The organism is Frateuria sp. GZRe14 (assembly GCF_051900395.1).
Taxonomy (GTDB): Bacteria; Pseudomonadota; Gammaproteobacteria; order Xanthomonadales; family Rhodanobacteraceae; genus Frateuria_A; species Frateuria_A edaphi.
This window is the reverse complement of sequence record NZ_JBHZGJ010000001.1, coordinates 619509-677179: the sequence shown is the minus strand read 5'-3', so window position 1 is coordinate 677179 and position 57671 is coordinate 619509. Positions and strand designations below refer to the sequence as shown.

Genomic DNA, 57671 nt, shown 5'->3' with positions numbered 1-57671 from the left:
CCTGTCTGCGCGAGTGGCTGACGGCAGTCTGCGAGACGAAAAAGAAATCGGGGCCGGGACTGAGCAGCGCGACCAGATGAACGAGGGCGATGGTGAGGAACAGGTGCATGGCGTGTCGTTCGGTGCGGGGTGCGGTCAGTCTAGTGGCGGTCGCGCCCTGCTTGCGGGTACTCCCTCCACCTGGCGCTACCTCGAAGGGAAGCAGCCGAGGCTTTCACCTGCGCCTTGGACGGTCTGTTGCCGTCCCCTAAGCCAAGGTCGGGCGGGATGGGTTGGTCAGCACGGAGGTGAGCGCACGCGCTGCGCCGCGCCTTGCCCGCCCGCATCCCTTTCTCTAACCTGCCCAACTTTGCAGCCAGGGTCCTCGTCCCGCGGCTTTTGCAGGGGAAAAAGCACATGCGGGACTTTGCGCCATGAACATCAAGCTGCGTCTGATCGTGATGAACTTCCTGCAGTTCTTCGTGTGGGGTTCGTGGCTCACCACCATCGGGGCCTACTGGTTCCAGACCCGCCACTGGGGCGGCGCCGAGTTCGGCGCGATCTTCTCCACCATGGGCATCGCCTCGCTGTTCATGCCGGCGATCACCGGCATCATCGCCGACAAATGGATCAACGCCGAGCGCCTGTACGGCATCCTTCACCTGGGCGGCGCGTTGATGCTTTTCATCGTGCCGACGATCGACAACCCATCCACGCTGTTCTGGGTGATGCTGGTCAACATGTGCTTCTACATGCCGACCATCGCGCTCTCGATCACGGTGGCCTACAACGCGCTCAAGACCGAGGGCGTGGACATCGTGAAGGTGTATCCGCCGATCCGCGTGTGGGGCACGGTCGGCTTCATCGTGGCGATGTGGGCGATCAGCCTGCTGCACATCGAAACCTCGCCCGACCAGTTCCGCATCGCGGCCATCGCGGCCGTGCTGCTGGGTCTGTACTCGTTTTCGCTGCCGGCCTGCCCGCCGCGCGATACGCGCCACACCTCGATGGTCGACGTGCTCGGCCTGCGCTCGTTCGCGCTGTTCAAGAACTACAAGATGGCGGTGTTCTTCCTGTTCGCGATGGCGCTGGGCGCCGCGCTGCAGCTGACCAACGCCTACGGCGACACCTTCCTGCACGACTTCGGCAAGATCGATGCGTACAAAGGCCTGATCACGGTGCGCTATCCGAACATCGTGCTGTCGATCTCGCAGATGTCCGAAACGCTGTTCATCCTGGCGATCCCGTTCTTCCTCAAGCGCTTCGGCATCAAGACCGTGATGCTGATCAGCATGGTCGCCTGGGTGCTGCGCTTTGGCCTGTTCGCCTACGGCAACCCGGCCGAACTTTTGTGGATGATCATCCTGTCGAACATCGTCTACGGCATGGCGTTCGACTTCTTCAACATCTCCGGCTCCTTGTTCGTCGAGGGCCAGGCCGACCCGAAGATCCGCGCCAGCGCGCAGGGCCTGTTCATGCTGATGACCAACGGCGTGGGCGCGGTGCTGGGCAGCTCGATCAGCGGGCAGGTGATCGAACGGTTCTTCACCGCCCCGGACGGCGCGCTGCTATGGCATGGCATCTGGCTGAGCTTCGCCGGCTACGCGCTGGTGGTGGCGGTGCTGTTCGTGATCCTGTTCCGCCACAAGCACATTCCGGAGAATGCGGCTCGGGCAAACCTGGGGCATCAGGCAGGCATCTGACCGCAGTCGCGCGTCACTTCTTGCTTGTTGTTGAGAATCATTTTCATTAGCATGCACAGCCTTCCCGCTGGAGGCTGTCATGTCGTCGTCCGTACGCCCGCTCGCGCTCGCCCTGACCCTGGCCCTGGCGGCCCCGCTGCACGCCGCGGACGCGCAGCAGGCGACCAACCTGGAGCGGGTCGAGGTTTCCGAGAGCACCCTGCGCCTGCCGCGCAGCCAGGGCGCGCTGCCGATGACGATCACCGTGATCGACCGACAGGACCTCGCCAACCAGCTGGCCATCACGCCGGACCTGGGCGACGCCATCGGCGCGCTGGTGCCCTCCTTCGCGCCATCGACGCAGAAGCTCTCGGTGCGCGGCCAGACCCTGCGCGGGCGCAACCCGCTCTACATGATCGACGGCGTGCCGCAGTCCAGCCCGCTGCGCAACGGCTCGCGCGATGGCTACACCATCGACCCGGCGATGATCGAGCGGATCGAGATCGTGGAAGGCTCCAACTCGCTGCAGGGGCTCGGAGCCGCGGGCGGCATCATCAACATCATCACCAAGCATGCTCCGGCGAAGGACGGCATCCGCCAGGAAGTCACGCTGGATGCGAGTGCGCCGACCCAAGGCGCCGATGGCCTGGGTTACGGCGCGGCATGGCTGGTCGGCGCGCGATCGGGTGCGTTCGACCTGGTCGCTGGCGCCTCCTGGCGCAAGCGCGGCATGTATTCGGATGCACACGGCCGGCTGATCGGTGTCGACGGCACCCAGGGCGACCTGATGGATTCGAAAAGCCGGGACGGCTTCGCCAAGCTCGGGTACACCTTCGCCGGCGAGCGCCGCCTGCAGCTGACCGCCAACCGCTTCGACCTGCAGGGCAACGGCGACTACACCGCCGTCTCCGGCGACATGGACGCGGGCATTCCCACCACTTCCGTCCGTGAAAAGCAGCCGGGCGAGGCGCCGCGCAATCGCGTGCTGACCACGAGCCTGGACTACCGCGACCCGCACCTGGCCGGCGGCGAATTGCGCGCGCAGCTCTACCACCAGCGCAACCGCGAGCTGTTCGGCGGCGGCACCTTCGGTACCTTCCAGGACCCGACCTACGGCGCGGTGGTGTTCGACCAGTCGCAGAACGAATCGGTCAAGGACGGCGCGCGGCTGTCGTGGTCGCGCCGCGGCCTGCTCGAGGACAGGCTGACCGTGCTGGCCGGCGCCGACGGCTACCGCGACCGCACCCACCAGTCGCTGGTGCAGACGAACCGCAACTGGGTCCCGCCGAGCACCTACACCGGCTGGGCGCCCTTCCTGCAGGCCGAGTACTGGCCGCTGCAGGTGGTGTCGATCAATGCCGGCCTGCGCCAGGAACACGGCCGGCTGGAAGTGCCGACCTTCCGCACGCTGGCGTCCTATGGCGGCGTGACCGTCGACGGCGGCTCGCGCAGCTTCAAGAAGACGCTGCCGAACATCGGCGCGGTCTGGTACCTGACCGACACGCTCAATTTGTTCGCCAGCTATGCCGAGGGCTACACCCTGCCCGACGTCGGCCGCGTACTGCGCGCGATCAGCACGCCGGGCCAGCGCGTAAACGACTTCCTCGACCTCAAGCCCGTGGTGTCGGACAACCGCGAGGCCGGCGCCGAGTACGCGGGCGCGGCGTTCAACGCGCGCATCAGCTACTGGACGTCCGCATCGAAGCTCGGCGCCCTGCTCGTTTTCGATGCGCCCAACCAGGTCTACAACGTGGCACGCCAGCGCACCGAGATCAGCGGCTGGGAAGCGCGCGCCGGCTGGACGCCGCGCGAGGGAACGCGGCTGGACGCCTCCTACGCGATCAACCACGGCCGCTCCGACCGCGACGGCGACGGCCAGGTGGATTCGGACCTCGATGGCGCCAACATCGCGCCGAACCGCCTGAACCTTTCATGGACCCAGCGCTGGAATGGTGCGCTGTCGAGCTATCTGCAGCTCTCGCGTCTGGCCAGCCGCGACTTCGCCACGCTGGGCGAGCGCACCGCGCACTTCGACGGCTACGTCACCGCCGACGCTTACCTGAAGTGGCACGCCGGCACCGCGGGCGAGTGGACGCTGGGCGTGCAGAACCTCGCCAACAAGCAGTACATCAACTACGTCTCGCAGACGGTCGGCGACGACGACTCGTACTTCGCCGGCCGCGGACGCACCGTGTCCCTCGCCTGGCAGCAGGTGTTCTGAGCATGCGCGAGGTCGTCCATCAGGCCGCGCCGCCGCACTCCTCCCGCGGGATCCGCCACTGGCTCCGCAAGCTCCACCTGTGGCTGGGCCTGAGCCTGGGAACGGTGTACGCGCTGATCGCCTTGAGCGGCAGCGTGCTGGCACTGCAGGGGCCGTTGCTGCGCACGCTGCATCCGGAAATGTCCGCGCACACCCTGCCCACGCCGGCGCAGGAAGCGACGGTGCTGGAACGCATCGCGCGCGAGTGGTCGCCAAGGGGCTTGCGCAGCGCCGACCTGCCGGACACGGAATTGCCGGTATGGCAGCTCTACTTCAACGGCGGCGTGCGGCGCTACCTCGATCCGGCCAACGGCGAGTTGCTGCTCACCCGCACGCCAGGCAACGATGCGTTGCTCGCCCTTCGCGACTGGCACACGCACCTGCTCGCCGGTCATGCGGGCGAAACCTGGCTCGGCGTGATCGGTTGGTTCAGCCTGTTCATGCTGGTGTCGGGCGTGGTGCTGTGGTGGCCCGGGCGCGGACGATTCCTGGCACACCTCAAGCCTCACGCGCAGCCGCCGGTGCGGCGCTGGCTGAGTTGGCACCGCAGCTTCGGGGCGCTGAGCCTGCCGGTGGTGCTGCTGGTGACCCTCACTGGCACGCTGATGTGCTACCACGCGGGTACCCGGCAAGCGCTGCACGACTTGTTCGGCGACGCGCCGGAGGCGCCGCAGCCAGCGACCATCAGCCTGCGGCAGGGTCCGATCGACTGGACTGCCGTGCTTGCCGCCGCGCGACAGGCGCTGCCGGACGCGACGCCGGGGCGGCTGACCTTCCCGGATGCACGCGACGGTCGCGTGACCCTTCGCGCCCGTGTGCCGGGCGAGTGGAACCCGACCGGGCGCAGCATCATCTGGATCGACCCGTATGACGCACGCGTGCTCGGTACGTCGGACGCCACCCGCGCCGACACCGGCGTGCAGGTGAACAATGCGATCTACCCGGTGCACGCCGGCACCACCGGGCCGCTCTGGCACGCGCTGGTGATCGTCTCCGGCCTGCTGCCGCCGTTCTTCCTGGTGACCGGCTTCCTGTTCTGGCGCGCGCGCACAAAACGCCGCGGCTGAGCCTGAAAACCCGCCTTCCCGTGCTCGCGCTAGCATGCGCGCAGGCCACGGGGGACACGCCATGCAGGACGCCAATCGACGCCCGATTGCCGTGCGCGGTAGCGGCTGGGCGCAGCGCATCGCCGAAGTACTGGCACGCAGCCAGCTGACGCCCAACCAGATCTCCCTCCTCAGCGTGCTGTTCGCGTTGGCCGGCGCCTGGACGCTGCTCGCCCTGCCCGGCGCGGTCGGCGCGCTGCTTTGCGCGCTGGCGATCCTGCTGCGGCTGCTGTGCAACCTGTTCGACGGCATGGTCGCCGTCGAAGGCGGCAAGGGCACCGCGACCGGGGCGCTGTACAACGAACTGCCCGATCGGCTGGCCGATTCGTTGTTCCTTGTTGCGTTGGGCTACGCGATCGCGCTGCCCTGGCTCGGTTGGCTGGCCGCCCTGCTGGCCGCGCTCACCGCCTACATCCGCGCGCTGGGCGGCGCGCTGGGCCAAGCGCAGGACTTCCGCGGACCCATGGCCAAGCCGCATCGCATGTGGCTGCTCGGCATCGCGCTGGTACTGGCGGCACTGCTGCCGGCGTGGCGCCAGCCGATCCTGCTGGCGACCGCGGCGATCATCGCGATCGGCTCGGCGCTGACCTGCGTGACGCGCACCCGCGCGATCGCTGCGCGGCTCACGGACGCCGGCGCATGATCACCTCGCGCCTCCTGGTCGGCCTGGTGCGCCTGCTGGTCGGCGCGCACGGCCGCTGGCTCGGCTGCGAGCCCAAGCCGGTGCAGCGCATCTACTTCGCCAACCACAGCAGCCACCTGGACACGCTGGCGCTATGGGCCGCACTGCCGCCCTTGCTGCGCCAGCGCACGCGACCGGTCGCCGCGCGCGACTACTGGGGCAAGGGTGGACTGCGCGGCTTCATCGCCGAGCACGGCTTCCACGCTGTGTACATCGAGCGCGATCGCGAGCGCCGCCAAGGAGATCCGCTCGAACCCTTGTGCCAAGCGCTGGCCGCGGGCGACTCGCTGATCATCTTTCCCGAAGGCACACGCAGCCCGGATCCCCTGCCGCAGCCGTTCAAGGCCGGCCTCTACCACTTGGCCCAGCGCCATCCGCAGGCCGAGCTGGTGGCGGTCTACCTGGACACGCTGCACCGCGCGATGCCCAAGGGCAGCCTGCTGCCGGTGCCGCTGACCTGCATGGTGCGCTTCGGCCGCGCGCTGCGCCTGGCCGAGGGCGAGGACAAGGAAACCTTCCTGCAACGCGCCCACGCGGCGGTGGTGGAGCTGGCATGAGCCCGCAACAGAAATTCTGGACCGTGATGGGCGCCGTGCTGGCGTTGCTGGTGGTGGCGAGCCTGGTCGGCTGGGCGCTGGCGCGGCGCGCGCGCAGCGATGGCTCGCGCGAGGTCATCGCCAACTTGAACGCCCGCATCGGCGCCTGGTGGTGGATGGTGGCGATCCTTTGCGTCTGCTTCCTGCTCGGGCGCGTCGCCACGCTGGTGCTGTTCGCGCTGGCCTCGTTCTTCGCACTGCGCGAGTTCCTCACGCTGACGCCGACCCGTCGCGGCGACCACCTGCCGCTGGTGCTGTGCTTCTACCTGGCGATCCCGCTGCAGTACTGGCTGATCGGCATCGACTGGTACGGGCTGTTCGCGATCTGCATTCCGGTTTATGGCTTCCTGCTGCTGCCGGCGATCACCGCGCTGGGCGGCGATACCGAGTCGTTCCTGGAGCGCACCACCAAGATCCAGTGGGGCCTGATGCTCACCGTCTACTGCATCAGCTATGCGCCCGCGGTGTTGCTGCTGCACGTACCCGGCTACGAAGGACAGAACCTGTTGCTGCTGCTTTACCTGTTGCTGGTGGTGCAGATCAGCGACGTGTTCCAGTACGTGGTCGGCAAGCTGTTCGGGCGGCGCAAGCTGGCGCCGTCGGTGAGCTCGTCCAAGACGGTCGAGGGTCTGGTGGGCGGTGGGTTGTGCGCAGTGGCGGTGGGCGCGGGCCTGTGGTGGATCACGCCGTTCTCGTTCTGGGGCTCGGCCGGGATGTCGCTGGTCATCGTGATCGCGGGCTTCCTGGGCGGACTTGCGCTGTCGGCGGTCAAGCGCAGCCTGGGTGCCAAGGATTGGGGACACATGATCGAGGGGCACGGCGGCATGCTGGATCGGCTCGATTCGGTCAGCTTCGCCGCGCCGGTGTTCTTCCACCTGGTGCATTACGCATTGATGTGATGCCTTTCGTAGGGTGGGCGTCAGCCCGCCGCCCGGGTCGCGGAAGAGCGGTGGGCTGAGGCCCACCCCGCGGGACCTCGTACAATGGCCGGATGCAGATCGGTCCCTACCGCATCGACCCTCCCGTGGTGCTCGCACCCATGGCCGGGGTCACCGACAAGCCTTTCCGCCTGCTGTGCAAACGGCTGGGCGCGGGGCTGGCCGTGTCGGAAATGACCACCGCCGATCCGAAGCTCTGGCATACGCGCAAGTCGCTGCACCGCATGGACCACGCCGGTGAACCGGAGCCGGTCAGCGTGCAGATCGCAGGCTACGACCCGGGCATGCTCGCCGAGGCGGCGCGCTTCAACGTGGCCAACGGCGCGCAGATCGTCGACATCAACATGGGCTGTCCGGCCAAAAAGGTCTGCAACGTGTGGTCGGGCTCGGCGCTGCTGCAGGACGAGCCACTGGTGGCGCGCATCTGCAAGGCGGTGGCCGGCGCGGTCGAGGTGCCGGTGACGTTGAAGATCCGTACCGGCTGGGATCGCGAGCACAGGAACGCCTTGAACATCGCGCGCATCGCCGAGGACAGCGGCATCGCCGCGCTGTCGGTGCACGGGCGCACGCGCGCGGACAAGTACGAGGGCGAGGCCGAGTACGCGACCATCGCTGCGGTGAAGGCCGCCGTGCGTATCCCGGTGCTCGCCAACGGCGATGTCACCAGCCCCGAGCGCGCCCGCCACGTGCTCGACGTAACCGGCGCCGACGCGGTGATGATCGGGCGCGGCGCGCAGGGACGGCCATGGATTTTCCGCGAGGTCGCCCATTACCTCGCCACCGGCGAGAAGCTGCCCGAGCCCACGCCGGCGGAGGTCGCCGCGATCCTGCTCGGCCACCTGGAACACATCTACGCCTTCTACGGTGAGCATGCGGGCGTGCGCATCGCGCGCAAGCATCTGGGGTGGTATGCGAAGGATCGGCCGGAGAACGCGGCGTTCCGGCATGTGGTCAACCGGGCCGAGAGCGCTGGCGAGCAGTTGCGACTGACTGCCGAGTACTTCGCCGGCCTGGGCGAGCTTCAGCGCGCCGCAGCCTGACACCCGCAGATCGAACCACCCTTCCGGAGAGGGTCGGATGAGGAGCCGCGGCTTGCGGGGAACCTCATCAGGCCGCGCTTGCTACAAAGCTCGCACCAGATGCCCTTGTGGCAAGGCTGGTCCCTCGCCTCCAGTCCAGCGGAGGGAGGGCGCAGGGCCGCGGCGCGTCCATCCTCATCTCGCCAGGCACCAGCCCTCCCAGGCGAAAACGAGCCCCGGGCATTTGGCCATCCAGCCGTCCGCCGCCTGAACAGGTATGAAACCTTGACCCCCGGGTAGTACGCTGGCCTGCAATCCGCCGCGCTCGCGTGTATCATGCGCGGCTTCTTTATCTCTGTATCCGAAAGGAAGGATATAACCCGCGATGAGCAACTACCTCTTCACCTCCGAGTCGGTCTCCGAAGGCCATCCCGACAAGGTCGCCGACCAGATCTCCGACGCCGTCCTCGACGCGATCCTCGCGCAGGACCCGCGTGCGCGCGTGGCGTGCGAGACAATGGTGAAGACCGGCGTGGCGATCGTCGCCGGCGAGATCACCACCTCCGCCTGGATCGACCTGGAGGGCCTGACCCGCAAGGTGATCCTGGACATCGGTTACGACTCCTCCGAAGTCGGCTTCGACGGCGCCACCTGCGGCGTGCTCAACCTGATCGGCAAGCAGTCGCCTGACATCAACCAGGGCGTGGACCGCAAGAAGCCCGAGGAACAGGGCGCCGGTGACCAGGGCCTGATGTTCGGCTACGCCACCAACGAGACGAAGGACTTCATGCCGGCGGCGATCTACTACTCGCACCGGCTGGTCGAGCAGCAGGCGAAGGTCCGCAAGAAGAAGAATTCGCCGCTGCCGTGGCTGCGCCCGGACGCCAAGAGCCAGGTTACCCTGCGCTACGAGAACGACGTGGCCGTCGCCATCGACGCGGTAGTGCTCTCGACCCAGCACGACCCGGGCGTCAAGCAGAAGGACCTCATCGAGGCCGTGCGCGAGGAGATCTTGAAGCCCGTGCTGCCGGCCAAGCTGCTGCACAAGGGCACGAAGTTCCACATCAATCCGACCGGCAAGTTCGTCATCGGCGGTCCGGTGGGCGACTGCGGCCTGACCGGCCGCAAGATCATCGTCGACACCTACGGCGGCTGGGCTCGCCACGGCGGCGGCGCGTTTTCGGGCAAGGATCCGTCCAAGGTCGACCGTTCCGCGGCCTACGCGGCGCGTTACGTGGCCAAGAACGTCGTGGCCGCCGGTCTCGCCGACCGTTGCGAAGTGCAGGTCTCGTACGCCATCGGCGTGGCCGAGCCGACCTCGATTTCGGTGACCACCTTCGGCACCGGCAAGATCGGCGACGAGAAGATCGAGAAGCTGATCCGCAAGCACTTTGACCTGCGCCCGTACGGCATCATCAAGATGCTCGACCTGATCCACCCGATGTACCAGCAGACCGCCAGCTACGGCCACTTCGGCCGCCAGCCCTACGAGATGAAGGCGGCCGACGGCTCGACCTTCACCGCGTTCTCGTGGGAGAAGACGGACAAGGCCGAGGCGCTGCGCGCCGATGCCGGGCTGAACGGCAAGCGCAAGTAAGCGTTTCCGGCACGAAAAAAACCCGCGGCCTGCCGCGGGTTTTTTTATGTCTCGAAGGACGCTCGACGCGGCGTCAGTCGTCGCCGTTCTTGGCGGTCGCCGCGCGCCGGGCCTTGCGGTCGGCCAGCTTGACCGTGTGATGGCTCGCGCGATGGCTGGAACGACGGGCCGTCGCCGCCTTGCCATGATGTTTCGCATGCCGCGGCACCGACGCCGGCGCCGGATCGGCCTCGGCGTTCGCGATGGGCGAGAGCGCGGCCAGTACGCGATGGGCCACGCCCGTGGCCGGTTGGCCGGCGGCGGCCAGCGCGGCAGCCGCGTCGGCCTGCTCGAAGCCGGCATCGAGCAGGCTCGCCATCAGCTGGTCGCGCTTGGCCGCGGTGCGCCCGCCCAGCACCACGGCGAACAGGCGGTGGTCGTCACGCACGGCGGTGGAAGCGAGGTTGAAGCCCGAGGCCGCGATATAGCCCGTCTTCAACCCGTCCATGCCTTCGTAGCGTTCCATGAGGTGGTTGTGGCCGTGCACCACCCGCCCCTCGAAGGTGAACTCCGTGGCCGAGAAGTAGTGCGCGTATTGCGGGAAGTCGCGGTACAGCGCCATCGCGAGCGTCAGCAGGTCGCGCGCGGTCGAATAATTCTTCGGATCGGGCAGGCCCGAGGCATTGTCGAAATGCGTGCCGGCCATGCCGAGCAGTGCCGCCTGGGCGTTCATCATGTCGGCAAAACCCGCTTCGGATCCGCCAATGCTTTCCGCCGCCACGGTGGCCGCATCGTTGGCCGACTTGGTCACCATCGCAAGGATGCAGTTCTCCACCGAGATGTTCTGACCCGGGCGCAGGCCCAGCTTGCTCGGCTGGCGATTGGAGGCCCAGCGGGATACCGGCAGGTTGTCCTCGAGCGTCAGGCGACCGGCCTTGAGTTCGCGGAAGGTAAGGTAGAGCGTCATCATCTTGGTCAGCGAGGCAGGGTAGTTCTGCTCGTCGGCGTTGACCTGGCCCAGCACGCGTCCGGTAGTGGCGTCGACCACGATGGCCGCCTGTCCGGCGTGGGCCACGCTGGCGACCAGCCACAACAGGGCAACGACCCACAGGGCGCCGAGCCGGCTGGGCGAAAACGATTCTGTAGTCACACCTGTTAGTCCCCGCCGCCGACGACGTCATGTAGCGTTGAACAGACCTTAACGCACGGCAGCTCTGAAAAGCCACAAGTTCGTCATGCAAATGGCTGTTGTGCCGGCGCTTTGTGGCGAGGATGTCGAGCAGGTCCGGTCGAGTCCGCTTGGAAGAAGGCCCTTTTTTGTAGGGGCTGGCGGCAGCGCAGGTCAGCGGCCTGGGCCACTCCTTTTGTCGTGGCCAGCCCTGTCGGCAAGGCACACATGGCGCTGCCTAGCCCTCGACCGCCGCGATCGCCTCTTCCCGCACGCTGCGCATGCCGGCGTTGAGCGTTTCCGGCTTCATGGCAATGACCGGCTGCAGGTAGGTCGCGAGCACGTGCTGCGCACCCGACGCGTCGTGCAACCGGCGCAGCACCGCGTACAGCCGCGACGCGCTCTCGATGGTATGCGCATCGGTGTTGCCGAGCGTGCGCGCGCGGCCCTCCAGCGCCTTCGCATGGGCATCGCGCGCCCGCGCCCAATGGCCGGCGCTCGCCTCGATGCGGCCGATGAGGTCCCAGGTCGCCAGCGTCATCGGGTGATCATCGCCGAGCTGGCGGCGCAGCGCGGCCAGTACCTGCTCGCCCTGCTTGCTGGCCTCGGCGTACTGGCCGTTCCCGCAGAGCAGGCTGGCCAGGCTGCCCCGCGCGTACAGCGTGCTGAAGTGGTTCGGGCCCAGCGTGCGGGTGCGCCCGTCGAGGATTTCGCGCTCCATCGCGATGGCTTCGGGATAGCGGTCCTGCTTGGACAGCAGCCGCACCATGTCGGTCATCGCCTCGAGCGTCTGCGGATTGTCGGGGCCGAGCACGCGCCGGTAGCCCTGGATGATCGCGTCCAGGCGCTCGTGCACTTGCGCCATGGTCGCCGGATCGAGCGCCAGCCGAACCTCGTTCGACGCCGCCAGCGCGCGTGCCTGCAGGGTCAGCGGGTGGTCGGCGCCTAGCCGGCGCTGGCGGATCGACGCTACGTCCTGCGCCAGCACGAGCGAGCGCTCGTACTCGTTGTCCTGCGAATAAAGCAGCGTGGCCAGCGTGAGGGTGGTGGCCAGGGCCTCCGGGTGCTCGGCGCCGAAAGCCTGGCGGTACAGCGGCACCAGGTACTCCAGCTCCGCCCGCGCGCGATCGCGCTCGCCCAGCTGGGTGAGCGTTTCGACGCGATCGCGGCGCAGCCGCAACAGGCCTTCGTCGGTGGCGGGCAGGCGCGGCGCCAGCCCGGCGTAGAGCGCTTCCTGCCGGTTGAGCGCCTGCCCGAGGTGACCCTGCGCGGCCAGCACGCGGGCCCGTCCGGAGAGCACGGCCACCTGCAGGGGATCGGCCGGCGGCAGGGCCGCCGCGGCCGGCAGCGCGGTGTCGTAGACCTCCGCCGCCTGGTCCAGTTGGCCGCCCCGGAACAACGCTTCGGCCAGGTCGGCGCGCGCCGACACCAGTGCCGCGTCGCCCGCGGCCAGGCGCTGCCGGCGCACCTGGACCACGTTGCGCAGTTCCACGGCCGCGTGCGCGTAGCTACCGATCGTCAGCAGCACGCGTGCCAGCGACTGGCGCATGTCCGCAGCCAGCAGCGGCGCATCCGCGAAATCGCTGTCCAGCCGAGCCAGCGCGTGGCTGACTACGTACGTATCCAGCGCATCGCTCGCCGGTCCCGCGGCATCGATCCCGGCGAAGGCCTGCTCCAGCTGTCGCCGGTCGATGGCCTGGCGCCCCAGCGCGTCGAAGCGCGCGAGCACCAGCGTGCGGGCGTCGTGGGTCAGTGCGTGGCCCATGGCGTCGATGTCGACGCTCTGCAGCATCGATTGCTGGAAGGCAACCATGCGCTCGAGGTCGTGCTGGCGCTGCTCGGCCAGCCGTTGCGCCGCACGTGTCTGGGCCAGCGCCAGCAACGAGGCGGTGAGGCCGGCCAGCACGGTCGCCAGCACCATGCCCGCGGCGGCCAGCGGCCAGCGGTTGCGCTGCACGTAGCGGCGCAGGCGATACCACTGGCGACCGCGGCGCGCCTTGACCGGCCGCTGCGCCAGGTAGTGCCGCAGGTCCTGCGCGAACTCGGCCACGCTGGCATAGCGCTGGCTCACCTGGCGGCGCAAGGCCTTGAGCACGATGGCATCGACGTCGGCCGGAATCGACCGCCGCGACCGGCGCTGGTCGGCCGGCGCCGCGCGCAGGCTGCGACTGGGCGCCTCGACCTGGCCGCCGACGATGGCGTTGGACAGCAGATGCGGCGTGACCAGATGCTGGTAGGGCCGGCGGCCGGCGATCAGCTGGTAAAGCACCACGCCCAGCGAATAGACGTCCGCGCCGGTGGTCAACGGCTGCTGCTCGATCTGTTCGGGGCTGGCGTAGGCCAGCGTCAATGCGTGCGCCGCGGTGGCGGTGGCGAGCACCTGCCCGCCCTCCTCGATGATGCGCGCGATGCCGAAGTCCAGCAGCTTGGGCGTGCCGTTGGCGGTGACCAGGATATTGGCCGGCTTGATGTCGCGATGGATCACCAGGTTGCGATGGGCGAACTCGACCGCATCGCAGACCTTCAGGAACAGCGCGATGCGCTCGTTGAGCGGGAGCGCATGCGCGTCGCACCACTCGTCGATGCGCCGCCCTTCGACGTATTCCATCGCCAGGAACGGCTGGCCGCCGTCCATCACGCCGCCATCGAGGAGGCGCGCGATGCCGGGATGCTCCAGTCGCGCCAGCAGCCGGCGTTCCTGGCTGAAGCGTTCGTGCAGGATCGGCGAACCCTGCGCGGACGCATGCAGGAACTTCAGCGCAACCTGTTGGGTGAACCCCTCGTCGCAACGCTCGGCCAGGTAGACCATGCCCATGCCGCCCTCGCCGAGCAGGCGCAGGATGCGGTAGTTGCGCGGTGCGGTGGCCTGCGTCTGCTGACCGCTGAGGTCGGGCGGGACAGCGGCGGGGGAAAACGGCAAGGTAGCGGTGTGCGTGCGCTCGATCGCTTCGAGCATCCAGCGCACCTCGCGCTCGAGTTCGGCGTCCTCGCCCACATGCCCGCCGATCAGCGCGTCGCGCGCGGACGCATCCACGTCCATCGCGGCCATGGCGATGCGTTTCGCTTCGACGTAGCGATCGGTCAGCTGCCCTGCCATGCGATCCCCCGGTCCCGGACGGGGATTATGGCGCCGATTTCACGCGGAAATCACACGTCGCGGCACGTAGGCCGGCGGTGCGGGGACGATTTGTTCCGAGGGCTCTGCGAAAAGGCGCCCCCAACCGCCTGTCGGCGCCCTTTCCCGCGCTCACGGGGAAGGCTCATGCAGCGCCTCGTTCCTTCCTCCGTTAACGGTGAAGGGTCCCGAAGGGCGGATGGGGAAGGCTTCGCGCCGCCGTCAGACCTTGGCGAGAATGCGCACGTCGACCGACCCGCCAGCACGGAACGCCACCGTGCGCGAGCCGATCCGCTCGAAGCCCAGGTCGATGGTGTCGCCACCCACGTCCAGCCGATGCAGGGTCAGCCGGTCGACGCCCTCGGGCAGCTGCGGGCGGTCGATGCGCACCTCGCCGCGACGGCCATCGACGGTCACGCCAAGGCAGGCCTGCAGCATCATGAACACCGAGCCGGCCGCCCAGGCCTGCGGCAGGCAGGCGACCGGGTAGGCGATCGGCGGTTCGCCGGTGGCGCGCGGGAAGCCGCAGAACAGTTCGGGCAGGCGCATGCCGAAGTGCACCGCCGCCTCGAAGGTTTCGCCGAGCAGGCGCACGGCGTCTTCGCGTTCTCCGTAATGCGCCATGCCGGCGGCGCAGATCGCCACGTCATGCGGCCATACCGAACCGTCGTGGTAGGACATCGGGTTGTAGCGCGCCTGCTGCATGGCCAGGGTGCGCACTCCCCAGCCGCTGTCGAAGGGCGCCGTGCGGAACTGGCGGATCACCTTCTTCGCCCGCCACAGCTTGGGCAGGCCGACGTACAGCAGGTGCCCCACGTTGGACGCGCGCACGCGACAGAGCGTGTCGTCGCCGTCGCGCGCGATCCCGTAGTTGCTCATCTCCTCGTCCCAGAACAGCTCCTCGACCTTTTTGCGCATGAGGAGCGCGCGGTGGCGCCAGCCGGCCGCCGAATCGTCGTCGCCCCGCCGCTCGGCCAGGCGCGCCATCGCCGACAGCGCGGCGTACACGTAGCCCTGCACCTCCACCAGCGCGATCGGCGCCGGCGGAATGCGCCCGTCGGCGTGGAACACCGAATCCTCGCTGTCCTTCCAGCCCTGGTTGAGCAGGCCGCCCTTCTCGCCCTGCGCGTAGGTGAGGAAACCGTGCGGGTCGCGATCGCAGGTGCGCTCGATCCAGCCCATCGCGGCGGTGAGCGCAGGCCACAGCTTGTCGACGAAGACGTCGTCGCCGGTGCGTTCGGCATACGCACCGGCGAGCATCACATACAGGGGCGTGGTGTCGACGCCGCCGTAGTATCGGCCGAACGGCACCTCGCCCAGATCGGCCATCTCGCTCTTGCGCGTCTCGTGCATGATCTTGCCCGGCGCCGAGTCGCGAAAGGCCGACGTTTCATGCGCCTGGTGCTCGGCCAGGTAGCCGAGCACACCGCGGGCCAGGCCGGCATCCAGCCACAGAAGCTGCAAGGCGGTGATGATGCCGTCGCGCCCGAACGGCGTGGCGAACCACGGGATGCCTGCGCAGGGATACGGACCGGTGGGAAATTCGCTGACCAGCAGCGCGATGTCCGCGCGCGAACGCTCGAGCCATGCATTGAACAGCCGCGCGTTGCTGCGTGGGCGCGCGCCATGGACGAGGCGTCGGCGCATGGCGCGGCGCGCCTTGGCGGCGGCGGCACGGAAGCGCTGGCGGCTGGGTTCGGCGTGCTCGGGGCCGATCTCGACGTAGAGTTCGGTGTTGCTCAGCCGCGGCAGCGTCAGGGTGAGCTCGGCCGATTCGCCATCCACGCGATCGGGCGTGGCCGAAAAGCAGATGACCGAGTTACGCGTGACGCCATCGAGGCCGTCGTAGCGCAACGCCACCGAGGCGTCCCCCACCCTGGGCGCATGCAGCACGCCCCGTTTCCTCCGCGGCGTTCCGCGCACTTCGAAGATGTCGCGGAAGTCCGCCGCGAAGTGCAGCGTCAGGGTCACCTGCACCTCGGTGTCGTCGTAGTTGACGCAGGAGATGCGCTCGTACATGCGCGCGCCCCACAGGAAGCGCGTGCGCTGCAGATGGATGACCCCCTGCGGCGTGGCGCGCTCGCCCATCGGCGGCAGCGGCTTGTTGGAAAGGTTGGCGGTGAACAGCACGTTGTCGTGGGCGATCGCCGCACTGAGCAACGAAGGTGGCTTGCCGCCCAGGTCCAGCGTGAAGGCGGACAGCATGCGGGTGTCGTTGTGGAAAAGCCCGCTGGAGTCGCCGCGGATGTCGCCATAGGCGTCGCAGACGACGAAGGTGTCGCCGGACTTGAGCGAATATTGCCCGCGCGAGGTGCCGGCCGAAGGGGTTTCGTCGTCTTGCGTCGCTTCACTCATCGTGCCGCCTCCCAGGCCACCGGCCACGCCGGCAGCGCCGGGGCGACACGGCAGCGTCGTTCGTAAAGGTCCACGTAGTTGCTTGCCATGATCTCGGCGGAGAAACGCCGCTCGAAGGTGGCGCGCACCTGCCGCCGGTCGATCTGCGGCAACCGGCGCACGGCGTCCACGGCTTCGGGTTCGCTATCAACGATGAAGCCGTTGACGCCATCGTCGATCACTTCCGGCACCGAACCGCAATTCCACGCGATCACCGGCGTGCTGCAGGCCATCGCCTCGATCATCACCAGACCGAAGGGCTCGGGCCAGTCGATCGGGAACAGCAGCGCCGCGGCATTGCCCAGGAAAGCCTCCTTGTCGCCATCGCCGATCTCCCCGATGAATTCCACCAGCGGGTCGTCCAGCAACGGCTGGATCTCCTCGTGGAAGTAGGCGCGGTCGGCCAGGTCGACCTTGGCGGCGATCTTCAGCGGCATGCCGCTGGCACGGGCGATCGCGATGGCGCGGTCGGGCCGCTTCTCCGGCGAGATGCGGCCGAGGAAGGCAAGGTAGCCGCCCGCCGGATTGGGATGCGGGCGAAGCAGGTGTTCGGGCAGGCCGTGCGGCACGGTGCCGGCCCAGTTGGCGAAGTGCAGCGGCTGGCGCTGGTGGTGCGAGATCGATACCAGCGGGTACCGCGGCCAGCGCCGGTACACCTCGGCCAGGTCCTTCAAATCAAGCCGGCCGTGCAGCGTGGTCAGCGTGCGCCCGGCGCAATCTTCGAACATGGGGAAATGCAGCATGTCGACGTGGAAGTGCAAGACGTCGAATTCGTCCGCGCGGCGACGCACTTCCTGCAGCATCGACAGGTGCGCGGCCAGTTCGGATTTCTGCGTCGTGGGGTCGAGCCGGATCGCCTGGTCGCGCACCGCCACCAGCTCTGCGCGGGTGCGGGCATCGGCGCTGGCGAACAGGGTCACGTCGTGGCCCAGTTCGACCAGGGTATCGGTGAGCCAGGAGACGATGCGTTCGGTGCCGCCGTAAAGGCGCGGCGGAACCGATTCGCAGAGCGGGGTGATCTGGGCGATGCGCATGGGAATCCTCGGCGTCCGGCCTCCAGGCCTGAGGCGCCATCAGCGGGCCTCGTGCACGCCGCAACCGCCGGGCCGTCATTCCTTGGGCCGAAGCGTCCAGACCCTGTCGATCGGGCCCTATGGTCCAGGCCATATCGATTAGAATCGGCGGATGTCCCTGATCCAATTGCAGCGCGTCGATTTCAGCATCGGCGGCCCCCTCCTGCTTGCCGATGTCGACCTGTCGATCGAGCGCGGCGAACGCGTTTGCGTCGTCGGCCGCAATGGCGAGGGGAAGTCCACACTGATGAAGTTGATCGCCGGGGAATTGCACCCCGACGACGGTGAAGTGAGGGTGCAGAACGGCATCGTCGTGGCACGGATGGCGCAGGAGGTGCCGCAATCGACCGCCGGCTCCGTGTTCGACGTAGTGGCCGAGGGCCTGGGCGACCTGGGCCTGCTGCTGGCGCGTTACCACCATTTGCTGGCCGCGGGCGACCTCGAGGCGCTCGGCGATGTCCAGCACGAGATCGAAGCGCGCCAGGGCTGGGATCTTGACCGCCGGGTGAACGAGGTGCTCGCGCGGCTCGAGCTGCCGGGCGAAACCGACTTCGCCGCGCTCTCCGGCGGCATGAAGCGCCGCGTGCTGCTGGCGCAGGCGCTGGTGCAGAAGCCCGACGTGCTGCTGCTGGACGAGCCGACCAACCACCTGGACATCGAGGCGATCGACTGGCTCGAAGGTTTCCTCAAGTCCTTCGACGGCTCGATCGTGTTCGTGACCCACGATCGCAGTTTCCTGCGCGCACTGGCCACGCGCATCGTGGAGATCGACCGCGGCCAGCTCACCGACTGGCCCGGCGACTACGACAATTACCTGCGCCGGCGCGAGGAACGACTGCACGCCGAGGCCCAGGCCAACGCGCACTTCGACCGCAAGCTGGCGCAGGAGGAAGTGTGGATCCGCCAGGGCATCAAGGCCCGGCGCACCCGCAACGAAGGCCGCGTGCGGGCGCTCAAGGCGATGCGTCGCGAACGCGCCGAGCGACGCGAGCTCTCGGGCAACGCGAAGATGACGCTGGCCAGCGCGCAGGCCTCGGGCAAGAAGGTGATCGAGCTCGACCACGTGCACCAGGCCTACGGCGGCCGCGTCCTGATCGACGATCTCTCGACCACCGTCATGCGCGGCGACCGCATCGGCATCATCGGTCCCAACGGCGCGGGCAAGAGCACGCTGCTGAAGATCATGCTCGGCGAACTTAAGCCCCAGCGCGGCACGGTGGAGCTCGGCACCGGCATCCAGATCGCGTACTTCGACCAGCATCGCGTGCAGTTGGACGAGCGGCTCAACGCGCTCGACAACGTGGCACAGGGGCGCGAGTACATCGAGCTCGGCGGGCAGCGCAAGCACGTGATCGGCTACCTGCAGGACTTCCTGTTTTCGCCCGAGCGCGCGCGCGCGCCGATCACCCGCCTCTCCGGCGGCGAGCGCAACCGCCTGCTGCTGGCCAAGCTGTTCGCCCAGCCATCCAACCTGCTGGTGATGGACGAACCGACCAACGACCTGGACGTGGAAACGCTGGAGCTGCTCGAAGAGCTGCTGGCCGAGTACACCGGCACGCTGCTGCTGGTCTCGCACGACCGCGCATTCCTGGACAACGTGGTCTCCAGCACGCTGGTGCTCGAGGGCGAGGGCCAGGTCGGCGAATACGTGGGCGGCTACAGCGACTGGTTGCGCCAGCGCCCCGCGCCGCCGGCTGCCGCCCCGGCCAGGAGCACAGCTGCACCCGCCGCCAGTCCCGCCGCCGCGCCCGCGCCGGTTCCCGTCCGGCGCAAGTTGAGCTTCAAGGACCAGCGTGAGCTGGAGCTGTTGCCGGTGCGCATCGAGCAGCTCGAAAACGAAGTCGCCGAGCGCTCGGCCGCCATGAACGAGCCCGCGTTCTTCCAGCAGGACAGCACCACCATCGTGCAGGCCAACGAAGCCCTCGCGAAGCTGCAGACCGAGCTCGACACGGCCTACGCCCGCTGGAGCGAACTGGAAGGCTGAGCCGGGCTAGGGGCCACGCACGGGGTGCGCTCCTACGAGGATGTACCCGCGGGCCGGGCGGGCAACCACAGGCACGCCAGCGCGCCCGGCTTCCCGTCGTCGCGCGCGGACAGCGCCACGCCGCCGTCGTGCGCCTCGGCGATCTGCCGCGCCAGCGCCAGGCCGATGCCGGAACCGCCGGGCTTGGTGGTGAAGAAAGGCACGAACAGGTTCTCGCTCGGCGGCGGCCCGGGGCCGTCGTCCAGGACCTCGATCGACGCCCGCTCGCCCTGCCGGCGCCAGCGCACGCGCACATGGCCTTCCGCAGCCTCGACCGCGTTGCGCACCAGGTTGATCAAGGCCTGCTCCAGCTGATCGGCATCGCCGTCGACCATCAGCGGGCCGCCCTCTTCCAGCGTGACCTCGCATGCGTGCGCCAATGGCAGCCGCGCAACCTTCGCGACCACGTCGCGCAGGTCCAGCGGGGTACGTTGCGGCGAGGGCAGGCGCGCCAGCTTCCCGTAGCCGGTGAGGAAGCGCGCCAGCGCCCCGGCGCGGTTCCCGATGACTTCCAGCCCCTTGCGGAAATCCTCCCGCCAATCCTCCGGCAACGGTTCGCGCGCCGCGAGCGTGGCAAGCGTGCCGGCCATCGACTGGATCGGCGCCAGCGAGTTGTTGACCTCGTGCCCGAGCACGCGCAGCAGGCGCTGCCAGGCGGCACGTTCCTCCTCGCGCAGCACGCGGCCGACGTCGTTGATCACCAGCAGTCGCCCGCCGCGTCCGCCACTGCGCAACGCCGCATGGCGCACCTGGAAGCGGCCGCTGCGGCCCGGAAACGCGTGCAGGGCGACCTGGTCCGGCGGCCCATCCAGCAGGCTTGCAAGGCCGAGCTCGGCGGCGCCCAGGCCGAACAACCGGTGGCGACCTGCATCGAGCAGGCGCTGCCCCGCCGGGTTCATCAGGCGCAAGGTGAGCGCCTCGTCGAACACGAATACGGCACTGTCCAGCGCGGTCAGGGTTTTGCCCAGCAGGTGCGCCGACTCCTCGAACTCGAGGCGTTCCTTCTGCAGCCGCTCGGCCAGCGCATTGATGTCGTAGACCACGTCGCCCAGTACGCCGCCCTGTACGCCGCGCAGGCTGTAGTCACCCTCGCGCAGCGCTTCGAGCAGGCCGGACAGGGTGTACAGCGGGAACACCACGCGGCGGTACTGCCACCGCGTCAGCGCGATGGTCAGGATGGCGGCTACGGCGAGCAGCACCCAGCGCAGGGCGGCTTCCGCCGGCGGCCGCAGCACGAGCAGCAGCGCGGCCAGCAACGCCGGTGCGGCCACCAGCAGGCTGCCGGCGAGCACGCGCCGCTCGAAGCGCGGCATGCGACCGGCACGTGCGAGCGGCTCAGTCCCCGGCATCGGTACCGGCCGCGCGCAGGTCGTGTTTCTCCAGCCGGCGGTACAGCGACTGGCGTGTGATACCCAGCGCATCGGCCGCGCGCTGCAGGTTGCCTTCGTGGCGCTCGACCGCGCGCGCGACCAGCCAGGCCTCGGCCTGCTCCAGGGTCATGCCGTCGAGATCCAGCGACGGTTGGGCCGGTGCACCGAAATTGAGCGTCGCCGCGTCCACCTGGTCGCGTTCGGCCAGGAGCGCGGCGCGCTCCATCAGGTGCTGCAGTTCGCGCACGTTGCCGGGCCAGCGCCAGGCGAGCAGTGCGCGCTCGGCCGAGGGCGCCAGCGCCAGGCCGTGGCGACCGTAGCGTTGCGCGCTGCGGGCCAGGAATGCGCGGGCCAGCGGCAGGATGTCTTCCACGCGCTCGCGCAGCGGCGGCAGGCGGACCTCCAGCGTGTTGAGGCGGTAGAGCAGGTCCTTGCGGAAGCGGCCGGCGGCGACGTCGGCGTCGAGGTCGGCATTGGTCGCCGACACCAGCCGCACGTCGACCTTCTGCGTGCGCGAGGAACCGAGCCGTTCGAACTCCCCGTCCTCCAGCACGCGCAGCAGCTTGGGCTGCTGCGCAGCCGGCACGTTGCCGACCTCGTCCATGAACAACGTGCCGCCGTCGGCCAGTTCGAAGCGGCCGATGCGCTCACCCTTGGCGTCGGTGTACGCGCCGCGCACGTGGCCGAACATCTCCGACTCGAACACGCTCTCGGCGATGCCGCCCATGTTGACCTTGACCAGCGAGCGCGCGGCCCGTCCCGAGCGTTCGTGCAGCAGTTGCGCGATCACGCCCTTGCCGGTGCCGTTCTCGCCGAGCACCAGCACGTTGGCATCGCTGGGCGCGATGCGCGCGACCAGCTCCAGCACGCGGCGCATCGACGCCGATTCGGCGATCACGTCGGCCGAGCCGCGCAGCAGTGCGTTCTCGGCCTCCAGGCGGCGCTGCCGGCGCGAACCCTCGGACAGAGCGATCTGCGCACGCAGCACGCGCAGCAGGCGCGCGTTGTCCCACGGCTTCTCGATGAAATCGGCGGCGCCCCGGCGCATCGCCTCCACGGCCAGCGGCACGTTGCCCCAGGCGGTCATCACCACGACCGGCAGCTCCGGCGCCTGTTCGCGCAAGCGCGCCAGCAGGTCGAGTCCCTCCTCGCCCGAGGTGGTGTCGCGGGTGTAGTTGAGGTCGATCAGCGCGCAGGCGAACTCGCGTCGACGCAAGGCGTCCAGCGCCGCGACCGGACCGTCGGCGGCCACGCTGGCCACGCCGTCGGATTTCAGCAGCAGGCGCAGCGCTTCGCGCACGTCGGCCTGGTCGTCGGCCAGCAACACGGTGGGGTCGGGCTTGGTCATGCGGTCGCCTGGTTTATGGAAATGCAGCATAGCGCCCTGCTGACTCGCCCCTCCGGGGAGAGGGCGCTGGAGCGCGTCACTCGTACCTCAACGCCACCGCCGGATCGACGCGCAACGCGCGCACCACCGGCAGCAGCGATGACAGCAGCGCGATGCCGGCCACCAGCACCATCACCGGCAGCAGCACGGCCGCATCGTGCGCCCGCGTGTGCAGGCCCGGATCGGCCAGCAGGTTCGACCACGGCCACGCCAGCGCCAGCCCGATCGCCAGGCCCAGGCCGAGCTGCCACGACACCTGCCGCCCCACCTCGCGCACCACTGCGCCATGGCCGGCGCCGATCGCGCGACGGATGCCGATTTCGCGCGTGCGCTGTGCCACCGAGAAGGCGAGCACGCCGTACAGGCCTGCCGCAGCGAGCAGCAGTGCCACCAGGCCCAGCGCGCTGAACACCTCGGTCAGTACGACCAGGTAGACGCGGTCCGTCGCGGCGCCGCGCGCCTGGCTGTGCAGTGCATAGGCGGCGGCCTGCGCATCCACGCCGTGCACCACGGCGGCCAGCCGCGATGCGTAGGTACCCGCGTCGCCGCGCACGCGCACCGCCAGGCCCACCGCCTGCAGCGGACCCATGTGTGCGGACTGCGCCAGCGGCACCAGCAGGCCGGGCCGCGCCCGCTCGAGCGCGCTGTCCAGTTGCAGCGGCTCGGTCACGCCCACCACGGTGAGCGTGCTGGTGTATTCGCGATCGGGATATAGCACCAGGTGTTGGCCCAGCGCGTCGCGTCCTGGCCACAGGGCCGCGGCGGTCTTGCGGTCCACTACCGCCACCGGAAGGCTGCCGGCCGCGTCGCGCGAGTCGAAGAAACGGCCTTCGAGCAGGCGCACGCCGAACACGTCGAGGAAGTACGGGTCGACGATACCCATCTGCGCTTCCGGCCACCCGTCGACCGGACGCGGCTGGCCTTCGGCGGCGACGGTTTCGTGGCTGCCCAGCTCGGCGCCCGGCACGGTGTTGGTGGCGGTCGCCGCCAGCACGCCCGCGTCGACCCGCAGGCGCTCGCCGGCGCGTTCGAGGAAGCCGATGCGCGCGGCGCTGTCGGGATAGCCCGGACGCGGCAGGGCGACGTGCGCGGTCAGCACTTGGTCGGCGTGCTGCGCGCCGGCGAGCGGCAGGGAAAGCAGATGGTCGAGCGCGCGCACGAACATGCCGGCGCCGACCAGCAGCACCACGGTCAAGGCGATCTCCGCCACCACCAGCCCACGGGCCACCCGCGCGAAGCCGCCGGCGGAACCCTTGCCGCCATCGTGCAGCGCGTCCTTCAGGTCAGTGCGCCCGGCGCGCCAGGCGGGAACGACGCCGGCCAGCGCGGTGCTTGCCAGCGCCACGGCGACGGCGAAGCCCAGCACGCTGCCGTCGACGCCGAAACGCAGGAACGTAGCAGGCGCCTTGTCGCTTTCGGCGAAGGTCGCCAGCAGCCAGCGGTTGCCGTAGTGAGCGATCGGCAGCGCGGCCGCCAGCGCCGCGGTGCACAGCCACAGGCTTTCGGCCAGCGCCCCTGCCATCAGCCGCGCGCGGCCGCAACCCAGTGCGCTGCGCACGGCCATCTCGCGGCGGCGGTTGAGCGTCTGCACCAGTTGCAGGTTGGCCACGTTCACGCAGGCCAGCAGCAGCACCAGCACGCCGGCACCGAACATCAGCCAGACCCAGTGGCGCGTGTCCTCCTGCACGAAGCTGGTTGAAAACGGCTTGATCACCAGTTGCTGCTGCTCGCGCCATTTGGGCAGCTCGCGACGCAGGCGCGCGTCCACCGCGGAGAGTTCCTGCCGCGCCGCCGCGAGCGTGGTACCGGTCTTCAATCGCGCGACCATGTACAGGTCCGTGCCGTGCGCGGGATCCAGGCGCAGCGGCATCCACAATTGGGGATCGCCGCCCAGGAAGGCGAAACTGGTCGGCATCACGCCGACCACGGTGGCCCAGTCGCCATTGACGCGCACCGCGCGGCCGACGACATGCGGATCTGCGGCAAAGGCGTGCCGCCACAGGTCCTCGCCCAGCAGCACCACTGGCGGCGCGCCCGGCTGGTCGTCTGTGGCCAGCAGGCCACGGCCGAGCAGCGGCCTGGCGCCCAGAAGGTCCATCATCGAGGCGGTCAGCCGCACGCCATCCATACGCGTGGCTCCGCCGCCGGTATCGAGCGACACCCCGACGCCGAGGTAGCCGCCGGTGGCATCCACGCCGCGCATCGATGCCGCAAGGCGCAGATATTGATCGGTGTCGAGGTCGCCGATGCCGATGCCGGTATCGCCGACACTTCCGTTGCCGCGGTTGAGTTCGCCCACCGCCATCAAACGGTCGCCATACGGCAGCGGCAGGGGCGTCAGGATCAGCGTGTTGATCAGGCTGAACAGGAACACCACCACGCCCAGCCCCACGCCGAGCACGGCGATGGAAAGCGCGGCATACCCGGGTCGGTGCGCCAGCCTGCGCCAGGCGGCCTGCAGTTCTCGCAGCAGCATCTCCTCACTCCCCTTGCAAGGCACGCATCGGCGGCACGCGCGCAGCGCGCAGCGCAGGCAGCAGGCAGGCGAACAGCCCGGCCACGGCCAACGCCACGCAGGCGCCGCCCACCACGGTCGCGTCGAACCCGCGGGTTCCGTTGAGCATCATGAGCGGCAGCGCCATGAACGCGTGCGACAGGCCGAGCGTGGCCGCGATGCCGATCGCCAGGCCCGGGGCGATCTGCAGCAAACCGCCGTGCAGGACAAGCCGTGCGAGTCGCCCGGGCGGCGCGCCCAACGCCAGGCGTACGCCGAGCTCGCGTTCGCGCGCGGCCACAGCTACCGCCATCACCGCATACAGGCCCGCCACCGCCAGCAGCAGCGCCAGTGCCGCGAACACGCCGATCAGCAACAGGTTAAGCCGCGCATCGGCGGTGGTCGCATGGACGATGCTGCGCATCGTGCGCATTCGGGCGATCGGCTGCCTCGGAGCGATCCCGGCCAGCGCGGCACGCACGCCCGCGCCCCAGTCTGCGGGGTTGCCCTGGCCGCGCAGCGCGAAACGCAGCGATTCCAGCTCGCGGAAGACCATCATCGTCGACGCCGGCATCTGCGCCAGCGGCACGTACACCACCGGCTGGTGGGGCTGCAGCGGCCCGCGCTGGTAAGTGGCGCCCACCACGCCGACGATCCGCGCCCGCACGGGCGTGGTGTTCGGGACCTCCACGTCGATGGCCTGTCCCACTGCATGCCCGTCGTAGTACTTGTCGGAAAGGTCCCGGCTGACGATGGCCACCGGCTCGCCGCCGCGCACGTCGCTCGCGTCGAAATCGCGGCCCTCGCGCAGCGGGATGGCGAAGAGATCGAGAAAGCCCTGGCCAATGCCGTGCAACTGCGCCTGCAACTCGGTGCCTGCCGGCGTACGCACGCCGTTGTTGAACGAGCCGTAGTTATCGTCGCTGGTCGGCAGGTTGGTCGTTACGGCCGCCCCGGTCACGCCGGGCACCGCGCGCAACCGCTCCACCAACCTGCGGGAAAGCTCCAGCAGGGATGCCATGTCCGGGTAATCGCCCTTCACCGGAGCCAGTTCGAAGGTGAGCACGTTGTCCTGGTCATAGCCCAACTGGAGGCGCGAGGCGTCGTACAGGGCATGCATGAAAATGCCGGCGGTACTGAGCAGGACCGCCGCCAGTGCGACCTGTGCGACAACCAGCGCGCGGCTCAGGCGGCCGCTGCGCAAACCGATCCCGTGGCGCCCGCCTTGCCGCAGCTCTTCGAGGGTCGAGGCGCCGCGACTGCGCCACAATCCCAGCACGGCGGCCAGCGATGTTCCGAGCACGCCAATGCAGGCAGCCCCCAGCCAGTCGGCCACGCCGATGTGGATACCCCCGCCCCATAGCCAGGAAGCGGGGATGAAGCCCTGCACCACGGCAAGGCCCGCGGCGGCCAACGCCATGCCGAGCAATGTGCCGCATCCGCCGACCAGCAGACCCTCGCCCAGCGCCGGCAGCATCAACCTGAAGGTGGACGCACCGAGGGCACCGCGCACGGCCGCGTCGTGATTGCGCGACAGCGCGCGCAGCAGCATCAGGTTGGCCAGGTTGACCAGCGCGATCAGCAGCACGACCAGGGCGCTCGCCAGAAAAAGCATGAGCATCGGCCGCGTCTGCTGCTGGAAGGCATCGGCCAGGCGCTCGGCGCCGAAGCGCGGGCGCGTCCAGTCGCCGCCCATGCCCATGTCGCGAAACATCGCGCGCTCGTGCGCGTCGGCCTGCGCGGCCACGGTCGCCACGTCCACGCCGTCGGCCAGTCGCCCGATCGCGACGGCGCCGTTGTGGTTGTAGTCGCGGCTGGCAACCGGCAACGCGGTAGGCAACATCACGTCGCCCGGGCCCAGCAGGCGGTTGAAGGCCGCCGGCAGGACGCCGACGATGGTGTGCGGCCGGCCTTCGATCTCCAGCCGGCGGCCGATGACGCCGGCGTCGCCGCCGTATGCGCGTTGCCACAGGTCGTAACCGAGCAGCACCGCCTCGGGGCCGCCGGGGTGGTCCTCCTGGGCATTGAAGTTGCGGCCAAGCGATGGCTGCAAGCCCAGCGTGGGCAACAGGTAGCGATCGAGCCGGATCATCGGCACCTGCGCCGGATCGCCGGCGCCGGCAATGTTCACCGCCGCGCCGAAATGCACCAGGCCCAGTGAACGCAAGCCTTCCGGTGGCCCGAGGTACTGGTATTCGTGGGGCGAGATGCCGCCCACGTGGCCGTTGTCCCACCATGGCCCCAGTGTCACCAGCCGTTCCGCACGCGGCACCGGCAAGGGCCTCAGCACGGTGTTCTGGATCAGTGCGAATACGGCGACGCTGGCGCCGATGCCCAGCGCCAGCACGCCGCTGGCCAGCAGCAGGAAACCCGGGCGACGAAGGTTGCCGCGCCACGACCGGACGATCTCGGCCAACCAGACGTTCATCAGCGATCCCCTTCCTGGACCATGGGTGGCGTGCGGACTGCAAGGTGTCTCATCGCGGCTCCATTCCTACTCGCCGCGCAACGCATGCATCGGCGGCACGCGCGCAGCGCGCAACGCGGGCAGCAGGCAGGCGAACAGGCCGGCCAGGGCCAGCACCGCGCACACGCCCGCCAGCGCGAGCGGATCGAGGACGGTACGCCCGATCTCCTCGAGCACCGCGCCGAGCACCCGCGACAGGGCGAGCGTCATGCCCACGCCGAGCAGCATGCCGATCGCGATCTGCCCGATGCCTCCACGCAGCACCAACCGGACCATGCCCGCGGGCGGCGCACCCAGCGCCATGCGCACGCCGAACTCGCGCTGGCGCGCGGTCACGGCGACCGTCATGACCGCGTACATGCCGGTCGCGGCGAGCGCCAGCGCCAGCAGCGCGAACAGGCCGATCAGGAACAGGTCGCGGCGCGTGTCGCCGGTGGTGGCGTGCACGACGTCGTCCATGGTCGACAGGTTGGCGATCGGCTGCTCCGGCGCGACGGACGCGACGGCGGCACGGGCGGCACGACGGAACCCGTTGGGATCACCCTGCACGTGCAACGCGAAGCGCAACGGCTGGTAGGAACGAAACACCCGCAGGATATGTTCAGGCACCTGCGCCAGAGGCAGATAGACGAACCCGCGCTTGTAGCCGTCCAGCGGGCCGAACTGCCGCGTGTCGCCTACCACGCCGACGATGCGCGCCGTGACCGGACGCATGTCCGGGTCATCGGCCAGGGCCTTGCCGGCGGCGTAACCGCTGTAGTCGTTGACGACGATCTCCTTGCCCACGGCGTGGCCACCGTACTGCTGTTCGGCCAGCGTCCGGTTCACGATGGCGACCGGTTCGCCGCCGGCTACGTCCGTCGCCTGGAAGGCACGCCCTTCGCGCACGGGGATGCGGAACACCGAGAAGAAGTCGTCGCTGATTCCGCGTATCTGCGGACTCGGGCGAATGTACTCGCCGCCGGGCGGGTGGATGCCGCCCATGCTGAACTGCTGCTCGAACGTGCCCGCGGGCAGCCCATTGGTGACGGCGACGCCTTCGACGCCCGGTACCGCCCGAAGGCGGGTCATCAGTCCCTGCACCAGATCCTGCGTGGAAGCACCATCAGGATGATTGGCGCGCACGGGCGCGAGATCGAAGGTGAGGACGTGGTCGCTGGCAAATCCCAGCGGCGTGCGCGCCGCGTCGTAAAGCGCATGCAGGAACAGGCCGGCGCCGCACATCAGGCACGTCGCCAGCGCCATCTGCGCGATCACCAGCGCCCGGCCCACGCGTCCGCTGTGGCTGCCCTGGCTGCGGCCCCCTTCGTGGAGCGCCTCCCGCACCGAGCCCGTGGCCACCCCACGCCAGGCGCCGAAAGACGCGGCGGCCAACGCGCCCGGCACGGCAATGGACAGCGCCAGCAAGGCTGCCCCGCCCGAGATGTGCAGCGACTGGCCATGCGTCCACTCGGCCGGAACGTAACCACCGAGCAAGGCGAGTCCGATCGCAGCGAGCCCGAGGCCCGCGATGGCGCCAATGGCGCCTACCAGCACGCCCTCGGCACAGGCCGGCAATGCCAGGCGCCAGGTCGGCGCGCCGAGCGCATGGCGCACGATCGCATCGTGGCGGCGCGACAGGGTGCGCAACAGCATCAGGTTGCCCAGGTTGACCAGCGCGATCAGCAGCACGCACAGGGCGCCTGCCAGGAACAGCCGCATCGCCGGGCGCTGCTGTTGATGCAGCATGGCCGCCAGCGGCACGCTGCCGATGTGCACCTTTTCCAGGTAGTCCCGTTGCACGCCGGGCATGTCGGCGAACATGGCGCGGATGGCCGCGTCCACCTGCGCGTTCACCGCGGCGATGGAACGGGCAGGCGCGATCCGTGCGATGGCGAGGAAATCGGCGCCGTCGTCGTAGGTGTGGGGTGGCAACGCCAACGGCAGCATGATGTCGCCCGCGCCGAACTGGTCGAAGCTGGCCGGCAACACGCCCACGATGGTGCGCGCGACCCCCTCTACCTGCAGGGTGCGGCCTAGCACGGGCTGTCCGCCGTAACGGCGGCGCCAGAACCCCTCGGCGAGGATCGCGGCCCGGGGACCGCCGGGGCTGTCTTCCTGCACCGAGAAGCCACGCCCCAGCCGCATCCGCACGCCGAGCGTGGGCAAGAGGCTGCGGTCGGCCAGGAACGCGTCGATCTGTTCGGGTTCGCCATCGCCGGCCACGTTCACCGCCTTCAGGTCACCCTTGATCAGACCGATGGATTCGACGCCGTCGATGGACTGCACGTGCTGGTACTGCTGCGGCGACATGACGCCCTGAAGTTCGCCGTCGCTCACCGGACCCAGGACCACCAGGCGTTCGGGCGCGGCATAGGGCAACGGCCGCAACAACACGTCGTCGATCAGCACGAACACGGACGTGCTGGCGGCCACGCCCAATGCCAGCACGCCCGCGGCCAAGACCAGGAAGCCGGGCCGCCGCAGGCTCGCGCGCCAGGTTTGCCCGATCTCGGCGAGCCAGGTGTTCACGCGTCGATCTCGATGCGCTGGCCGATCAGCGCATCCAGCCGCTGCTCGTCCTCGCGGCGGAGGCGGTCGAAGGTTTCCTCGTCGACCACGCGGCCGTCGAACAGGCGGATCTTGCGCTGGGCGAGTTCGGCGTAGCGGGCATCGTGGGTGACCATGCAGATCGTGGCGCCGCCGCGGTGCAGTTCGTCCAGCAGCGCCATCACCGCCTCGCCGTTGCGCGAGTCGAGATTGCCGGTGGGCTCGTCGGCGAGCAGGATCGCCGGCCGCCCGACCAGCGCGCGGGCCACTGCCACGCGCTGCTGCTGGCCGCCGGAAAGCTGCGCAGGATAGTGGCGCATGCGATGGGCCATGCCCACGCGTTCCAGCGCTTCCTGCACGCGCGCGCGGCGTTCGTTGGCGCCGATGCCGCCGCGGTAGGTGAGTGGCAGCTCGACGTTCTCGTAGACCGACAGGTCGCCGATCAGGTTGAACGCCTGGAAGATGAAGCCGATCTCCGCGTTGCGGATGCGCGCGCGCTCGGCCGCGTTCAGCGCGGCGACGTCGTGCCCGTTGAGGACGAAGCGGCCGTCGGTGGCGGTGTCGAGCAGGCCGAGGATCGACAAGAGCGTGGTCTTGCCGCAGCCGGAAGGACCGGAGATCGAGACGTACTCGCCGCGCGCGACGGTCAGGTGCACGTCGGACAGGGCGTGGGTTTCCACCTCGTCGGTCTGGAAGATCTTGCGGATGCTTTCGAGGGTGATGACGTTGGCGTTCGTGTTCATCGGTTCTCCTGCGAGGGCGGTCCCGTCGCGTAAGGTGGGCTTCAGCCCACCATCCCTGCCGCGGGTGGTGGCGTGTGTGGTGGGCTCAAGCCCAACCTTCGGGGTCCTGACTTCATTCGATGCGGATGCGGTCATAGCCATCCCACTGGCCGGTGTCGGAAAGAATGACCCGGTCCCCGGCCTTCAGGCCACGCAACACCTGCACGCGATCGACCGAGGCGGCGCCCACGCGCACCGGCACGCGGGTGGCAGTGTCGCCGGCCGGGTCGAAACGGAACAGGCTCAGGTCGCTGTCGGGCTTGGCCAGCGCCGGGCGCCCGACCGACAACACGTGATCCAGTTGGGCGATGCGGATGCGACCGTCGACGGAAAGGTCCGGCCGCGCGCCGGCAGGCAGCTTGCCGGTCAGCGCCACGTCGATCTGCACGCTGCCGTTGCGCACGGCCGGATCGATCCGTTCCACGCGACCGGCCACGATGCCGTTGTGCGTATCCACGCCGACCGGCATGCCCATTGCCACGTCCTTGGCCTGCACTTCGGGCACCTGCAGTCGCGCGATCAGCACGTCGGGCCGGGCCACGCGCGCCAGGCTGGCCCCTTCGGCGACGCGGGCGCCCTCCTGCACGGCCACCTCCTGCAGCACGCCGGCGATGCCGGCGGTGACGTCAAGCGCATCGGCCTGGCGCTGGCGCAGCACCAGGTTGCTGCGTTGCTGTTGCGCGTGCGCCTGCGCCGCGTCCATCTGCGCCTTCATGCTCCCGGCAAAGCTGTCCACGCGTTCCTGCTCGATCTGCATGCGCGACTTCAATTGCTTCAGCGCGATCAGGCCCTGCTCGTACTGCACGCGCGGGATCAGGTCCTTCTGCACGGCCTTGGCGTCGGCCTGCGCCCGGACCTGCGCCTGCGCGTAGTCGGACTGCGCCTGCGCCAGCGCGGCGCGTTCGTCCAGCAACTGCGAATGCAGTTCCGCGCGCTTGGCGGCGACCTCCGCTTCGGCCGCCGCCACCTGGGCCTGCGCGTTGCGCAGCGCGTCCTCGACTTCCGGGTTGGCCAGGCGCATCAGCACGGTATCGGGCGCCACGGTGGCACCGGGCCAGATAAGGATCTCCTGCACCTGCGCCGCGGTGGCCGCCGCCAGCCAACGGCTGGAGCGCGGCACCAGCGTGCCGGTCGCACGCACTTCCTGCAGCATCTCGCCCTGTTGCACGGCATCGATCCACAGGCTGGAGCGATCGGCCGTCGGCAAGGCCGGCCCCAGGCGCGCGATCACGATGGCAAGGGCCACGGCCGCAAGCACTCCCGCGGACATGCCCCAACGCAGGCGGCGACGTTTGCGGAGTTTCAGGGCGGTGTTGGCGATGTCCATGCAAGCACCGTGGCAAGCAGCGTGCCAATGCGCGCAAGAGAGGCCGGCCGGGCTTTTTCCACCGCGGGTGCACGCCGCGTCGTCCGTTTCCGGATCGCGCCATCCGCTGGCGGACACGGCGCGGGTCCCTGGCGCTGGTGACTTGCCCTGCCGATGCCGGGCGCGGCGAATCCCGCGTCTCCGCCGCCGGCTGGACTGCCGCCGGGGTCCGCCGGCCCTGCCCCCGAAGCTTGGAATCAGCCGGTGTTCTGCAACCCCTGCGAGACGCCGTTGACGCAGGCGACCAGCGCACGCAGCAGCGCTTCGTCCTCGCTGCCGCCATTACGCCAGCGCGCGAGCAGGTCGACGGTGAGCAGGCTCATGGGATCGACGTAAGGGTTGCGCAGGCGAATCGAGACCGCCAGGCGCGGGTTGTCGGACAGCAGCCCATCGCCGCCCTTGAGCTTGAGGAGCCAGCGACGGGTGCGCTCGAATTCCTCGCCGATCATCGCGAAGAACGGCGGGTGCAGGTCGCCGGCCAGGCGCGAGAACGCCTCGGCGATGTCGAGATCGCACTTGGCCAGCACCATCGCCACGTCGTCCAGCGCGTTGGCAAAGAACGGCCAGTCGCGCGCCATCTGGGCCAGGGCGTCTTCGCCAAACGCGGCCGCGCCCTGCTCCAGCGCGGTGCCCAACCCGTACCAGCCGGTGATGATCGAGCGGCACTGGGTCCAGGCGAACACCCAGGGGATCGCGCGCAGGTCCTGCACGCCGCGCATGCTGCGGCGGCTGGCCGGACGCGAGCCCAGGGTCATGCGCTCGACCACGTCGATCGGCGTGGCGGTGCGAAAGTAGTCGACGAAGCCCTCGCGTTCGACGAGCGCGCGGTAGTGCTGGCGGCTGTGGGCAGCGAGCGCCTCCATCTGATCGCGCCACTGCGCTTCGCGCGGCTCCTGCGCGCGCGGGCGCAACGAGGCCCGCAACACGGCGCTGACGGTCTGCTCCAGGTTGCGCAGCGCCAGCGCGCGGATACCGTACTTGCGATGGATCACCTCGCCCTGCTCGGTCACCCGCAGCACGCCGGCGACCGAGCCGCGCGGCGAGGACATCAGCGCGGGCGCGATGCGCGAGCCGCCGCGGCTGGCCGAGCCGCCGCGACCGTGGAAGAAGGCCAGGTGGATGCCGGCTTCCTTCGCCACGCCGAGCAGCTCGGCCTGCGCGCGTTGCAGGGCCCAGCGCGAGGCGAGCGTGCCGCCATCCTTGCCGCTGTCGGAATAGCCGAGCATGACCCACTGGCGATCGCCGCGTGCGCGCAGGTGGGTACGGTAGACGGGATCGGCGAGCAGGGCGCGCAGCGTGGCGGGGGCGTGCTTGAGGTCGTCGACGGTTTCGAACAGCGGCGCGATGTCCAGCGGTACCGCCGTATCGGTTTGCCCGCCGGACACGGACTGCGCGCGGGCAGGTTCGATCAGGCCGCCGTAGCGCGCCAGCGCGAGCACCGCCAGAACATCGGCCGCCGAGTGGGCCATGCTGATGATGTACAGCCCGATCGCCTCGCTGCCGTAACGGCGGCGGGCGTCGCCCAGCGTGGCGAACACGTCGTACAGCGCGGTCACCGCCTCGGCATGGCTGATGGCGAAGCGCTCCTGTCCGGCAGCATGGGCGCGCAGTTCACGCGCTCGATCAGCTGCCGGCCGGCTCGCCCAGTCGGCATCGTCGAGCAACGCGGCCAGTGCGTCGTCGTGTACGCGCGAGTCCTGCCGTACATCGAGCCGCGCGAGGTGGAAACCGAAGGTACGCACGCGCCAGATCAGCCGGCGCACGGCATAGGCGCCGGCGTGCAGGCCGCAGTGGCCTAGCAGGCTGTCGTCGATCAATTGCAGGTCGTCCAGCAATTCGGCCACGGACGCATAACCCTCCACACCGTTGTCCCCGGTCGCTTCCAGTCGGGCGCCGATCAGCGTGAGCAGGCAGCGGTAGGGCATGTCCGCATGGCGCGGTCGGATGCGTGCGGCGGCCTGCGGAAAGCGCTCACGGTAGTCGTCCAGGCGTGCGGCAAGTGCGGGGTCGACCGCTACCCGCCCGCGGGTCTGGCTGAGCAGTCGCGCGAGGCTCGCGACGTCGGCGACGTAGCGCTCCAGCACGTGGGCGCGCTGGGTCGCCAATGCGGCGGCGATGGTTTCCGCGCCAACGTTCGGATTGCCGTCCATGTCGCCGCCGACCCAGCTGGCGAAGCCGAGCAGTCGCGGCAGCGGCATGGTCACGCCATAGACTTCCTGCAGGGCGGCCGCCAGCGATTCGTACAGCGCCGGCACGATGCGATAGATCGGGTTGGAGAGGTAGAAGCCCACGTGATCGTGTTCGTCCTGCACGGTGGGACGCACCGGCGAGGCCTCGGCGGTCTGCCAACCGGTGGACAGCGCCATGTAGATGCGGTCCTGGTCCTCGGCGCATTCCTGCGGCGTGCGGCCCGGGTCGAATCCGTCGACCAGCGCGCGCACGATCGCCTGCTCCTTTTCCAGCAGCGAACGGCGCATCGCCTCGGTGGGGTGTGCGGTGAATACCGGCTCGATCCACAGCCGCGCCAGCCAGCCCAGCAATTCGTCCGCGCCCACGCCTTCGCGCTTGAGCCGACCCAGCACGTCCAGCAGGGATTCGGGCTGCGCCGGGCCGCCCTCGCGCTGGTAGTCGCGGCGGCGGCGGATGCGGTGCACGCGCTCGGCGATGTTGACTGCCTGGAAGTAGGTGGCGAAGGCGCGCGCCAGCGCTTCGGCCTGGTCCGCGTCCAGACCATCGAGCGAGCGCGCCAGCGTGGCCACCGGATCGCCCTCGCGGCGGCGGTGGATGGCCGCCTGGCGCACCGCTTCCACCCGTTCGAAGAAGCGCTCGCCACCCTGCTCGGCAAGCATCTGGCCGACCAGTTGGCCGAGCCGGCCGACGTCCTCGCGCAGGGGGCCGTCGTGGGGCAGGTAGTCGGTGTCGCGGCTTGCTTCCATGGCGGCTCCCGGTGAGTTTGCCCAAGACTAGCCAATCGGCCGCCAACACCTTGTGGGAGCGTCCGCGGGCGCGACCCGGGGCGGTGCCGGTCGCGCCCACGGGCGCTCCTACAGAGAAATCGCACGGACGGTATAATGAGCGCCTTTCGTGCCCACCGAGGGGCGCTGCGACCGTCGTGGGACGGCCAGGCTCGGCGGACATGTGCAGCAACGGCGCTCACCCATGCGGACCTTCGCCCGCACAGGCCAAGGTTCCCCAAAGAACCGGAGACAAGCATGAACGCCGCCATCCAGGCCCACCCCGACCACGACTACAAGATCCGCGACATCTCGCTGGCCGACTTCGGCCGCAAGGAGCTGGACATCGCCGAGCACGAAATGCCCGGCCTGATGTCGATCCGCCGCAAGTACGCCCCGCAGGCCCCGCTCAAGGGCGTGCGCGTGACCGGCTCGCTGCACATGACGATCCAGACCGCGGTGCTGATCGAGACGCTCAAGGACATCGGCGCCGACGTGCGCTGGGCCTCGTGCAACATCTTCTCGACGCAGGACCACGCCGCCGCGGCGATCGCCGCCTCCGGCACCCCGGTGTTCGCCTGGAAGGGCGAGACGCTGGAGGAATACTGGGACTGCACGCTCGACGCGCTGTCCTTCCCCGACGGCAAGGGCGGCTTTCTGGGCCCCCAGCTGGTGGTGGACGACGGCGGCGACGTCACGCTGCTGATCCACAAGGGCTACGAGCTCGAGAACGGCAGCGACTGGGTGAACTCCGCCTCGGGCAGCCACGAGGAACAGGTCATCAAGAACCTGCTCAAGCGCGTGCACAAGGAGCGCCCGGGCTACTGGCACACCGTGGTCAAGGACTGGAAGGGCGTCTCCGAGGAGACCACCACGGGCGTGCACCGCCTCTACCAGCTGGCGCAGGAAGGCAAGCTGCTCGTCCCGGCGATCAACGTCAACGACTCGGTCACCAAGAGCAAGTTCGACAACCTGTACGGTTGCCGCGAATCGCTGGCCGACGGCTTGAAGCGCGCGATGGACGTGATGCTGGCCGGCAAGGTCGCGGTGGTGTGCGGCTACGGCGACGTCGGCAAGGGTTGCGCACATTCGCTGCGTGCCTACGGCGCGCGCGTGGTGGTCACCGAGATCGACCCGATCAACGCGCTGCAGGCGGCGATGGAAGGTTTCGAGGTCAACACGGTCGAGTCGACCCTGGGTCGCGGCGACATCTACGTCACCACCACCGGCAACAAGGACGTGCTCACGCTTGCCCACATGCAAGGCATGAAGGACCAGGCGATCGTCTGCAACATCGGCCACTTCGACAACGAGATCCAGGTCGACGCGCTGAACGCCTCGGGCGCCGAGCGCCTGAACATCAAGCCGCAGGTGGACAAGTACACCTTCAAGGGCGGGAATTCGATCTTCCTGCTGGCCGAAGGCCGCCTGGTGAACCTCGGCTGCGCCACCGGCCATCCGAGCTTCGTGATGTCCAACTCCTTCTCCAACCAGACGCTGGCACAGATCGACCTGTGGGCGAACAAGGACCTCTACGGGCCGAAGGTCTACATCCTGCCCAAGAAGCTGGACGAGGAAGTGGCGCGCCTGCACCTGGAGAAGATCGGCGTGAAGCTGACCACGCTGACCAACGAGCAGGCCGCGTACCTTGGCGTGCCGGTGGAAGGTCCCTACAAGGCCGACCACTACCGCTATTGAGCGATCCACCGCTCTGCAGAGGAAAGGGCCGCAGCGATGCGGCCCTTTTTTCTTTCCCCCACGCGATCCGGCTACCCAACACGCTCCACTCAACGCGAGAGCATCGGAAACGGACGCGCGGCGACGGGTCGGGCGCCGGCAAGCCTGGCCCGGATGCGTTCACGGATGGCCCGGGTTTCGGCCTCTGCACCGCCTCGAACTTCGCCATGCCCATCAGTGGCCGGATCTCGGCTCGCTTCGTCCCGCTGCGCTATTCGGCGCACGCATTACCCGGCCTCGTCGGCCGTGAGCGGGATCTCGATATCGCATTCCACCCCAGCCGTGGGGTAGCGGATCGATGTCTTCCCGTGCAGTTCCGCCTGGATGCCGCGCTCCAGCAGGCGCGTGCCGAAGCCCTGGCGCTTCGGGGGCGTGACCTGCGGGCCGTCCCGTTCCAGCCATCGCAGGTGGAGCACGCGCAGGTCCCCCGCCTGTTCGACGCTCCAGCCCAGGTCCACCCGACCGGACGGCGTGGACAGGGCGCCGTACTTGGCAGCATTGGTGGCAAGCTCGTGTATCGCCATGCAGAGCATCAGGCCGACCCGCGGCGCGACGATGGTGTGACTTCCCTCGAGCGCGACGTTGGCCTTGCTGAGGTAAGGCGCGACGCAGGCCTCCAGCAGCTCGTGGAGTTCGGCGTCCGCCCAACTGCGCCGGCTGAGCTGGTCGTGGGCTCGGCTCATCGCCAGGATCCGGCCTTCCACGGCATGCCGAAACTCCTCCACGTTCCGCGCGCTCTTGGCCGCCTGTATCACCACCGACTGCACCGAAGCCAGGGTGTTCTTCACGCGGTGGTTGAGCTCGTCCAGCAACAGCTTCTGCCGCTGCTCGGCCTCCTTCCGCTCGGTGATGTCCACCAGCATGTTGATCGCCCCCGTCAGTCTCCCCGACGGGTCCCGCAGGGGTGTCGGATAGGGCATGAACCAACGTCGCGTGCCATCGGGACGTTCGGCGATCGCTTCGGCGCCGCGGACCGGCCGGCCTTCCTTCAGCGCGACCGCCATCGGACATACCTCGTGCGGCAGCGGCGACCCATCCGGATTGAGCAGGCGCCAGGTGACGCACCAGTGATTCCCACTTTCGGGGCGACGTCCGGCGAAGTCGACGGCAGCCTCGTTGTAGAAGTCGATCCTGCCGTCCGGGTCGGTGGTGTAGATGGCGGCGGGAAGCGCTTGCAGCAGCTGCTGGAAGCGGTGCTCCGATTCGCGCGCCCGATGGAGGCTTTGCAGCGCGGCGCGGCCGGCCTCGTGCGCATCGAGCAGCTTGACCGTCCGGTAGGCGGCCGAGGCGAAGCGGCCCATGCTCTCGAGCTGACGCAGGTCCTCGGCGTCGAACCTGCGATGTGTGCCGTGGGCGATCACCCAGATCGTACCGACCGCCTTGCCGTCGACGCGGAACGGCACCAGCAGCCCCTCCTCCGCGAGCGGCACCGCCTCGGCGAGGTAGGGATAGCGCTTTTCCCAGCGGCTGAAGAGCAGCGGTGCGTCGCGGTCGAGCACATCGCCACACGGCCCGAAGTCGCGCGGGGTGCCGCCTCCCAGGTGCGGGCTCCAGCCTCCCGCGATCGCGGCCCAGTAGAAGGCGTCGCCGTCGTCGGTGAGCAGGCTCATGCCGGCCGAGTCGGCGTTCAATGCATCGAGCATCGTGTCCGCGAGCGTCTGCAGGATCGACTGCGGCGCTTCACCCAGGGCCTGGGTGAGCCTGGCGAGCGCGCGGTTTTCGTTCTCGTAGTCGGGGGCGCGGTTCGGCCGGCGCCACAGCTCGTCGGTTCTCAGGATAGCTTCCAGCGGTACCACGCCGCCGTCCGCGCTCGTGGTCATGGGCAAATGCCCGGCGCGTGGTGGGGCCGCGATCGGCGACTGATCGCCGCGTGCGCTCGTCATTCGACTCGTCTCCAGTGACCCAGCGGCCGGCCGCGATGGCAGGGGAAGCGCCGCGCGGCATCTTCCGGCAGCGGACGACAGCAGGCCGGACGGGAAAGACTAGCATCCGGGCCTCTGGAGCAAGCGGCCCAAACCATCTATCGCTTCATCGCGATGAACGTATAATGCCGCCCACGCACCGCAGGAATGCACCGATGCCGGCCATCAGTTTCGAATTCTTCCCACCCAAGACCGACGAGCAGCGCGCCCAGCTCGACCGCGCGGCACAGATGTTGAGGACACACGCGCCCGACTACGTTTCGGTGACCTTCGGCGCGGGCGGTTCGACGCTGAGCTATACCGGCGACACCGTGGCGCGGCTGCATCGGGAGCACGGCCTGCCGGTGGCGCCGCATCTGTCGTGCATGGGCGGCACCAAGGCGGAGATCGCCGCGTTGCTGGACGGCTATCGCGCCGCCGGCTACCGGCGCATCGTGGCGCTGCGTGGCGACCTGCCCTCGGGCATGGCCTCGCCGGGAGACTTCCGTTACGCCGCGGAACTGGTCGCCTTCATCCGCGAGCACTCGGGCGACCATTTCCAGATCGAGGTGGCCGCGTATCCGGAAACCCACCCGCAGGCGGAGGACGCGCTGCGCGACCTCGCCCATTTCAAGGCAAAGGTCGACGCCGGCGCGAACGGCGCCATCACGCAATACTTCTTCAACCCCGATGCGTATTTCCGCTTTGTCGACGACGTGCGGCGGCTGGGCGTCGGCGTCCCGATCGTGCCGGGCATCATGCCGATCACCAACTTCAGCCAGCTCAAGCGCTTTTCCGATGCCTGCGGCGCGGAGATCCCGCGCTGGATCGTCAAGCGCATGCAGGCCCACGGCGACGACGCCGAATCGATCCGCACGCTCGGCGCCGAGGTGGTGGCGCAGCTGTGCCGGCGCCTGCTCGACGGTGGCGCGCCGGGGCTGCACTTCTACACGCTGAACCGGGCCAAGGCGACGCAGGCGGTTCTTGCCCAACTGCACTGAAGCGTCCACGCCGGGCGGCTATGCTCGGGCGATGCCCATGCTGCGCCTCGCCCTGTTGCTCTTGCTGGTTCTGGCCGCCCTGCCCGCCCGCGCACAGTCGCCGATCTACCATTGCATCGCCGCCGATGGGCATCCGGTCTTCACCGACCAGCCCTGCGCCGCTCTACAGGCCACGCCCGCGCCGGCCTCGTCGGCTGCCGCGGAGGCACCTTCGCTGCGCCCGCCCGCGGTCACCTGCGCCGCCGATGTGGACCAATTGCGCGGCGCGGTGATTGATGCGTTCGCCAACGCCGATGCCAACCGCCTGGCCGGACTCATGCTCTGGGGTGGTTATGGCGAACACGCCGTGGTGAGCGACATCGGCGCACTGGCTGCACTCATGCGACGGCCGCTGGTCGGCATCGACCTGCCGCCGGACGGAAGCGGTTCGGAACTGGTGGTGAGCACGGTGCCCGACGAGGGCAGCACGGAAAGCGGCGAAACGCGTTTTGCCATCGAGCCCCGCGCCGGCTGCCTGTGGTTGCGCCAGGAGTAGGCACGCGCGGGCGATGGTGCCCAGCGGTTATGATGGGCGGTCCCCTGCAAGGAGAACCGTCATGGCGCAGCAATACCCCGAGTGGATCTGGCAGAACGGCACGATCAAGCCGTGGCGCGAGGCCACTACCCACGTGATGTCGCATGCGCTGCATTACGGGTCTTCCGTGTTCGAAGGCATCCGCAGCTACGCCACGCCCGATGGCGCGGCGATCTTCCGCCTGACCGACCATTTGAAGCGCCTGTATCAGTCCGCGCGCATCTACGACATGGTGCTGCCCTACTCGCAGGACGAGCTGGCCACGGCCTGCCGCGACGTGATCAAGAAGAACGGCCTGACCGCCGCCTACCTGCGCCCGGTGGCGTACCGCGGCCTGGGCGGCTTCGGCCTCTCGGCCGAGACGCCGATCGACGTGGCGGTGGCGGCGTGGCCGATGGGCCCGTACCTCGGGCCGGAGGCGCTGGAACAGGGCATCACCGCCTGCGTGTCCAGCTGGCAGCGGTTCGCGCCCAACACCATTCCGGCCGGCGCCAAGGCCGGCGGCAATTACCTCTCCGGCCAGCTGATCGCCCGCGAGGCGCGCCGCCTGGGCTTCGGCGAAGGCATCGCGCTGGCCAACACCGGTCTGCTCAGCGAAGGCGCGGGCGAGAACCTGTTTCTGGTGTTCGACGGTGTGCTGCACACCACGCCGGCCAGCGCCTCGATCCTTACCGGCATCACGCGCGACACGCTCAAGGCGCTGGCGCACGAGGACGGCATCGAAGTGGTCGAGCGCGACCTGCCGCGCGAGTACCTGTACCTGGCCGACGAAGTGCTGATGTGCGGCACCGCCGCAGAGGTCACCCCGATCCGCTCGATCGACGGCAAGCAGGTCGGCAACGGCACCGCCGGGCGCGTGACACGCCGGTTGCAGGAGCTGTATTTCGGCCTGTTCGATGGTCGTACCAATGACCAGTGGGGCTGGCTGGAGCCGGTCTGACCGACACCGCGATTCGCAGGCTGGGCGCGACAACGAAAGGCCGCAGAGATGCGGCCTTTTCGTTTTCATGAGCAGGCTTGCCGCGAGCCCCGGCTCTCCCTCGAGGGGAAAGCGCGCAGGTCAGGCCGGCTCGAACACCAGGCTGGCGATGGCGCCGTTGGCGTCGCTACGTGGACGCATCGATACCTGCCAGCCGTACAGGTCGCACAGCCGGCGCACGATCGCCAGGCCCAGCCCCGCGCCGCTGCCACCAGCGCCCTCGCCACGCACGCCGCGCTGGAACAGGCGCTCGGCATCCTCCGGCTTGATGCCCGGGCCGGTGTCGATCACCTCGATGCGGCCGGCGCCCACTTCGACCCGCACCTGGCCTTCCAGGGTGTACTTGATGGCGTTGCCGATCAGATTGGTAAGTGCGACCGACAACACCGAAGCCGGCGCATTCACGCTCACCGGCTCGCGCACGGCCAGCTCGATGCCCAACGGCTTGTCGCGCATCTGCGGACGCTGGCTCTCGATCACGTCGGCGGCCACCCTGGCCACCTCCGTGGTTTCACCGCGCGTGGGACCACGCCGCTCCGCGCGAGAGAGCAGCAGCAGCGCCTCGATCAGCTCGGTGGCCTGGCGCGAGGCGCGCTCGATGCGCTTCAACCGTTCGCGCAGCTTGTCGGTGAGGTCGGGCGAACCCTGCAGCAGCTCGGTGGTGCTGGCGATCACCGCCAACGGCGTGCGCAGCTCATGGCTGACGTCGGAGTTGAACTCGCGGTCGCGCTCGACCATCGCGGTCAGCCGCGCGGCGTACTCGTCCAGCGCCAGTGCGAGTTCGCCGACTTCGTCATCGGCAAAATGCGGCGCCAGCGGATCGGCCTTGCCCGCCTTGCGGAAATCGCGCAACCGCGCGGCCAGCTCGCTGACCGGCTTGAGTACCTTGCGCGACAGCCACAGACCCAGCACCAGCGAGAGCAGGCCGAACAGGAAGACCGCGCCGATCACGCTGATCAGCAGTTGCTGCTTGCCCAGTTCGTCGCGCGAGATGTCGTAGCGCAGGAAGCTGTAGATGCCGTTCTTGTGCTCGACCGCGAGCTTGTAATGGTGGGTCTTGCCGTCCGCGCCGGTATCGCTGACGTCGTGGACCCCGTTCTCGAGGTGCTGCCACTCGAGCGGGGCCTTGTAGATCGTCCGATCGCTCCAGGTCCACGCTTCGACGATGCCGAACTTCGGCTGGCGATCCGGATGCTCGTGCACCTGCCGGTTGAGGTTGTCCACCTCGTCGAGCAGCGTGGCGGTAACGAGCTGGTCTTCGACGCGCGCGCGGATGTTCAGGGCCGAAAACGCAAACAACGCGCTGAGGCCGAAGCCGAACAGCGCGAAGGAGACGATCAGGCGGAAACGCAGCTTACGCCTGGACAGCATCCGGCTCGACCATGCGGTAACCGATGCCGTGGCGCGTGTGGATCAGCGGCTTGTCGAACGGCTTGTCGATTGCCGCGCGCAGGCCATGGATGTGCACGCGCAGGGAGTCGCTGTCCGGCAGTTCCTCACCCCACACGCGCTGTTCCAGGTCCTGGCGGGTGACCACCGACGGACTGGCTTCCATCAGCGCCTGCAGGAGTTTCAGGCCGATCGGATTCAACTGGATCGACTTGCCGTCGCGGCTGACGGTGAGGGTGTCCAGGTTGTAGGTGAGGTCGGCGACCTTAAGCACGCGGCTCTGCGGACCCTTGCCGCGGCGCGCCAGCACTTCCAGCCGCGCGGCCAGTTCCTGCAGCGCGAACGGCTTGGTCATGTAGTCGTCGGCGCCGGACTCGAAGCCGGTGAGCTTCTGCTCCAGCGCGTCGCGCGCGGTCAGCATCAGGACGGGCGTCTGCTTGTGCGCCTCGTGACGCAGTTTGCGGGCCACGTCCAGGCCGTCCATGCCCGGCAGCGTGAGGTCGAGCACGATCACGTCGAAGTCGTGCACCACGGCCAGGTGCAGGCCGGTCACGCCGTCGCCGGCGAAATCGACCACGTGGCCGCGATCCTCGAGGTAATCACCGATATTCGTCGCGATATCGCTGTTGTCTTCGATCACAAGGACACGCATGCGCCACTCCAGAGGCCAAGGGAGCAAGCTTAACAAGCTTGCCTTACGGGTAGCCGGCTCTTTCCGAGCCGCGGCCAATAAAAAGGCCCAGATGCCCGACTCATCGTCGCCGCACCTGGGCCCAAGCTTACTGCCCCGATACCGAATCTGCCGGCTTCGACCAGGCGGTCGCCGCCAGCACATTGCAGTGGAGCCTTTATAGGGCCCGGGCGGTTACGGTGCGGTTAACCGCATCTCACACGGCCGTTAACGGACGTGTCCGGCACGCCCGTTCTAGTGCAGTTCGCGTGAAGGAAAGCTCAGCCGCCGGCCTGCTCTTCCAGGTGGCGGATGATGTGGCCGGAGACATCCACCCCGGTGGCCGTCTCAATCCCTTCCAGCCCGGGGGAGGCATTGACCTCCAGCAGCAGCGGGCCGCGATCCGAACGCAGCAGGTCCACGCCGGCGATTCCCAGGCCCAGCGCGCCCGCGGCGCGGATCGCGATGCGCTTTTCCTCCGCGCTCAGGGTGGCCTTCACCGCACTGCCGCCCCGATGAAGGTTGGCGCGGAAGTCGCCAGGGCTCGCCTCGCGCTGCATCGCGGCGATCACCTTCTTGCCGACCACGAAGCAGCGCAGGTCGCTGCCCTTTGCCTCGGCGATGAACTCCTGCACCAGGAAGTTGGCGTACAGGCCGCGGAAGGCCTCGATCACGCTCTGCGAGGCGCTGCGCTTCTCGGCCAGCACCACGCCGGTGCCTTGGCTGCCCTCGTTGAGCTTGATGACGTGCGGCGGCTCGCCGAGCATCGCCAGCACGTCGTTGGTGTCGTCGGGGTTGTCGCCGAACACGGTCACCGGCATGTCCAGCCCGTGCGAGGCGAGGATCTGCAGGGCGCGCAGCTTGTCGCGCGCGCGCAGCACCGCGTCGGAGGAATTGGGCGTGTACACGCCCATCATCTCCAGCTGGCGCAGTACCGCCGTACCGTAGAAGGTGGTGGTGGTGCCGATGCGCGGGATCACCGCATCGATGTCCCGCAACGCCTTGCCCTTGTAGCGGATGGACACGTTGTTCGGCGCGATGCGCACGTAGCAGCGCAGCGGGTCGAGTACGCGCACCACGTGGTTGCGTTCGCGCGCGGCCTCGACCAGCCGGCGGGTCGAATACAGCCGCGTATTGCGCGAGAGGATCGCGATCTTCATGGAAGCTGACCGTGGTGACGTTCGTGGGCGACCCGCGCCACCGCTTCGGCGAAGGCCGGTTGCGGGCGCGGCTGGGTATAGGAAAGCGAGGGATCGACCGCAAAGCGCCCGAGCAACGCACTGCGGCCCAGCAACATCGGGAACAGCATGTGCCGGCGGTCGGTGAGGCTGACCTCGATCGGGTAGCACGCGCCGGCCAGCGACACGTCGGTGCGCACGAACCAGCGCTCGGTGCCGTGCCCGCCGGTGTCGGTCACGACGCGCCGGCCCAGCGCCTGGGCCTCGCACTGCACGACGCGCGGATGACGCCGCCCGAGGGTGAGCGAGAACCGCAACCAGGTGGCGCCGCCGCGATCGTGCGCCTCGAGCGTATCCACGTGCAACGAACTGGAACGGGCGCCGGTATCGAGCTTGGCCTTGAGCACGTCGATGCCCAACTGGGGCAGAGCCAGGCGTTCCCGCCAACCGAGGGTGATCACGTCTGTCATCGCTGCACGGATGGGTGTCGGGAAGGCCGGAAAGCGTGGCGGCGCGTCCCCTCAAGGGGAAGTGAAAACAGCCCGACCAGGCGGACGGGCTGCGTGCAGGCTGGAGCGGGTGAAGGGAATCGAACCCTCGTCAGTAGCTTGGGAAGCTACAGCTCTACCATTGAGCTACACCCGCGTTCGCCGCCGATGGTAACCCGGGAGGCGGGAGTTGGGGAACGGGCGCGGACGCGTCGGGGCAGGCGCGCTACCCGCATGGCGCATGAACCGCACATGGCGGCCGGCTGAACCGTTGGCGACCCGATGCATTGTCCGGTGAATCGCCAGCCCATAATCGGTCATCGCCTCGTGACGCCAGCCGTTTCCATGGCGCGTACACGACGGAGGGAAAACCCATGCGTGCACTCTCGAGACTGCAGCTGTTCTGGCGCTCCTGCGCCGCCACCCTGCTGCTGTGCGGCGCCGGAGTCCTGCACGCGCAGGCGACCGACGACGCCGGCGATCCACCCGACCGGGTCGCGCGCCTGTCCTACCTGGAGGGCGACGTCGGCCTGCTCCCATCGGGCGCGCAGGACTGGGGCGATGCCGGGATCAACCGTCCGCTGACCACCGGCGACAAGCTTTCCAGCAGCAACGGCGCGCGTGCCGAGCTGGAACTGGATGGCGCCGCGGTCCGCCTGGACGGCAACACCGACGTCGGATTCCTGCAGCTGGACGACCAACTCGCGCAGCTGGAGCTGACCCAGGGCACGCTCAACCTCACCGTGCGCCGGCTCGGCGAGGGCCAAAGCTACGAGATCGACACCCCGACCGTGGCGCTGGTGGTCGATCACCCGGGCAGCTACCGCGTGGATGTCGATCGCGATGGTCAGGGCACGCGTGTCACCGCGTTCGACGGCAGCGCCACGGTGTACGGCGAGAACGACGCGCAACGGCTGGTGATCGCCGGTCGCAGCTACCGCTTCGCCGACTCCACGCTGGCCGACGTGGACGTCGAAGACGCCGCTGGTGGCGACGACTTCGATGCATGGAGCGACGAACGCAGCCGCCGGTACGCCGACTCCGAGTCGCGCCGCTACGTGTCCGAGGACGTGATCGGCTACCAGGACCTGGATCGCTACGGCGACTGGCGCAGCGACCCCGAGTACGGACAGGTCTGGTACCCGGCGCAGGTCGACGCCGGCTGGGCGCCGTACCGTAACGGTCACTGGGCCTATGTCGGCCCGTGGGGCTGGACCTGGGTGGATGACGCGCCCTGGGGCTTCGCGCCTTACCACTACGGCCGCTGGGCCTGGCGCAGCCGCGGCTGGTGCTGGGTGCCCGGCCCGATCGGCTGGCGCCCGGTATATGCGCCGGCGCTGGTCGCCTTCGTCGGTGGCAACCACTGGCGCGTGTCGGTGGGCGACGCGCCGGTCGGCTGGTACCCGCTCGGCCCGGGCGACGTCTACGACCCGTGGTACCGCGGCAGCCGCCGCTACTACACCCAGGTCAACGTGACCAACATCCACGTGCACAACACGGTGATCGTCAACCGCGTCGATCGCCGCTACCGCGACTGGCACCGCGGCATCGCGCCGCCGGTACGGGCGCTGCATGGGCACGGGCCGCGCGGCTTCACCGCGGTCCCGGGGCGCAATTTCGCCGGCGCCGACCGCGTGCAGCGCCATCGGCTGAAGATCGACCCGGACAAGCTTGCCGGCGCCCGGCTGCTGACCCGCAACGCCACGCCGAAACCGACCCCGCACAGCTTCGCGCCGCCGCGCGGGACCAAGGCGCCGCCACTGCCGGCACAGGGTTTCCGTCGCGAAGTGGTGGCCCGGCATGCGCCCCGCGTGGAGCGTGTGGCCGACCGCATCGACGCCACCCGTCCGCGCACGGCCCCACCCTCCCACGTGCGCGTGCTGCGGCCGCGCGGCGACACGCTGCCTGCGATCGCGCACATCGCGCCGGCCGGGCGCGCCGACACGGCGCCGGACGTGCACCGCGCGCCGGTCCGCGACGACGCACGCGGCGATCGGATCGGCGCAAGGGACGTCCGCAGCGACGACGCGCGAGCGGTCCGCAGCGTGAATGTCCCCGCGCGCATGGCGCCGCGCGAAGCCCCGCTGCGTCCGGGCGAACTGCGCTCGGCCCGCTTCGTGCGGACGCATGCGTCCCGGCAGCCCGCCGAACCGCGTCCCGGAGTGAGCTTCATCTCCACGGCCGAAGCCGATCGCGAACGGGCTGCACGCACCGCGAAGGCGCTGCCGCAGGTGCCGCGCTTCGAGCGCAACGATGCGCCGCGTGCGCCGGTGCGCCGGCCGGACATGGACGCGGGCCCACGCCTGCAGCGCGCGCCCGACGACGCACGGATCGCGCCCCGGCAGACCACGCAGCGTGGGCCGGCCTTCCGCGGCAACGACCGCCCGAGCCAGCCTGCGAACATGCGCCGGCCGGACTTCGATGCCCAGCCGCGCTCCCGCGCGACTCCGCCGCCGCAGCAATACCAGCGGCCGCCGGAGTTCCGCCAGATGCGGCCGGTACCGCATGCGGCTCCCATGCAACGCGAGTCCGCCCCGGCGCCGCAACAGGCGCCAGCCCCACGCTCGCAGGCCCCGGCGGCACGTCCGCGACACGAATCGGCACGCCGCTTCGACCCGCAACACTGACCTCCAGGCGGCGCCCTCGCGGCGCCGCCGCTACAATGCGCCCCCGCGGCATGGCGCGCCCGTCGTCATGCCATCGCACCCCAGGCGCACGCCGTGAACGACCAGCCCGAACATCCCCATAGCTCCCCTTACCTGCGTCGCATCCGCAGCTTCGTGCTGCGCGAGGGCCGCATGACACCCGCGCAGCAGCGCGCGTTCGACGCCCACTGGGCGCGCTTCGGCATCGATTACACCGCGGCGGTCCAGGACTTCGATGCGCGCTTCGGCCGTGTCGCGCCGCGCGTGCTGGAGATCGGCTTCGGCAATGGCGAGGCCCTGGCCTGGGCGAGCGAACACGATCCGGTGCGCGACTACATCGGCGTGGAAGTGCACGGTCCCGGCGTCGGCCGGCTGATGAACGCGCTGGCCGCGCGCGAAGCCGGCAACGTGCATCTCTACAAGCACGACGCGGTGGAGGTGCTCGAGCATGAGATCGCGCCGGAGACCCTCGCCGAGGCACGCATCTGGTTCCCGGATCCCTGGCACAAGAAGCGCCACAACAAACGCCGCATCGTGCAGCCGGAATTCGTCGCGCTGCTCGCCTCGCGCATGGCGCCCGGCGGCCTGCTGCACCTGGCCACCGACTGGCAACCCTATGCCGAGCACATGCTGGAAGTGATGGAAGCCGCGCCTGCCTGGCGCAACGCCATCGCACCGGGCCTGTACGCCGAGAAGCCGGCCTGGCGCATCGAGACACACTTCGAGCGGCGCGGGTTGAAGCTCGGGCACGGAGTATGGGATCTGCTTTACCGCAGGGTTTGATCTGGTGCTTCCGCTTCCTGCGGGCGAGGTCGTTCGGCCTGGAAGGCCGTTATAGGCAAAGGGCGCACTGGCCCCGGTCCAGTGCTTTGCTCCCTCTCCCCTCCGGAGAGGGGTCGCGCTTGCCTCGAGCGCTGCTGACGCCAGGCTTCCGAAAGGTGCTCCCACCAAAAACGGCTCCTCCCGCGAGCCCCGCCCCCTCACCCTGCCCTCTCCCCGGAGGGGGCAGAGTTCAAGAGCGCCTTCCTTAGTCCCCGAGCTTCACCAGTCGCTGCGATGGCCCGCTTATACTGGCCGACAAACAGGGACGGGCCGCCGCCGCGTGAGGCTTCCACTGCACAATCCCATCCGCTTCCACCACCAGCCCTACCTGGACGCTCGCTAGTGGCCCTTGCGCTCACCCCCGAAATGATCCTGGTACTCGGGCTGGTGGGTTTCACCATGCTGATGCTGGTGCTGGAGTGGATCCGCGCCGACATGGTGGCGCTGCTGGTGGTGGTGGTGATCGGCCTGACCGGGCTGATCCCCTCCGACCGCGTCTTCAACGGCTTCGCGGGCAACGCGGTGATCGCGATCATCGCGATCATGATCATGGGCGCAGGTCTCGACCGCGCCGGCGTACTTTCGCTGACCGCCAGCTTCGTGATGCGCATGGCGCGTGGCAAGGAATCGCGCCTGGGCGTGGTGATCAACTCGGTCACCAGCCTGTTCAGCGCGGTGATCCCGAGCCAGGCGCTGGCCGCCCTGATGATCCCGGTGACCAGCCGCCTGTCCGCGCGCACCGGCGTGCCGATGTCCCGGCTGCTGCTGCCGATGGGCTTCTGCATCCTGACCGCGACCAACACCACGCTGATCGCCAACTCGCCACTGATCGTCCTCAACGACCTGATCGCCAGCGCGAACGCCAACCTGCCGCCGGGCGCGCACACGATCCCGAAGTTCGGCCTCTTCAGCGTGACGCCGGTCGGCCTGGTGCTGGCGCTGCTGGGCATTACCTACTTCTGGCTGTTCACCCGCAAGCTGCTGCCCGAGCGTGAGGACGAGCGGCTGAAGGTCACCCCTGGCCGCACCGAGAGCTACTTCGCCGAAACCTACGGCATCGGCGGCGAGACCGCGGAGCTGACCGTTACCGCCGAAAGCCCGCTGGTCGGCATGAGCATCGGCGAGGTCGAGCAGTTGCATGGCGCGCCGTTGATCCTGGCGATCAAGAGCGGCAACGACGCGCGCATGGCGCCGCCGGTCGACTACGTCATCTGGGTCGGCTCGGTGCTTGGCGTGCTCGCGCCGCGCGAGGAGATCAACCACTTTGCCAACAACCAGTTGTGCAAGGTGTCGCCGCGCATGCGCCAGCTGGGCGAATTGTTCAACCCGACGCGCGCGGGCATTTCCGAGGCGGTGCTGCCACCGTCCTCGCGCTTCCTCAAGCAGAGCGTCGGCGACCTGCGCCTGCGCAAGCGCTACGGCATCTCGGTGCTGGCGGTGAACCGCGGCGAGCAGGTGTTCCGCGATGACCTGCGCGGCGTGAGCCTGCGCGCGGGCGACACGCTGGTGCTGCACTCCAGTTGGCGCGACCTGGCGCTGGCCGCCGAGGACAAGGACCTGGTCGTCGTCACCGACATCCCCAAGGAAGAGCAGCGCCCGGGCAAGATCTGGCAGGCGGTCGGCTTCTTCCTGCTGGCCAAGTGCCTGGCGCTGTTCACCCACCTGGATCTTTCGGTGGCGATGATGACCGGCGCGATCGGCATGCTGCTGACCGGCGTGCTCAACATGGACGAGGCCTACAAGGCGGTCAACTGGAAGACCATCTTCGTGACCGCCTGCCTGATCCCGCTGGGCTGGTCGATGGACGCCACCGGCACCGCCGCGTGGCTGGCGCAGGAAGTGCTCGACAAGCTGGGCGGCGCCTCGCCGTGGGTGCTGCAGACCTGCCTGGCGGTGCTCACCCTGCTGTTCTCGCAGGTGATGTCCAACGTGGGCGCCACGGTGATGATGGTGCCGATCGCGATCAGCGTGGCGGTCGCCACCGGCGGCAATCCCTCGGCCTACGCCCTGATCGTGGCCGTCTCCTCGTCCAACACCTTCCTGCTCAGCTCGGGCCACCCGGCGCTGATGATGGTCGCCGGCCCCGGCGGTTACCGCGGCAAGGATTTCCTGCGCGTCGGCGTACCGCTGACGCTGACGATGCTGGTGGCCACGCTGGTGGTCATCAACCTGCTTTTCGACTGATTCTTCACTGAATCGTCAAGCGGACGCGACGGGCCCGCAGGCCCCGCCCTTGCAGGCGAGACGCCCGTTTTCCTGTTGACGAGAATTGCACTGGGGCCTGCTTACTCTCCCCGGAAGCCCCTTCACCGGGGCCAGGGAACGGGGATATCCGGTTTTTGCCTGCGTATGCAGGTGGTGCCGTGTCAGCGACGGGAGAGTTACGTCTGCAGGCATGGCCCGATCAGGACGATGGGACTAGCCACTATGCAGTACTCCCGGATACTTATTGCTTGTCTGACGGCTGCCTGCGTTTCTGCGCTGGCGATCGCCATCCTCTATCGGTTCGCCGGGTCCTGGGGCCTGGTGGACCGTCCCGATGAACGCAAGCATCACGTCGGCCATATCCCGTTGATCGGCGGACTGGCCGCCTTCATCGGCGTGCTGGCCGGCGCGGTGGTCGACGGCCAGGCCCACTTGTTCACCAACGTGCTGCTCGCCACCGCAGCAGTGCTTGCACTGGTGGGTGCGCTGGACGACCGCTTCGACCTGAGCGTGCGCGCGCGGCTGCTGGTGCAGACAGTCGCGGTGCTTACGATGGTCGCGGTGACCGGCGTCCAGATCCACACGCTCGGCCACCTGTTCGGCCACGAGTTCGAGCTGGGCGTGTTCGGCATCCCGCTGACGGTGCTCGCGGTAATCGGCCTGCTCAACGCCTTCAACATGATGGACGGCATCGACGGCCTCGCCGGCATGCTGGCACTGGTCAGCATCGCTGCCATCATCCTGTACCAGGGCCAGCCGCAATGGCCTGGCGTGATCGTGCTGGTATTGCTGGCCGGTGCGCTGGTGCCCTACCTGGCGGCTAACCTGGGCCTCGTCGGCAAGAAGATCTTCCTGGGCGACGCCGGCAGCATGGTGGTGGGCTACATCCTGGCGTGGACATTGATCCACCTGAGCCAGAGCGGGAACAACACCGAGCTTTCCACCATCGACGTGCTCTGGTGCGTGGCCCTGCCGGTGCTCGACACGCTGCAGGTTCTGGTTCGCCGCATCCGCGAGGGCAAGAGCCCGTTCAAGCCTGATCGCGGCCACATCCACCACATGATGCTGCGTGCAGGGCTGGGCCCGCGCACCACGCTGGTGGCGCTGGTGATGCTCGCCATCCTGCTTGCGCTGACCGGCATGCTGACCCACTCGCTGGCCCCTGGCAGCAACCTGATCGCCTTCGGCGCGCTGTCGGTGATCTACGTGACTGCGATGGGACGCATCTGGCAGAAGCAGCAGTCGGCGCCCTCGGTGCCTCAGCCCCGGCCGACGCTCGAACCGGCAGAACTGCCGAGCAACGTGGTGCGGCTGCGCTCGTCGGTCACCCTGCTGTCCACCTACGGCAAGGACAGCCGCGGCCCCAAGCGCGGCTCGGCTGCCAAGTAGGGATCTCCTCCAGGCGCCGTGGCACGGCCGTCGCGCCTCTTCCGGCTCCCCGTGGCCGGCCGCATGGAAGACATGCGGCCGGCCCGGCAACCCGGCGAGCGACGCCCTTCCCACCCAGTCGCCGTGTGGCCCGCAGCAGCCTCTTCCGCATGCAGGCGTCCGGCTCTCCATGAGACTGCACGTTGCATCGACCGGGCACGCCCGACAATCACCGTCATCCCATTCCATGGAAACCGCCAGCGCGTGAGTTCGACCGTCCATCCGAAAATGCAGGACAGCTTGCCGGCCCGGCTGCAACAGCGGGTCGGCGGACAAAACCGGGCGGGCGGCGACGCGAGCGATCGCGCACTTCCCGCCTCGCAGCAGGCGACACGATGACGACGCGGAAGCTCAAAGCCTTCAGGGAACAGGTGTCGCCGCTGGTGATGGCGCTGCCCGATTGCGCCTTCTATCAATACAAGTACCTGATGACCCACGGGCGGCCTTGCCGCTTCGAGCTGCCGCGCCGCTTCTCCGAAAAGATCTTCCACCGCATGCGCTATCCCTCGCCGCTGTTCTCGCGATTGGCGGACAAGGTCGAAGTGCGCGGCTACGTGGCCAATGCGGTGGGTTCGCAGTATCTGGTGCCGGCCTACCTGATCGCCGAAAAGGTGGGGCCGGAAACCTTCGACGCCTTGCCCGGCTGCTTCGTGATGAAGGCCAACCACAGCTTTGGCCAATTGCGCATCGTGCTGGACAAGCGCGACGAGGATCCGGTGGCGCTGGCCCGCTTGGCCAATGAGTGGATGACCTCGGAATTCCCGATGCGGATGCGCGAGAAGCACTACCGCTACATCCGCCCGCGCATCATCTTCGAACATGCCCTGCTGACCGACGGCCGCCCGCCGGCCGACTTCAAGTTCAACGTGTTCAATCCGGGCCCTGGCCAGAAGCCCTACGTCTTCATCCAGCACATGCAGGGACGCTTCGAACACCTGACCCAGGATCTCTACCTGGAGGATTGGCGCCCGGCCCCGTTCCAGTTGCTGCACCAGAAAACCAGCGGCTGCGTCGCCCCGCGGCCCGAGCAACTGGACGAGATGCTGCACGTGGCGCGCAAGCTGGCCGAGCCGCTGGGCTACATGCGCGTGGATCTTTACCTGCACCAGGGCCGCGTGTACGTGGGCGAACTCACGCTCACGCCCGGCGCCGGCCGGTACGTGTTCGAGCCCAGGGAGTGGGACGATGCGCTGGGCGCGAAGTTCGGCTGGCCCGAACCCAGTCCGTACGGGGAAGACCCACCGCCGAGCGGCAGGACCGCCACGGCGCCGGCGACGCATGTGGCCAGCACCCTCGATTGAGGTGGTTTCCGGTTCTTCCTGCAAAGGCAGCCACGCCAGGTTCGGCTGATGCGAGCAGCTTGCCCCTCTCGCCCTGTGAGAGGGCTGGTGAGGGTTCGCCCTGGCGGCGGTCCCACGCATGGCCGCATGAAAAGCTGCCCATCACAAGCAGCGTTCCCGCGAGCCCTGACCCCTTCCCTCTGCCCGCAGGGAGCGAGTTTCAAACAGCCAGGGCGACGTCTTGGCGACACGATCGATCAGCCCCCCCTCTCTCCGGAGCGCACTGGCTTTGGTCCCACGCATAGCTCCGCGTCGGCTCAGGAAGGCAAACGCGCAACAAAAAACCCTCTCCCCGAAGGGAGAGGGCTCAGTAACGCGGGCTTGTTCATACCGGCCGCGGGGCCGAGGTCACTGCCCGAGCAGGCCGTCGATGATCCGCTGGGCCAGCTCGTCCACCGAGGCGCCCATCGTGTCCAGGTGCATCTCCGGATGCTCCGGCCGCTCGTAGGGCGAGTCGATGCCGGTGAAGTTGCGGATCTGCCCGGCCTTCGCCTTGGCGTACAGGCCCTTCGGGTCGCGTTGCGCGCACACCTCGATCGGCGTGTCGACGAACACCTCGCGGAACTCGCCGTTCTCGAACAGGCTGCGCGCCATGCCACGCTCGCTGCGGAACGGGCTGATGAACGACACCATCACGATGAGGCCCGCGTCGACCATCAGCTTGGACACCTCCGCCACGCGGCGGATGTTCTCCACGCGATCCTCGTCGGTGAAGCCCAGATCGCGATTCAGGCCATGGCGCACGTTGTCGCCATCGAGCATGTACGTGTGATAGCCCATCGCGTGCAGGCGTTTCTCCACCACGTTGGCGATGGTCGACTTGCCCGAGCCGGACAGGCCGGTGAACCACAGGCACGCCGGCGTCTGGCCCTTGATGCGGGCGCGCGCCGTACGATCGACGTCGGTGTGCTGCCAGTGGATGTTGTCCGCGCGGCGCAACGCGAAGTTGAGCGTGCCGGCGGCCACGGTGGCGTTGGTCTGGCGGTCGATCAGGATGAACGCGCCGAGCTCGCGGCAGTCCTCGTAGGACTCGAACGCGATCGCGTGGTCGAGACCGAGGTTGCAGTAGCCCACCTCGTTGAGCTCCAGGCGCTTGGCCGGGCGCTTCTCCTGCGTGTTCACGTCGACGCGGTGCTTGATCTCGGTGACCTGCGCCGTGACCATGCGCGCGCCGATCTTCATCCAGTACGGGCGACCGGGAAGCAGCGCGGCGCTGTCCATCCACAGCAGGTGCGCGGCAAACTGGTCGGCCACCTGCGGCGGCGAGAAGGTTGCCGCGATCACGTCGCCGCGGCTGATGTCACGCTCGTCCTCGAGCTGGATGGCGACCGCGTCGCCGGCGACCGCGCGCGGCAGGTCGCCGTCTGCGGTGACCAGGCGCGCCACGCGCGAGCGCACGCCGCTGGGCAGCGCGACGACCTCGTCGCCCGGGGCGATCGAACCGGCCACCACCTGGCCCGCGTAACCGCGGAAGTTCTGGTTGGGGCGGCACACCCACTGCACCGGCATGCGGAAACCCAGCTTGCTGGCGACGCGCTCGACCTGCACCGTCTCCAGGTGTTCGAGCAGGCTGGGGCCGTTGTACCAGCCCATCACCTGCGAGCGGGTGGAAACGTTCTCGCCCTGCAGGGCGGACAGCGGGATCGCAGTGACGTTCTCGATGCCCATCTGCGCCGCGACCAGGCGGTAGTCGCTCTCGATGCGCTTGAAGGTGCTCTGCGCGTAGTCGACCAGGTCCATCTTGTTGACCGCCAGCAGCACGTTGCGGATGCCGAGCAGGCTGCAGATGTAGGTATGGCGGCGGGTCTGGGTCATCAGGCCCTTGCGCGCATCGACCAGCACCACGGCAAGGTCCGCGGTGGACGCGCCGGTGGCCATGTTGCGCGTGTACTGCTCATGCCCCGGGCAGTCGGCGACGATGAACTTGCGCTTGTCCGTACTGAAGAAGCGGTAGGCCACGTCGATCGTGATGCCCTGCTCGCGCTCGGCCGACAGGCCATCGACAAGCAGCGCGAAATCCAGTTCGCCGTTCTGCGTGCCGTGGCGCAGGCTGTCGCCCTCGAGCGCGGCCAACTGGTCGTCGAACAGCAGCTTGGTGTCGTACAGCAGGCGCCCGAGCAGGGTGCTCTTGCCGTCGTCCACGCTGCCGCAGGTGATGAAGCGCAGCAGGCTCTTGGTCTCGTGCCGCTGCAGGTAATCGTTGATCGCGGTGACGGCGTTGTCCGGCTGGCTGTCGGTTATTTGCAGATCCATCAGAAATACCCTTCCTGCTTCTTCTTTTCCATGGAGGCCGAGGCGTCCTGGTCGATGATGCGACCCTGGCGCTCGGAGGTGCGCGCGATGAGCATTTCCTGGATCACCGCCGGCAGCGTGTCCGCTTCGGACTCGATCGCCGCGGTGAGCGGGTAGCAACCGAGCGTGCGGAAGCGCACCTTGCGCATCTGCGGCACTTCGCCGGGCTCCAGCGGCATGCGGTCGTCATCGACCATGATCAGCTGGCCGTCGCGCTCGACGATCGGGCGCTCCTTGGCCAGATACAGCGAGGGCACCTCGATGTTCTCGCGGTAGATGTAGAGCCAGATGTCCAGCTCGGTCCAGTTCGACAGCGGGAACACGCGCACGCTCTCGCCCTTGTGGATGCGCGTGTTGTAGAGGCTCCACAGCTCGGGGCGCTGGCTCTTCGGATCCCAGCGGTGCTGCGCGTTGCGGAAGGAGAACACGCGCTCCTTGGCGCGGGACTTCTCCTCGTCGCGGCGGGCGCCGCCGATGGCCGCGTCGAACTTGTACTTGTCCAGCGCCTGCTTCAGCGCCTGGGTCTTCATGATGTCGGTGTGCACGCTGGCGCCGTGGCTGAACGGATTCACGCCCTGCGCCACGCCTTCCTGGTTGGTGTGCACGATAAGCCGGCAGCCGGTTTCCTTCGCGCGGCGATCGCGGAAGGCGATCATCTCGCGGAACTTCCAGGTGGTGTCCACGTGCATCATCGGGATCGGCGGCGGCGCCGGATAGAACGCCTTCTGCAGCAGGTGCAGCAGCACCGAGGAGTCCTTGCCGACCGAGTAGAGCATCACCGGGTTGGCGAACTCCGCCGCCACCTCTCGCATGATGTGGATCGCCTCGGCCTCCAGGCGCTTCAGGTGCGAGGAGGCGGCAAGGCGCTGGAGGTCGTTGTCCGGCGCCTGTTCGGGGCGCGGGAAGGCGTGGTCTTGGGGCGTGGCGGCCAGGGTCATGGGCAGTCCTGTTGCAGGGGGGCGCCAAAAGGCAACCGGAACGTTGCATCTTGGGCAAGCGCTTGTGAAAGAAATCGGTAGCTTTGCGTTATGCGATTCCGGAACAAGAACCCGTCGGGGAATGCCTTCTTCCAGGTCGGGACGGCTCCGCTTCACTGCCGGCATACGCCTTTTGAACGACTACCGGCGGACTGGGCAATTCTTTCAACGGCGGCGTCGATGCGCTGTCAGTACCGCGTGCTCGATAGATGAAACGACGGGGGCGGAACGAGCGATCCCAAAGGCCGGCGCAGCGCCACGCATCGAATGTGCGGATGACCGATGCGTGAACGCGGCCGCTAGACCGGCGCGGTCGCGCGCCGATCGGCGGCCGCGGCGCCCGGGGCGAGGTAGCCGAATTTCTCGACGATCAGCTTTTCGCGCTCGGCGACCAGCCTTTCCGTGGCCGCGTCGTAGTAGTACTGCGCGCCGTGCTTCTTGGAAGATGCGTTGGTCTTCGGGCGCTGCCGGATTTCCTCCACGGTCGCCGGCGGCACGGCGATGTTGGCGCGCGCCAGGGCGTCGAGCAGGTCCGATTCCAGCCGCTCGTTGCGGACGAAGCAGTCAATGAAGCAGTCCCTGCTCTCGTGCGCGGCCAGCTGCTCCGGCGTGGCGATGGACATCAGCGCGCCCAGTCCGCCTTCGCGGCAGGTGAACAGCTTCATGTAGCGCCAGGTCAGCAGGCCGGCAACGCGGCTGGCCGGCCACTTCCAGTAGCCCTCGCCGACGTCCGGCCAGTAGGTCGGGTCGTGCAGCATGTGCAGCCACTGCCGGAACGCGCCCGGGTCGTTGGCATCGCGGTAGGTACGCCGCCACTCCTGTGCATGCCGGTTGGGACGGCTCTGCAGGAATTCGGCCAGCGTCTGCATCGGGTGCTTCTTCCAGCCGCGGCCGCGACCGCGCCAGCCCTCGGTGGTGACGTTGAAATAGACCGTGCCCTTGCCATCGCAACCGTAGGCCCAGTGCGAGACGTACCAGTCCCACGGGTTCCGGATCGATCCGAGGAAGAACCGGTCGCCGGTGAACAGGTGCGATCCGGCCTGGTTGTGCTTGTCGATGAGCTCGCCGCCGACAATCTCCTTGAG

Annotated in this window: 39 protein-coding genes, 1 tRNA gene and 1 riboswitch (2 of these 41 cut by a window edge); of the genes, 18 read left to right on the top strand and 22 right to left on the bottom strand. The window is 68.8% G+C overall.

Annotated features, from left to right (window positions below; all coding sequences use genetic code 11):
• On the bottom strand, positions 1-109 hold the beginning of the coding sequence (locus ACFWZ1_RS02975) for a LysE family transporter (RefSeq protein WP_439665396.1). Its footprint begins 515 nt before the window's first position; 109 of the gene's 624 nt are visible here — the first part of the coding sequence; it begins with the start codon at positions 107-109; the stop codon falls past the left edge of the window.
• Between the two features lie 304 nt (positions 110-413).
• Between ACFWZ1_RS02975 and ACFWZ1_RS02970 the strand changes: the two genes are divergently transcribed.
• The 8 genes from ACFWZ1_RS02970 (at position 414) to metK (ending at position 9859) form a co-directional block, all read left to right on the top strand.
• Positions 414-1682 carry a nucleoside permease gene (locus ACFWZ1_RS02970; RefSeq protein ID WP_439665395.1) on the top strand — a complete coding sequence of 423 codons (1269 nt, stop codon included), beginning with the start codon at positions 414-416 and terminating at the stop codon, positions 1680-1682.
• A 79-nt stretch (positions 1683-1761) separates the two neighbouring features.
• Positions 1762-3882: a TonB-dependent receptor gene (locus tag ACFWZ1_RS02965; RefSeq protein WP_439665394.1), complete on the top strand. Its 2121-nt coding sequence runs from the start codon at positions 1762-1764 to the stop codon at positions 3880-3882.
• A 2-nt stretch (positions 3883-3884) separates the two neighbouring features.
• A complete protein-coding gene (locus tag ACFWZ1_RS02960; RefSeq protein ID WP_439665393.1) occupies positions 3885-4988 on the top strand; it encodes a PepSY-associated TM helix domain-containing protein in 1104 nt (367 codons plus the stop codon).
• A gap of 61 nt (positions 4989-5049) precedes the next feature.
• Positions 5050-5670, top strand: coding sequence for a CDP-alcohol phosphatidyltransferase family protein (locus tag ACFWZ1_RS02955; protein ID WP_439665392.1), 621 nt, complete (start codon positions 5050-5052; stop codon positions 5668-5670).
• Positions 5667-6266 (top strand): lysophospholipid acyltransferase family protein, encoded by a 600-nt coding sequence (locus ACFWZ1_RS02950; RefSeq protein ID WP_231323513.1) that lies wholly within the window; start codon positions 5667-5669, stop codon positions 6264-6266. Before ACFWZ1_RS02955 ends, ACFWZ1_RS02950 begins: the two co-directional genes overlap by 4 nt.
• A complete protein-coding gene (locus ACFWZ1_RS02945) occupies positions 6263-7204 on the top strand; it encodes a phosphatidate cytidylyltransferase (RefSeq protein ID WP_439665391.1) in 942 nt (313 codons plus the stop codon). Before ACFWZ1_RS02950 ends, ACFWZ1_RS02945 begins: the two co-directional genes overlap by 4 nt.
• A gap of 92 nt (positions 7205-7296) precedes the next feature.
• Positions 7297-8283: a tRNA dihydrouridine synthase DusB gene (dusB, locus tag ACFWZ1_RS02940; RefSeq protein ID WP_439665390.1), complete on the top strand. Its 987-nt coding sequence runs from the start codon at positions 7297-7299 to the stop codon at positions 8281-8283.
• A gap of 364 nt (positions 8284-8647) precedes the next feature.
• Positions 8648-9859, top strand: coding sequence for a methionine adenosyltransferase (metK, locus tag ACFWZ1_RS02935; protein WP_231323507.1), 1212 nt, complete (start codon positions 8648-8650; stop codon positions 9857-9859).
• A 73-nt stretch (positions 9860-9932) separates the two neighbouring features.
• On the opposite strand, the gene ACFWZ1_RS02930 is transcribed toward metK, so the two are convergent.
• From ACFWZ1_RS02930 to ACFWZ1_RS02915, 4 genes are all read right to left on the bottom strand, one after another.
• Complete coding sequence (locus ACFWZ1_RS02930; RefSeq protein WP_439665389.1) at positions 9933-10988, bottom strand: D-alanyl-D-alanine carboxypeptidase family protein; 1056 nt, start codon at positions 10986-10988, stop codon at positions 9933-9935.
• A 256-nt stretch (positions 10989-11244) separates the two neighbouring features.
• Positions 11245-14103, bottom strand: coding sequence for a protein kinase domain-containing protein (locus ACFWZ1_RS02925; protein WP_439665388.1), 2859 nt, complete (start codon positions 14101-14103; stop codon positions 11245-11247).
• A 240-nt stretch (positions 14104-14343) separates the two neighbouring features.
• A complete protein-coding gene (locus ACFWZ1_RS02920; RefSeq protein ID WP_439665387.1) occupies positions 14344-16476 on the bottom strand; it encodes an amylo-alpha-1,6-glucosidase in 2133 nt (710 codons plus the stop codon).
• Positions 16473-17549 carry a glycosyltransferase family 4 protein gene (locus ACFWZ1_RS02915; protein WP_231323499.1) on the bottom strand — a complete coding sequence of 359 codons (1077 nt, stop codon included), beginning with the start codon at positions 17547-17549 and terminating at the stop codon, positions 16473-16475. Before ACFWZ1_RS02915 ends, ACFWZ1_RS02920 begins: the two co-directional genes overlap by 4 nt.
• Before the next feature lie 151 nt (positions 17550-17700).
• Between ACFWZ1_RS02915 and ACFWZ1_RS02910 the strand changes: the two genes are divergently transcribed.
• The gene (locus ACFWZ1_RS02910; RefSeq protein ID WP_439665386.1) at positions 17701-19572 is read left to right on the top strand and encodes an ATP-binding cassette domain-containing protein; all 1872 of its coding nucleotides are present in this window, start codon (positions 17701-17703) and stop codon (positions 19570-19572) included.
• 32 nt (positions 19573-19604) lie between these two features.
• On the opposite strand, the gene ACFWZ1_RS02905 is transcribed toward ACFWZ1_RS02910, so the two are convergent.
• From ACFWZ1_RS02905 to ppc, 8 genes are all read right to left on the bottom strand, one after another.
• Entirely contained in the window at positions 19605-20924 is a 1320-nt protein-coding gene (locus tag ACFWZ1_RS02905) for a sensor histidine kinase (RefSeq protein ID WP_439665385.1), read from the bottom strand.
• A 22-nt stretch (positions 20925-20946) separates the two neighbouring features.
• A complete protein-coding gene (locus ACFWZ1_RS02900; protein ID WP_439665384.1) occupies positions 20947-22329 on the bottom strand; it encodes a sigma-54-dependent transcriptional regulator in 1383 nt (460 codons plus the stop codon).
• A 76-nt stretch (positions 22330-22405) separates the two neighbouring features.
• Positions 22406-24844, bottom strand: a complete 2439-nt coding sequence (locus ACFWZ1_RS02895; protein ID WP_439665383.1) for an ADOP family duplicated permease — start codon at positions 24842-24844, stop codon at positions 22406-22408.
• 4 nt (positions 24845-24848) lie between these two features.
• On the bottom strand, positions 24849-27290 hold the full coding sequence (locus tag ACFWZ1_RS02890) for an ABC transporter permease (RefSeq protein WP_439665382.1): 2442 nt from the start codon (positions 27288-27290) through the stop codon (positions 24849-24851).
• Between the two features lie 66 nt (positions 27291-27356).
• Positions 27357-29840: an ABC transporter permease gene (locus tag ACFWZ1_RS02885; RefSeq protein WP_439665381.1), complete on the bottom strand. Its 2484-nt coding sequence runs from the start codon at positions 29838-29840 to the stop codon at positions 27357-27359.
• Entirely contained in the window at positions 29837-30601 is a 765-nt protein-coding gene (locus ACFWZ1_RS02880) for an ABC transporter ATP-binding protein (RefSeq protein ID WP_439665380.1), read from the bottom strand. Before ACFWZ1_RS02880 ends, ACFWZ1_RS02885 begins: the two co-directional genes overlap by 4 nt.
• A 112-nt stretch (positions 30602-30713) precedes the next feature.
• Positions 30714-31967, bottom strand: coding sequence for an efflux RND transporter periplasmic adaptor subunit (locus ACFWZ1_RS02875; RefSeq protein ID WP_439665379.1), 1254 nt, complete (start codon positions 31965-31967; stop codon positions 30714-30716).
• Between the two features lie 236 nt (positions 31968-32203).
• Positions 32204-34942 carry a phosphoenolpyruvate carboxylase gene (gene ppc / locus ACFWZ1_RS02870; RefSeq protein WP_439665378.1) on the bottom strand — a complete coding sequence of 913 codons (2739 nt, stop codon included), beginning with the start codon at positions 34940-34942 and terminating at the stop codon, positions 32204-32206.
• 151 nt (positions 34943-35093) lie between these two features.
• Positions 35094-35168, top strand: a riboswitch (S-adenosyl-L-homocysteine riboswitch).
• A gap of 50 nt (positions 35169-35218) precedes the next feature.
• On the opposite strand from ppc, the gene ahcY reads away from it, so the two are divergent.
• Positions 35219-36658 (top strand): adenosylhomocysteinase, encoded by a 1440-nt coding sequence (ahcY, locus tag ACFWZ1_RS02865; protein ID WP_439665377.1) that lies wholly within the window; start codon positions 35219-35221, stop codon positions 36656-36658.
• A 266-nt stretch (positions 36659-36924) separates the two neighbouring features.
• On the opposite strand, the gene ACFWZ1_RS02860 is transcribed toward ahcY, so the two are convergent.
• Positions 36925-38517, bottom strand: coding sequence for a sensor histidine kinase (locus ACFWZ1_RS02860; protein WP_439665376.1), 1593 nt, complete (start codon positions 38515-38517; stop codon positions 36925-36927).
• A gap of 257 nt (positions 38518-38774) precedes the next feature.
• On the opposite strand from ACFWZ1_RS02860, the gene metF reads away from it, so the two are divergent.
• The 3 genes from metF to ACFWZ1_RS02845 all read left to right on the top strand — a co-directional run bounded on the left by metF (position 38775) and on the right by ACFWZ1_RS02845 (position 41113).
• Positions 38775-39599, top strand: a complete 825-nt coding sequence (metF, locus tag ACFWZ1_RS02855) for a methylenetetrahydrofolate reductase [NAD(P)H] (RefSeq protein WP_439665375.1) — start codon at positions 38775-38777, stop codon at positions 39597-39599.
• Between the two features lie 37 nt (positions 39600-39636).
• Positions 39637-40134 (top strand): DUF4124 domain-containing protein, encoded by a 498-nt coding sequence (locus tag ACFWZ1_RS02850; RefSeq protein ID WP_439665374.1) that lies wholly within the window; start codon positions 39637-39639, stop codon positions 40132-40134.
• Positions 40135-40195: 61 nt separating this feature from the next.
• Positions 40196-41113, top strand: coding sequence for a branched-chain amino acid transaminase (locus tag ACFWZ1_RS02845; RefSeq protein WP_231323471.1), 918 nt, complete (start codon positions 40196-40198; stop codon positions 41111-41113).
• A gap of 120 nt (positions 41114-41233) precedes the next feature.
• On the opposite strand, the gene ACFWZ1_RS02840 is transcribed toward ACFWZ1_RS02845, so the two are convergent.
• From ACFWZ1_RS02840 to ACFWZ1_RS02820, 5 genes are all read right to left on the bottom strand, one after another.
• On the bottom strand, positions 41234-42523 hold the full coding sequence (locus ACFWZ1_RS02840; protein ID WP_439665373.1) for a sensor histidine kinase: 1290 nt from the start codon (positions 42521-42523) through the stop codon (positions 41234-41236).
• Positions 42507-43193 carry a response regulator transcription factor gene (locus tag ACFWZ1_RS02835; protein WP_091340102.1) on the bottom strand — a complete coding sequence of 229 codons (687 nt, stop codon included), beginning with the start codon at positions 43191-43193 and terminating at the stop codon, positions 42507-42509. Before ACFWZ1_RS02835 ends, ACFWZ1_RS02840 begins: the two co-directional genes overlap by 17 nt.
• Before the next feature lie 299 nt (positions 43194-43492).
• Positions 43493-44371: a 30S ribosomal protein S6--L-glutamate ligase gene (gene rimK, locus ACFWZ1_RS02830; protein WP_231323467.1), complete on the bottom strand. Its 879-nt coding sequence runs from the start codon at positions 44369-44371 to the stop codon at positions 43493-43495.
• A complete protein-coding gene (locus tag ACFWZ1_RS02825; RefSeq protein WP_231323465.1) occupies positions 44368-44859 on the bottom strand; it encodes an ATP-dependent zinc protease family protein in 492 nt (163 codons plus the stop codon). The genes rimK and ACFWZ1_RS02825 overlap by 4 nt, the downstream gene beginning before the upstream one ends.
• A 101-nt stretch (positions 44860-44960) precedes the next feature.
• Positions 44961-45034: transfer RNA gene (locus ACFWZ1_RS02820), tRNA-Gly, on the bottom strand.
• Positions 45035-45251: 217 nt separating this feature from the next.
• Here ACFWZ1_RS02820 and ACFWZ1_RS02815 point away from each other — a divergent pair.
• The 5 genes from ACFWZ1_RS02815 (at position 45252) to ACFWZ1_RS02795 (ending at position 53278) form a co-directional block, all read left to right on the top strand.
• On the top strand, positions 45252-47504 hold the full coding sequence (locus tag ACFWZ1_RS02815; RefSeq protein ID WP_439665372.1) for a DUF6600 domain-containing protein: 2253 nt from the start codon (positions 45252-45254) through the stop codon (positions 47502-47504).
• Between the two features lie 171 nt (positions 47505-47675).
• Complete coding sequence (trmB, locus tag ACFWZ1_RS02810; protein ID WP_231325841.1) at positions 47676-48305, top strand: tRNA (guanosine(46)-N7)-methyltransferase TrmB; 630 nt, start codon at positions 47676-47678, stop codon at positions 48303-48305.
• A gap of 405 nt (positions 48306-48710) precedes the next feature.
• Complete coding sequence (locus ACFWZ1_RS02805; protein ID WP_231325840.1) at positions 48711-50528, top strand: SLC13 family permease; 1818 nt, start codon at positions 48711-48713, stop codon at positions 50526-50528.
• Positions 50529-50870: 342 nt separating this feature from the next.
• Positions 50871-51938, top strand: coding sequence for an MraY family glycosyltransferase (locus ACFWZ1_RS02800; protein WP_231323461.1), 1068 nt, complete (start codon positions 50871-50873; stop codon positions 51936-51938).
• Positions 51939-52312: 374 nt separating this feature from the next.
• On the top strand, positions 52313-53278 hold the full coding sequence (locus ACFWZ1_RS02795) for an ATP-grasp fold amidoligase family protein (RefSeq protein ID WP_231323459.1): 966 nt from the start codon (positions 52313-52315) through the stop codon (positions 53276-53278).
• Positions 53279-53665: 387 nt separating this feature from the next.
• Here ACFWZ1_RS02795 and cysN read toward each other — a convergent pair whose 3' ends face one another.
• From cysN to ACFWZ1_RS02780, 3 genes are all read right to left on the bottom strand, one after another.
• Complete coding sequence (cysN, locus tag ACFWZ1_RS02790) at positions 53666-55570, bottom strand: sulfate adenylyltransferase subunit CysN (RefSeq protein WP_439665371.1); 1905 nt, start codon at positions 55568-55570, stop codon at positions 53666-53668.
• Positions 55570-56547, bottom strand: coding sequence for a sulfate adenylyltransferase subunit CysD (gene cysD, locus ACFWZ1_RS02785; RefSeq protein ID WP_439665370.1), 978 nt, complete (start codon positions 56545-56547; stop codon positions 55570-55572). The genes cysN and cysD overlap by 1 nt, the downstream gene beginning before the upstream one ends.
• Positions 56548-56885: 338 nt before the next feature.
• Positions 56886-57671: the 3' portion of a hypothetical protein gene (locus ACFWZ1_RS02780; RefSeq protein WP_439665369.1), read on the bottom strand. 69 nt of this gene lie beyond the right edge of the window; 786 of the gene's 855 nt are visible here — the last part of the coding sequence; the start codon falls outside the window, past its right edge; its stop codon occupies positions 56886-56888.

Excerpts from the sequence above, each read along its gene's own strand:
- ACFWZ1_RS02795 (WP_231323459.1), top strand. The coding sequence starts at position 52,313 with ATGACGACGCGGAAGCTCAAAGCCTTCAGGGAACAGGTGTCGCCGCTG.
- ACFWZ1_RS02845 (WP_231323471.1), top strand. The coding sequence starts at position 40,196 with ATGGCGCAGCAATACCCCGAGTGGATCTGGCAGAACGGCACGATCAAG.
- ACFWZ1_RS02965 (WP_439665394.1), top strand. The coding sequence starts at position 1,762 with ATGTCGTCGTCCGTACGCCCGCTCGCGCTCGCCCTGACCCTGGCCCTG.
- rimK (WP_231323467.1), bottom strand. The coding sequence starts at position 44,371 with ATGAAGATCGCGATCCTCTCGCGCAATACGCGGCTGTATTCGACCCGC.
- ACFWZ1_RS02875 (WP_439665379.1), bottom strand. The coding sequence starts at position 31,967 with ATGGACATCGCCAACACCGCCCTGAAACTCCGCAAACGTCGCCGCCTG.
- cysD (WP_439665370.1), bottom strand. The coding sequence starts at position 56,547 with ATGACCCTGGCCGCCACGCCCCAAGACCACGCCTTCCCGCGCCCCGAA.
- ACFWZ1_RS02890 (WP_439665382.1), bottom strand. The coding sequence starts at position 27,290 with ATGAACGTCTGGTTGGCCGAGATCGTCCGGTCGTGGCGCGGCAACCTT.
- ACFWZ1_RS02960 (WP_439665393.1), top strand. The coding sequence starts at position 3,885 with ATGCGCGAGGTCGTCCATCAGGCCGCGCCGCCGCACTCCTCCCGCGGG.
- ACFWZ1_RS02915 (WP_231323499.1), bottom strand. The coding sequence starts at position 17,549 with ATGCGCATCGCCCAGATCACCCCGCTCTGCGAATCGGTTCCGCCGCGC.
- ACFWZ1_RS02815 (WP_439665372.1), top strand. The coding sequence starts at position 45,252 with ATGCGTGCACTCTCGAGACTGCAGCTGTTCTGGCGCTCCTGCGCCGCC.
- ACFWZ1_RS02905 (WP_439665385.1), bottom strand. The coding sequence starts at position 20,924 with ATGCCGCGCTTCGAGCGGCGCGTGCTCGCCGGCAGCCTGCTGGTGGCC.
- ahcY (WP_439665377.1), top strand. The coding sequence starts at position 35,219 with ATGAACGCCGCCATCCAGGCCCACCCCGACCACGACTACAAGATCCGC.
- ACFWZ1_RS02945 (WP_439665391.1), top strand. The coding sequence starts at position 6,263 with ATGAGCCCGCAACAGAAATTCTGGACCGTGATGGGCGCCGTGCTGGCG.
- ACFWZ1_RS02880 (WP_439665380.1), bottom strand. The coding sequence starts at position 30,601 with ATGAACACGAACGCCAACGTCATCACCCTCGAAAGCATCCGCAAGATC.
- ACFWZ1_RS02825 (WP_231323465.1), bottom strand. The coding sequence starts at position 44,859 with ATGACAGACGTGATCACCCTCGGTTGGCGGGAACGCCTGGCTCTGCCC.
- ACFWZ1_RS02970 (WP_439665395.1), top strand. The coding sequence starts at position 414 with ATGAACATCAAGCTGCGTCTGATCGTGATGAACTTCCTGCAGTTCTTC.
- ACFWZ1_RS02850 (WP_439665374.1), top strand. The coding sequence starts at position 39,637 with ATGCTGCGCCTCGCCCTGTTGCTCTTGCTGGTTCTGGCCGCCCTGCCC.
- ACFWZ1_RS02900 (WP_439665384.1), bottom strand. The coding sequence starts at position 22,329 with ATGACCAAGCCCGACCCCACCGTGTTGCTGGCCGACGACCAGGCCGAC.
- ACFWZ1_RS02950 (WP_231323513.1), top strand. The coding sequence starts at position 5,667 with ATGATCACCTCGCGCCTCCTGGTCGGCCTGGTGCGCCTGCTGGTCGGC.
- ACFWZ1_RS02835 (WP_091340102.1), bottom strand. The coding sequence starts at position 43,193 with ATGCGTGTCCTTGTGATCGAAGACAACAGCGATATCGCGACGAATATC.
- dusB (WP_439665390.1), top strand. The coding sequence starts at position 7,297 with ATGCAGATCGGTCCCTACCGCATCGACCCTCCCGTGGTGCTCGCACCC.
- metK (WP_231323507.1), top strand. The coding sequence starts at position 8,648 with ATGAGCAACTACCTCTTCACCTCCGAGTCGGTCTCCGAAGGCCATCCC.
- metF (WP_439665375.1), top strand. The coding sequence starts at position 38,775 with ATGCCGGCCATCAGTTTCGAATTCTTCCCACCCAAGACCGACGAGCAG.
- ACFWZ1_RS02805 (WP_231325840.1), top strand. The coding sequence starts at position 48,711 with ATGATCCTGGTACTCGGGCTGGTGGGTTTCACCATGCTGATGCTGGTG.
- ACFWZ1_RS02840 (WP_439665373.1), bottom strand. The coding sequence starts at position 42,523 with ATGCTGTCCAGGCGTAAGCTGCGTTTCCGCCTGATCGTCTCCTTCGCG.
- ACFWZ1_RS02925 (WP_439665388.1), bottom strand. The coding sequence starts at position 14,103 with ATGGCAGGGCAGCTGACCGATCGCTACGTCGAAGCGAAACGCATCGCC.
- ACFWZ1_RS02920 (WP_439665387.1), bottom strand. The coding sequence starts at position 16,476 with ATGAGTGAAGCGACGCAAGACGACGAAACCCCTTCGGCCGGCACCTCG.
- trmB (WP_231325841.1), top strand. The coding sequence starts at position 47,676 with ATGACACCCGCGCAGCAGCGCGCGTTCGACGCCCACTGGGCGCGCTTC.
- ACFWZ1_RS02955 (WP_439665392.1), top strand. The coding sequence starts at position 5,050 with ATGCAGGACGCCAATCGACGCCCGATTGCCGTGCGCGGTAGCGGCTGG.
- ACFWZ1_RS02895 (WP_439665383.1), bottom strand. The coding sequence starts at position 24,844 with ATGCTGCTGCGAGAACTGCAGGCCGCCTGGCGCAGGCTGGCGCACCGA.
- cysN (WP_439665371.1), bottom strand. The coding sequence starts at position 55,570 with ATGGATCTGCAAATAACCGACAGCCAGCCGGACAACGCCGTCACCGCG.
- ACFWZ1_RS02910 (WP_439665386.1), top strand. The coding sequence starts at position 17,701 with ATGTCCCTGATCCAATTGCAGCGCGTCGATTTCAGCATCGGCGGCCCC.
- ppc (WP_439665378.1), bottom strand. The coding sequence starts at position 34,942 with ATGGAAGCAAGCCGCGACACCGACTACCTGCCCCACGACGGCCCCCTG.
- ACFWZ1_RS02860 (WP_439665376.1), bottom strand. The coding sequence starts at position 38,517 with ATGACCACGAGCGCGGACGGCGGCGTGGTACCGCTGGAAGCTATCCTG.